The sequence below is a fragment of the Streptomyces sp. NPDC001292 genome (assembly GCF_042896465.1).
Lineage (GTDB): Bacteria > Actinomycetota > Actinomycetes > Streptomycetales > Streptomycetaceae > Streptomyces.
On sequence record NZ_JBIAXG010000007.1, the window covers coordinates 172,081 to 229,751 of the forward strand.

44 protein-coding genes, 1 other RNA gene and 2 pseudogenes (1 of these 47 running past the window's edge) are annotated in these 57,671 nt (G+C 71.5%); 15 read left to right on the top strand and 32 right to left on the bottom strand.

Annotated features, from left to right (window positions below):
- From ACFY4A_RS11205 to ACFY4A_RS11225, 5 genes and pseudogenes are all read right to left on the bottom strand, one after another.
- Positions 1-791: pseudogene (locus tag ACFY4A_RS11205) on the bottom strand (hypothetical protein); the annotation flags it as partial.
- The gene (locus ACFY4A_RS11210) at positions 788-1,681 is read right to left on the bottom strand and encodes an FAD binding domain-containing protein (protein ID WP_390829138.1); all 894 of its coding nucleotides are present in this window, start codon (positions 1,679-1,681) and stop codon (positions 788-790) included. The gene ACFY4A_RS11210 and the pseudogene ACFY4A_RS11205, both read right to left, overlap by 4 nt.
- A gap of 263 nt (positions 1,682-1,944) precedes the next feature.
- Positions 1,945-3,603, bottom strand: coding sequence for a beta-N-acetylhexosaminidase (locus tag ACFY4A_RS11215; RefSeq protein WP_390829139.1), 1,659 nt, complete (start codon positions 3,601-3,603; stop codon positions 1,945-1,947).
- A 132-nt stretch (positions 3,604-3,735) separates the two neighbouring features.
- Positions 3,736-4,017: a DUF3039 domain-containing protein gene (locus ACFY4A_RS11220; protein ID WP_141360526.1), complete on the bottom strand. Its 282-nt coding sequence runs from the start codon at positions 4,015-4,017 to the stop codon at positions 3,736-3,738.
- Between the two features lie 28 nt (positions 4,018-4,045).
- Positions 4,046-4,615: a YqgE/AlgH family protein gene (locus ACFY4A_RS11225; protein WP_390829140.1), complete on the bottom strand. Its 570-nt coding sequence runs from the start codon at positions 4,613-4,615 to the stop codon at positions 4,046-4,048.
- A gap of 275 nt (positions 4,616-4,890) precedes the next feature.
- On the opposite strand from ACFY4A_RS11225, the gene murA reads away from it, so the two are divergent.
- Positions 4,891-6,231: a UDP-N-acetylglucosamine 1-carboxyvinyltransferase gene (gene murA, locus ACFY4A_RS11230; RefSeq protein WP_390829141.1), complete on the top strand. Its 1,341-nt coding sequence runs from the start codon at positions 4,891-4,893 to the stop codon at positions 6,229-6,231.
- A gap of 284 nt (positions 6,232-6,515) precedes the next feature.
- Here murA and ACFY4A_RS11235 read toward each other — a convergent pair whose 3' ends face one another.
- The 16 genes from ACFY4A_RS11235 to ACFY4A_RS11310 form a co-directional block, all read right to left on the bottom strand.
- Positions 6,516-6,797, bottom strand: a complete 282-nt coding sequence (locus ACFY4A_RS11235; RefSeq protein WP_003990598.1) for an HU family DNA-binding protein — start codon at positions 6,795-6,797, stop codon at positions 6,516-6,518.
- Between the two features lie 297 nt (positions 6,798-7,094).
- Positions 7,095-8,510 (bottom strand): NAD-dependent malic enzyme, encoded by a 1,416-nt coding sequence (locus ACFY4A_RS11240; protein ID WP_390829142.1) that lies wholly within the window; start codon positions 8,508-8,510, stop codon positions 7,095-7,097.
- A gap of 376 nt (positions 8,511-8,886) precedes the next feature.
- On the bottom strand, positions 8,887-11,208 hold the full coding sequence (locus tag ACFY4A_RS11245; RefSeq protein WP_390829143.1) for a HelD family protein: 2,322 nt from the start codon (positions 11,206-11,208) through the stop codon (positions 8,887-8,889).
- A gap of 178 nt (positions 11,209-11,386) precedes the next feature.
- Positions 11,387-12,196: an anti-sigma factor family protein gene (locus tag ACFY4A_RS11250; protein ID WP_390829144.1), complete on the bottom strand. Its 810-nt coding sequence runs from the start codon at positions 12,194-12,196 to the stop codon at positions 11,387-11,389.
- Positions 12,196-12,717, bottom strand: a complete 522-nt coding sequence (locus tag ACFY4A_RS11255) for a sigma-70 family RNA polymerase sigma factor (RefSeq protein WP_390829145.1) — start codon at positions 12,715-12,717, stop codon at positions 12,196-12,198. Before ACFY4A_RS11255 ends, ACFY4A_RS11250 begins: the two co-directional genes overlap by 1 nt.
- A 345-nt stretch (positions 12,718-13,062) precedes the next feature.
- The gene (locus ACFY4A_RS11260; protein ID WP_390829146.1) at positions 13,063-13,656 is read right to left on the bottom strand and encodes a CGNR zinc finger domain-containing protein; all 594 of its coding nucleotides are present in this window, start codon (positions 13,654-13,656) and stop codon (positions 13,063-13,065) included.
- A 171-nt stretch (positions 13,657-13,827) separates the two neighbouring features.
- Positions 13,828-14,433, bottom strand: a complete 606-nt coding sequence (locus tag ACFY4A_RS11265) for a hypothetical protein (protein ID WP_390829147.1) — start codon at positions 14,431-14,433, stop codon at positions 13,828-13,830.
- 94 nt (positions 14,434-14,527) lie between these two features.
- A complete protein-coding gene (locus ACFY4A_RS11270) occupies positions 14,528-15,568 on the bottom strand; it encodes a hypothetical protein (protein WP_390829148.1) in 1,041 nt (346 codons plus the stop codon).
- Positions 15,556-16,212, bottom strand: a complete 657-nt coding sequence (locus tag ACFY4A_RS11275) for a hypothetical protein (protein ID WP_390829149.1) — start codon at positions 16,210-16,212, stop codon at positions 15,556-15,558. The genes ACFY4A_RS11270 and ACFY4A_RS11275 overlap by 13 nt, the downstream gene beginning before the upstream one ends.
- A 198-nt stretch (positions 16,213-16,410) precedes the next feature.
- Entirely contained in the window at positions 16,411-17,313 is a 903-nt protein-coding gene (locus ACFY4A_RS11280; protein WP_390829150.1) for a MauE/DoxX family redox-associated membrane protein, read from the bottom strand.
- A 34-nt stretch (positions 17,314-17,347) separates the two neighbouring features.
- A complete protein-coding gene (locus ACFY4A_RS11285; RefSeq protein WP_390829151.1) occupies positions 17,348-17,965 on the bottom strand; it encodes a cell wall protein in 618 nt (205 codons plus the stop codon).
- Between the two features lie 13 nt (positions 17,966-17,978).
- Complete coding sequence (locus tag ACFY4A_RS11290) at positions 17,979-18,182, bottom strand: RlpA-like double-psi beta-barrel domain-containing protein (protein ID WP_345033584.1); 204 nt, start codon at positions 18,180-18,182, stop codon at positions 17,979-17,981.
- A gap of 435 nt (positions 18,183-18,617) precedes the next feature.
- A complete protein-coding gene (locus ACFY4A_RS11295) occupies positions 18,618-20,117 on the bottom strand; it encodes an acyltransferase (protein WP_390829152.1) in 1,500 nt (499 codons plus the stop codon).
- Positions 20,114-22,342 carry a glycosyltransferase gene (locus ACFY4A_RS11300; RefSeq protein WP_390829153.1) on the bottom strand — a complete coding sequence of 743 codons (2,229 nt, stop codon included), beginning with the start codon at positions 22,340-22,342 and terminating at the stop codon, positions 20,114-20,116. Before ACFY4A_RS11300 ends, ACFY4A_RS11295 begins: the two co-directional genes overlap by 4 nt.
- Entirely contained in the window at positions 22,342-23,271 is a 930-nt protein-coding gene (locus ACFY4A_RS11305; RefSeq protein ID WP_390829155.1) for a hypothetical protein, read from the bottom strand. Before ACFY4A_RS11305 ends, ACFY4A_RS11300 begins: the two co-directional genes overlap by 1 nt.
- 655 nt (positions 23,272-23,926) lie before the next feature.
- Complete coding sequence (locus ACFY4A_RS11310; RefSeq protein WP_390829156.1) at positions 23,927-24,928, bottom strand: LysR family transcriptional regulator; 1,002 nt, start codon at positions 24,926-24,928, stop codon at positions 23,927-23,929.
- Positions 24,929-25,011: 83 nt separating this feature from the next.
- On the opposite strand from ACFY4A_RS11310, the gene ACFY4A_RS11315 reads away from it, so the two are divergent.
- On the top strand, positions 25,012-26,325 hold the full coding sequence (locus tag ACFY4A_RS11315) for an MFS transporter (RefSeq protein ID WP_390829157.1): 1,314 nt from the start codon (positions 25,012-25,014) through the stop codon (positions 26,323-26,325).
- Here ACFY4A_RS11315 and ACFY4A_RS11320 read toward each other — a convergent pair.
- Positions 26,296-26,478, bottom strand: coding sequence for a DUF397 domain-containing protein (locus tag ACFY4A_RS11320; protein WP_390829158.1), 183 nt, complete (start codon positions 26,476-26,478; stop codon positions 26,296-26,298). The genes ACFY4A_RS11315 and ACFY4A_RS11320 overlap by 30 nt on opposite strands.
- A complete protein-coding gene (locus tag ACFY4A_RS11325; protein ID WP_390829159.1) occupies positions 26,475-27,293 on the bottom strand; it encodes a helix-turn-helix domain-containing protein in 819 nt (272 codons plus the stop codon). Before ACFY4A_RS11325 ends, ACFY4A_RS11320 begins: the two co-directional genes overlap by 4 nt.
- A 137-nt stretch (positions 27,294-27,430) precedes the next feature.
- Between ACFY4A_RS11325 and ACFY4A_RS11330 the strand changes: the two genes are divergently transcribed.
- The 3 genes from ACFY4A_RS11330 (at position 27,431) to ACFY4A_RS11340 (ending at position 33,839) form a co-directional block, all read left to right on the top strand.
- Positions 27,431-27,877 (top strand): ATP-binding protein, encoded by a 447-nt coding sequence (locus ACFY4A_RS11330; protein ID WP_390829160.1) that lies wholly within the window; start codon positions 27,431-27,433, stop codon positions 27,875-27,877.
- A 539-nt stretch (positions 27,878-28,416) separates the two neighbouring features.
- On the top strand, positions 28,417-31,092 hold the full coding sequence (locus ACFY4A_RS11335; protein ID WP_390829161.1) for a hypothetical protein: 2,676 nt from the start codon (positions 28,417-28,419) through the stop codon (positions 31,090-31,092).
- 461 nt (positions 31,093-31,553) lie between these two features.
- Positions 31,554-33,839 (top strand): family 20 glycosylhydrolase, encoded by a 2,286-nt coding sequence (locus tag ACFY4A_RS11340; protein WP_390829162.1) that lies wholly within the window; start codon positions 31,554-31,556, stop codon positions 33,837-33,839.
- Between the two features lie 528 nt (positions 33,840-34,367).
- On the opposite strand, the gene ssrA is transcribed toward ACFY4A_RS11340, so the two are convergent.
- The 5 genes from ssrA to ftsE form a co-directional block, all read right to left on the bottom strand.
- Positions 34,368-34,766, bottom strand: a transfer-messenger RNA (tmRNA) gene (gene ssrA / locus ACFY4A_RS11345).
- Positions 34,767-34,886: 120 nt separating this feature from the next.
- A complete protein-coding gene (smpB, locus tag ACFY4A_RS11350; protein WP_390829163.1) occupies positions 34,887-35,366 on the bottom strand; it encodes an SsrA-binding protein SmpB in 480 nt (159 codons plus the stop codon).
- 68 nt (positions 35,367-35,434) lie between these two features.
- Positions 35,435-36,607: a S41 family peptidase gene (locus ACFY4A_RS11355; RefSeq protein WP_390829164.1), complete on the bottom strand. Its 1,173-nt coding sequence runs from the start codon at positions 36,605-36,607 to the stop codon at positions 35,435-35,437.
- 68 nt (positions 36,608-36,675) lie between these two features.
- A complete protein-coding gene (gene ftsX / locus ACFY4A_RS11360) occupies positions 36,676-37,593 on the bottom strand; it encodes a permease-like cell division protein FtsX (protein WP_390829165.1) in 918 nt (305 codons plus the stop codon).
- A gap of 33 nt (positions 37,594-37,626) precedes the next feature.
- Entirely contained in the window at positions 37,627-38,316 is a 690-nt protein-coding gene (gene ftsE / locus ACFY4A_RS11365) for a cell division ATP-binding protein FtsE (RefSeq protein WP_086726378.1), read from the bottom strand.
- Positions 38,317-38,568: 252 nt separating this feature from the next.
- Between ftsE and ACFY4A_RS11370 the strand changes: the two genes are divergently transcribed.
- The gene (locus ACFY4A_RS11370; RefSeq protein WP_390829166.1) at positions 38,569-38,760 is read left to right on the top strand and encodes a hypothetical protein; all 192 of its coding nucleotides are present in this window, start codon (positions 38,569-38,571) and stop codon (positions 38,758-38,760) included.
- A 120-nt stretch (positions 38,761-38,880) separates the two neighbouring features.
- On the opposite strand, the gene ACFY4A_RS11375 is transcribed toward ACFY4A_RS11370, so the two are convergent.
- From ACFY4A_RS11375 to ACFY4A_RS11390, 4 genes are all read right to left on the bottom strand, one after another.
- A complete protein-coding gene (locus ACFY4A_RS11375; RefSeq protein WP_390829167.1) occupies positions 38,881-39,627 on the bottom strand; it encodes a hypothetical protein in 747 nt (248 codons plus the stop codon).
- A gap of 318 nt (positions 39,628-39,945) precedes the next feature.
- Positions 39,946-41,058: a peptide chain release factor 2 gene (gene prfB / locus ACFY4A_RS11380; RefSeq protein WP_390829168.1), complete on the bottom strand. Its 1,113-nt coding sequence runs from the start codon at positions 41,056-41,058 to the stop codon at positions 39,946-39,948.
- Between the two features lie 700 nt (positions 41,059-41,758).
- The gene (locus ACFY4A_RS11385) at positions 41,759-43,012 is read right to left on the bottom strand and encodes a serine/threonine-protein kinase (RefSeq protein ID WP_390829169.1); all 1,254 of its coding nucleotides are present in this window, start codon (positions 43,010-43,012) and stop codon (positions 41,759-41,761) included.
- Between the two features lie 111 nt (positions 43,013-43,123).
- Positions 43,124-44,794: a protein kinase gene (locus ACFY4A_RS11390; protein ID WP_390829170.1), complete on the bottom strand. Its 1,671-nt coding sequence runs from the start codon at positions 44,792-44,794 to the stop codon at positions 43,124-43,126.
- A 504-nt stretch (positions 44,795-45,298) separates the two neighbouring features.
- On the opposite strand from ACFY4A_RS11390, the gene ACFY4A_RS11395 reads away from it, so the two are divergent.
- The 9 genes and pseudogenes from ACFY4A_RS11395 to galE form a co-directional block, all read left to right on the top strand.
- Complete coding sequence (locus ACFY4A_RS11395) at positions 45,299-49,099, top strand: FHA domain-containing protein (RefSeq protein ID WP_390829171.1); 3,801 nt, start codon at positions 45,299-45,301, stop codon at positions 49,097-49,099.
- A 164-nt stretch (positions 49,100-49,263) separates the two neighbouring features.
- Positions 49,264-50,652, top strand: a complete 1,389-nt coding sequence (locus tag ACFY4A_RS11400) for an ABC transporter substrate-binding protein (RefSeq protein ID WP_390829172.1) — start codon at positions 49,264-49,266, stop codon at positions 50,650-50,652.
- Between the two features lie 7 nt (positions 50,653-50,659).
- Positions 50,660-52,003: a carbohydrate ABC transporter permease gene (locus tag ACFY4A_RS11405; protein ID WP_390829173.1), complete on the top strand. Its 1,344-nt coding sequence runs from the start codon at positions 50,660-50,662 to the stop codon at positions 52,001-52,003.
- The gene (locus ACFY4A_RS11410; RefSeq protein ID WP_390829174.1) at positions 52,000-52,911 is read left to right on the top strand and encodes a carbohydrate ABC transporter permease; all 912 of its coding nucleotides are present in this window, start codon (positions 52,000-52,002) and stop codon (positions 52,909-52,911) included. Before ACFY4A_RS11405 ends, ACFY4A_RS11410 begins: the two co-directional genes overlap by 4 nt.
- Before the next feature lie 610 nt (positions 52,912-53,521).
- A pseudogene (locus ACFY4A_RS11415) lies at positions 53,522-53,812 on the top strand (glycosyltransferase family 2 protein); the annotation flags it as partial.
- Between the two features lie 49 nt (positions 53,813-53,861).
- Positions 53,862-54,293, top strand: a complete 432-nt coding sequence (locus tag ACFY4A_RS11420; RefSeq protein WP_390829198.1) for a hypothetical protein — start codon at positions 53,862-53,864, stop codon at positions 54,291-54,293.
- A gap of 140 nt (positions 54,294-54,433) precedes the next feature.
- Positions 54,434-55,720 carry a glycosyltransferase 87 family protein gene (locus ACFY4A_RS11425; protein WP_390829194.1) on the top strand — a complete coding sequence of 429 codons (1,287 nt, stop codon included), beginning with the start codon at positions 54,434-54,436 and terminating at the stop codon, positions 55,718-55,720.
- Between the two features lie 44 nt (positions 55,721-55,764).
- Positions 55,765-57,381, top strand: coding sequence for a glycosyltransferase family 2 protein (locus ACFY4A_RS11430; RefSeq protein ID WP_390829195.1), 1,617 nt, complete (start codon positions 55,765-55,767; stop codon positions 57,379-57,381).
- 58 nt (positions 57,382-57,439) lie between these two features.
- A protein-coding gene (galE, locus tag ACFY4A_RS11435; protein WP_390829175.1) for a UDP-glucose 4-epimerase GalE crosses the window boundary here: on the top strand, positions 57,440-57,671 show its start. It continues 749 nt past the right edge of the window; 232 of the gene's 981 nt are visible here — the first part of the coding sequence; the start codon lies at positions 57,440-57,442; its stop codon lies off the right edge, out of view.

Genomic DNA, 57,671 nt, shown 5'->3' on the forward strand with positions numbered 1-57,671 from the left:
CCGCCCGCGGCGGAAGACCCCGGCAACCGCACATCTCCACGCGCGCCGTCCACCACAGTCCCGAACGCCGCATCAGCCGGCCCGGCACCATGCCCGCCCCCACCAGACCCTCCGGCCGGAAACGCGGCGCCGGTCGGCCCGTTCTCGTAGGCGTTCGCCGCCGGGGGCTCGCCGGGCTGTCCGGGGGCCTCGGGCTCGGTGCGGGGGCGGCTCCAGGCCTGGCCGGCCTCCTCCGTGGCCCACGGGGCGGCCGCGCCGCCGGGGAGGGTGGCCGGAGGGGTGCCGCCCCACTGCTGGACCAGCGACGACGTGGTGAACTCGCCTGATTCGTCAGGGATGTCACCCTTGGCGACCGGGATCGACCACTGCCCGGTCACGTCCTGCCCGGACGCGGGAGGCACCTGGGCGGCCGGGCCGGCCTGGGCCTCGTCGAAGTTCCACTGCTGGGTGGCCTCCGGACGGTACGTGAACCGGTCGTCCGCGCCCGCGTCCTGCGGAACGGCGTTGGGGTCGGGCCACTGGGCGCCCTGCGCGGGCGCGCCCGGCACGGCCCAACCGCCGGTCCCCGCCGGGTCGGTCCCCGCCGTCGCGGTGGGCGTGACCGCTATCTGCGGCGGCACGTAGCCGTGGCCGGGCGCCGCGAGCGGGCTGTCGGCGGCCAGGAGGGCGTCGATGCCGCCCTCGGGAAGCTTCACGAACGCGGTGGCGCCGTCGTCGTACTCGCCCTGCGGCAGCGGGTCCCATCGGCCGCCGCCGCCCGGCGTGCCCTCCGCGTGCTGGTCGTCGGTCACGACAGCGCCCTCCCCAGTGCTCGTCGGGCCAGCGCGGCGACGGTGCGCCGCAGATGCAGTACGGCGGGCGGAAGCTGCTGCACGGAGCCGTCCTCGGCCGGGACCGGATCGGGGATGCAGGCCGCGGCCACGTACTCGCCGAAGGCGTTCTGCGCCTCCGGGAGGATCACACGGCCGTTGTCCCAGTCGATGAGCTGGGCCACCCAGTGCTCGGCGTCCAGCGGCCGCAGCGGCATCGGCGCTATGGCGCCCACCGCGCACCGCACCCCGCGCCGGGCCGGGTCGAGGACCAGCGCCACGGACGCGACCGCGCGTCCCGGTCCGGTACGGCCGGTCGCCTTCAGGAAGACCTGCGGCGCGTGCAGCAGCGGCACGCGCACGTAGCCGATGAGCTCGCCCGCGCGGAGCATCTCCACGCCGGCCAGCAGGTGCGACACCGGGATCTCCCGGCGGGCTCCGCCCGGGCCCGCGATGATCAGTGTCGCCTCCAGGGCGGCCAGCACCGGCAGCGCGTCCCCGGTGGGTGCGGCGGAGGCGATGTTGCCGCCCAGGGTGCCCGCGTTGCGGATGTGCGGCGGGCCCGCGGCGCGCGCGGCGGCGGCCAGCGCCGGGATCAGGGCGGCGAAGTCGGGGCGCCCCATGCGCGCGTGGGTGAGGCCGGCGCCGAGCAGTGCGTGGCCGTCCTGGTACTGCCAGCCGCGGATCTCGCTGATCCGGCCGAGGCCGACCAGCGCGGTGGGCCTGAGCTGCCCGGAGTTGACGGCGGCCATGAGGTCGGTGCCGCCCGCCACGGGCACCGCGGCGGGCATGGCGGCGAGTGCCGCCACCGCCTCGCTCAGCGTCGTGGGCAGCGTGACGGCCTGCGCCGCCTGAGGTGCGTGCGTGGTCAAAACCGGCTGCCCCTTCCCGCTGCCCCCACTGGTCCCACCTGTGCTGCCGTACGGTACGTGCCGACAAGGCGGACGTGGCAACTCTGGCACATCTTCGCAGGGTCCGAAGACAGGGGTCCGCCAGGCGGCGTTCGCCCACCTCATCGGGGGCATGGTCCGATTTGGCACACCATCACCGATGCGAGCGAATTCCCACTCTTCGCTGACTCTTGCGGTCTTTTTCCGGCACCTGTTCGAGACGGCGGGCGGAACCGGTCGTCCCGCTACCTCTGCGGCGGCGGACCCTCGAGGGGCCGCCCGAGGACGCCGGGGCGCCGCTGCCACGGGCGCGGTCCGGTGGGCGGCCGATAGCCGACGCCCAGGGCGTCCAGACGCCCGTAGTGGGCGGTCATCCGCCGCTCGAAATCCGCGAAGTCCCGTTCCGCCGGGGCGGGCAGGGCGCTCCAGGCGACCTCGGCGAACGCGGCCAGCCTGGGGAACACCTGGTAGTCCACTCGTGCTTGATCCTCCATCACCTCGGTCCACACGTTGGCCTGCGCGCCCAGCACATGGCGGGCCTGTGCCTGGTCCAGTTCCGGGGGGACCGGCTCGAACCGGTAGACGTCCTCCAGGGTGCGCACGTAGCCGATCGGCACGGGCTCGTCCTCGCCCGGGGCCTGGCGGTGGTCCAGGTACACCTGCTGCTCGGGGCACATGACGACGTCGTGGCCGGCCCGCGCGGCGGCGATCCCGCCCGCGTACCCGCGCCAGGACGACACCGCGGCCCCCGCCGCCAGACCGCCCTCCAGGATCTCGTCCCAGCCGATGAGCCTGCGCCCGCGCGCGGTGAACCAGGCGTCGAAGTGGCCGATGAACCAGGACTGCAGCGCGTCCTCGCCGGCCAGCCCGAGTTCCGCGATCCGCGCCTGCGCGGCCGGCGAGGCCCGCCACTGCTCCTTGGGGCACTCGTCGCCGCCGATGTGGACGAACCGCGAGAATCCGGTGGACGTCACGGTGTCCGCGGGGAACAGTTCGAGCAGTTCCTCGAAGACGCCCTCGTAGAAGCGCAGGGTGGCGTCGGTGGGGGCGAGGACGTTCGGATTGACCCCCCAGTCGTCCCAGACGGTGAGGGCGGCGGTGTCGACGACGTCGGTGTTGCCGAGTTCCGGGTACGCGGCGATGGCGGCCTGCGAGTGGCCGGGTACGTCGATCTCGGGGACGACGGCGATGTGCCGCTCTGCGGCGTAGGCGACGATCTCCCGGATGTCGTCCTGGGTGTAGTGACCGCCGTGCGGTTTGTCCTCCCACAGCGGGGACGCCCGGTGGCCGAATCTCGTCCGCGCCCGCCAGGAACCGACCTCCGTCAGCCTCGGATACCGCTTGATCTCGACACGCCAGCCCTGGTCGTCCGTCAGGTGGAGGTGCAGCACGTTGAGTTTGTGCGCGGCCATCAGGTCGAGGTGACGCAGGACGCCGTCCTTCGGCATGAAGTGGCGGGCCACGTCGAGCATCAGGCCGCGCCAGCGGAAGCGGGGGGCGTCCTCGATCACTCCCGCCGGGACCGCGTGGGCGGCGTGCGGCCGTACGGGGGCGCGCCGGAAGGCGTCTGCGCCGAGCAGCTGGCGCAGGGTCTGCGCACCCCAGAACACCCCGGCCGGAGAGCCGCCGCGGATCTCGACGCCCCGGCCGGCGACGGCGGCGAGCCGGTACGCCTCGGGGTCCAGGGAGTCGTCCAGGCGCAGCCGTACGGAGTTCGGGGCGTCCTCGGCGCCGGGCGGGAGGGGCAGGCCGAGGGCCGCGCCGAGCGTGCCGCGCAGCCAGCGTTCCGTGTAGCCGGTGCCCTCGGCGGCCCACAGGATGGTGCCCCGGTCGAGCGGGACGGCGCGGTCCGGGGGGCCGGCCACGGCGCGCGGGGCCGGAATCACGTCGGTCATGCCACTCATGGGTAGCGTCGGCCGCGACACAGCGCAACGAGCGTTGCACATGGTGCACAGGCCGTCCGACGACACAGGCCCCCGGGGCACGCCGGAGCGTGCCTCGGGGGCCCTGCGAGTCTCTGCCGAGCGGGGAGCCGGTTACTTCTTCTTGTCGTCGCCGCCTTCGCCGCCGCCGCTCATGGATTCGTAGATCTCCTTGCACAGCGGGCAGACGGGGTACTTCTTCGGGTCGCGGCCCGGCACCCACACCTTGCCGCACAGCGCCACGACGGGCGTACCGTCGAGGGCGCTCGCCATGATCTTGTCCTTCTGGACGTAGTGGGCGAAGCGCTCGTGGTCACCGTCGCCGTGGGACACCTGCGGCGTCGGCTCGACGAGGGTACCCGTACCAGTGCCGCGCTCGGGCTCGAGAGTGCTCATACCGCAAGGGTACTGAAGGCCCCGGGCATCAGTTGAGCGAAGGGTCGTCCGGGTATGTGGCGACCATCGCCAGTTCGTTTCGCTGGCGGCGCAGCACCTCGCGCCACAGTCTCTCGGGGGCCGGGGAGGACACGTCGCCGGGTTCCGACTCGACGACGTACCAGGCTCCTTCCGCCAGCTCGTCCTCGAGCTGGCCGGGGCCCCAGCCGGCGTATCCGGCGAAGATCCGCAGCGAGCCGAGGGCGGAGGCCAGCAGCTCGGGAGGTGCCTCGAGGTCGACGAGACCGATCGCGCCGTGCACCCGGCGCCAGCCCAGCGGGGCGCCTTCGCCGGAGCCGCCGGGGATGACGGCGACGCCGAGTGCGGAGTCCAGCGACACCGGACCACCCTGGAAGACGACGCCGGGCTCCCCGGCGAGGTCCGCCCAGCCCTCCAGGATGTCGCCCACGTCCACGGGGGTGGGACGGTTGAGGACGACACCGAGGGAGCCCTCCTCGTCGTGGTCGAGAAGGAGCACCACCGCGCGGTCGAAGTTCGGGTCCGCCAGGGCGGGCGTAGCCACGAGCAGCCGCCCTGTGAGCGAGGACACCTCGGTCATGCCAGACATGATCCCGCATCTTCCCTGCGCATGGGGAGCCAATCCGGCTACGGGGTGAGCGCGGCTCGGGGGAGACGGAAGCGTCACCGGCGCACGACGGCCGTGGTGACCGCACGTGCCCGGCGCCCAACGGGGCGTGTCGGCGCGGGGGTGGTGAGCCGACCCACGCCGTCGACGGGCTTTCTGAAGGGGGGCGCACGGCGATTACCCTGTCTCTCCGGCCCCCTCCGAAGTGATCGGCCGGACCCTGCCCACCTCATCGGAACGCGAGATACATGACCGTCAACGACGATGTCCTGCTTGTCCACGGCGGAACCCCGCTGGAGGGCGAGATCCGTGTCCGCGGTGCGAAGAACCTCGTACCGAAGGCCATGGTCGCCGCCCTGCTGGGCGGTGAGCCAAGTCGCCTCCGCAACGTTCCGGACATCCGTGACGTCCGTGTCGTCCGCGGTCTGCTGCAACTGCACGGGGTGACCGTCCGTCCGGGTGACGAACCGGGTGAGCTGGTGCTCGACCCGACCCGGGTGGAGAGCGCGAACGTCGCCGACATCGATGCCCACGCGGGCTCCTCGCGCATCCCCATCCTGTTCTGCGGGCCGCTGCTGCACCGCCTGGGGCACGCGTTCATCCCCGGCCTGGGCGGCTGCGACATCGGCGGCCGGCCCATCGACTTCCACTTCGACGTGCTGCGGCAGTTCGGCGCGGTCATCGAGAAGCGGGCCGACGGGCAGTACCTGGAGGCACCCAAGGGCCTGCGCGGGACGAAGATCCGGCTGCCGTACCCGTCCGTCGGCGCGACCGAGCAGGTGCTGCTGACGGCCGTGCTGGCCGAGGGTGTCACCGAGCTGTCCAACGCGGCCGTGGAGCCGGAGATCGAGGACCTGATCTGCGTCCTGCAGAAAATGGGCGCGATCATCGCGATGGACACCGACCGCACGATCCGGATCACGGGTGTGGAGAAGCTCGGCGGCTACAACCACCGGGCCCTTCCGGACCGGCTGGAGGCCGCGTCCTGGGCGTCGGCGGCGCTGGCGACCGAGGGCGACATCTACGTCCGCGGCGCCCAGCAGCGGTCGATGATGACCTTCCTGAACACCTACCGGAAGGTGGGTGGCGCGTTCCAGATCGACGACGAGGGCATCCGCTTCTGGCACCCGGGCGGCCGGCTGAAGTCCATCGCGCTGGAGACGGACGTGCACCCCGGCTTCCAGACCGACTGGCAGCAGCCGCTCGTGGTCGCCCTGACCCAGGCCACGGGCCTGTCGATCATCCACGAGACGGTCTACGAGTCGCGTCTGGGCTTCACCTCCGCGCTCAACCAGATGGGCGCCCACATCCAGCTCTACCGCGAGTGCCTGGGCGGCTCCGACTGCCGCTTCGGCCAGCGCAACTTCCTGCACTCCGCGGTGGTGTCCGGCCCGACCCGGCTCCAGGGCGCCGACCTGGTCATCCCGGACCTGCGCGGTGGCTTCTCCTACCTGATCGCGGCCCTCGCCGCCCAGGGCACCTCCCGCGTCCACGGCATCGACCTGATCAACCGCGGCTACGAGAACTTCATGGAAAAGCTCATGGAACTGGGCGCCAAGGTGGAACTCCCCGGCCAGGCCCTCGGCTGACCGAGCCCCCCGGCCGGCCCGGCCGACGTCGCCCCGGCCGGGGGTCCGGGGATCATCCCCCGGCAAGCACAGCACAGCATGGAAAAGCTCACGGAACCGGACGCCAAGGTGGAACTCCCCGGCCAGGCCCTCGGCTGATCCATGCTCCCCCGGTGGGCGCCGGAGAGTGCGCACGACGTTGGGGCGGCCCCCGGTGAGGGGACCGCCCCGTTGGCATCGTGGTGGCCTGAAAGGACCGGCCTACAGCGCCTCGTACGCCGTCCCGTGGCGTACGAACGGCGAGGTCACTTGCCCTTGGCCGCTTCCTTGAGCTTGCTGCCCGCGGAGACCTTCACGCTGTAGCCGGCCGGGATCTGGATCGGCTCGCCGGTCTGCGGGTTGCGAGCGGTGCGAGCGGCACGGTGGGTGCGCTCGAAGGTCAGGAAACCAGGGATGGTGACCTTCTCGTCCCCCTTGGAGACGATGTCGCCGACGACGTCGGCGAACGCGGCCAGCACGGCGTCGGCGTCCTTGCGGGTCACCTCGGCGCGGTCGGCCAGCGCGGCCACCAGCTCACTGCGGTTCATGTTGTTACTCCCGTGTTCTTCTTGCCGTTGCGGCGAGGCCGCATGTTGGGCACAGCGAAGCCGATGCTGCCAGGGTCCTCGGTGAGTCCCCGGACCCGGGTCCGTCGCCGAACCCTCGCGCCCAGGGAGGCATCCTGCCCCCACCTGCGGCGCGAATGCCAATCCGGCACCCATAGGAGTCGTGAGAACACCCTTGGGAGTCACACGAAGAGATGCCCGAGCCTGGCCGTCACGATAAGGCCGCACCGGCGGCGGGGTGCTTCACGACGCGCCGGTTTCGCCGCGGCGTGGGAATCCTCACGCCGTCGCCGCCGTCTTCGCGGCCGCCTCCCGGACCGCCCCGGCCACCGCGCCGGCGACCTTGTCGTTGAAGACGCTCGGGACGATGTAGTTCGGGTTCAGCTCGTCCCCGGTGACCACGTCGGCGAGGGCCTGCGCGGCGGCCAGCATCATCTCCGTGTTGACGGTACGGGACTGCGCGTCCAGCAGGCCGCGGAAGACGCCCGGGAAGACCAGCACGTTGTTGATCTGGTTGGGGAAGTCGGAGCGGCCGGTGGCCACAACTGCCGCCGTCTGGCGGGCGATTGCCGGGTCCACCTCGGGGTCGGGGTTCGCGAGCGCGAACACGATCGCGCCCTCCGCCATGGCGGCCACGTCGTCGCCGTCGAGCACGTTGGGCGCCGAGACGCCGATGAAGACGTCCGCGCCGTGCACGGCCTCCTTCAGCGTGCCGGTCAGGCCCTCCGGGTTGGTGTTGTCCGCGATCCAGCGCAGCGGGGAGTCCGGGGCGGCCCCGACGAGGTCCTCACGGCCGGCGTGCACCACACCGTGGATGTCGGCGACGACGGCGTTCTTCACGCCCGCGGCGAGCAGCAGCCGCAGGATCGCCGTACCGGCCGCGCCGGCGCCGGACATCACGACGCGCACGCTGTCGATCGACTTGCCGACCACGCGCAGCGCGTTGGTCAGCGCGGCGAGCACGACGATCGCGGTGCCGTGCTGGTCGTCGTGGAAGACGGGGATGTCGAGGGCCTCGCGCAGCCGGGCCTCGATCTCGAAGCAGCGGGGCGCGGAGATGTCCTCCAGGTTGATGCCCGCGAAGCCGGGGGCGATCGCTTTGACGATCTCGACGATGGCATCACTGTCCTGCGTGTCCAGGCAGATCGGCCAGGCGTCGATGCCGGCGAAGCGCTTGAAGAGGGCCGCCTTGCCCTCCATGACCGGCAGTGCGGCCTTCGGGCCGATGTTGCCCAGGCCCAGCACGGCCGAGCCGTCCGTCACGACCGCAACGGAGTTGCGCTTGATGGTCAGGCGCCTGGCGTCCTCGGGGTTCTCCGCGATCGCCATGCACACGCGGGCCACACCGGGGGTGTAGACCATGGACAGGTCGTCACGGTTGCGGATGGGGTGCTTCGACGCCATCTCGATCTTGCCGCCGAGGTGCATGAGGAACGTACGGTCCGAGACCTTGCCCAGCGTGACGCCGTCGATGCCGCGCAGCTTCTCGACGATCTCCTCGGCGTGCGCCGTGGAGGTGGCCGCGATGGTGACGTCGATACGGAGCCTCTCGTGGCCCGACGCGGTGACGTCGAGGCCGGTCACCGAGCCTCCGGAGGACTCCACGGCCGTGGTGAGCTGCGATACGGCGGTTCCCCCCGCCGGCACCTCCAGACGGATGGTCATCGAGTAGGAGACGCTGGGCGCCGTTGCCATGGCCGACTTCCTCTGCTTTCACCGTGTCGCGAAGTTCTGCCGTCCGATCGTCGCACCTACCCCTGAGTACGTGGTAGCCGCCCCGGATTGCGGACGTTGTGTTCACCGGGAGGTGCCATTTTCGGAAAGTGAATTCCACCATACGAGAACTGTCGCGGTGACGGAAGATGCGCAGGCGGCAAAAGAGGCCCACGTCACATCGTGACGTGGGCCTCCTGGAGGTTTGTATGACACCGACCCGCCATGCTCGCCTCGCGGCAAGTGGTCGCTCGTAGCGACAAAGGTTGGGCCCGGGGGCTTGGATCGGGCCGGTGCCGTACCCAGGCTAACAAACGGATCCCTCATGGCCATTCCCGTCGCTGCGGTTACCTCCGGTTCAGTCCCGCAGCAGATCCGGCACCCCCGCCCCGTCCGGCTCGTCCCGCTCGCCGGAGACCACCGTCAGCTGCTGGGTGGCCCTGGTCAGGGCGACGTAGAGGACCCGCAGACCGGCCGGGGACTCGTCCGCGATCTCCGCGGGCGAGACGACGATCGTCGCGTCGTACTCCAGGCCCTTGGCCTCCAGGCTGCCGAGGGCCACCACCCGGTCGCCGAGCCCGGCGAGCCAGCGCCTGGCCTCCTCGCGCCGGTTCATGGCGACGACCACGCCGACCGTGCCGTCCACCAGGTCCAGCAGCCGCTCGGCCTCCGCCCGCACGCTCTTCTCCACGGAGCCCCGTACGACGGCGAAGCGCGGCTCCACCTCGGTGGAGCGCACCGCCGTCGGCGCGGTGGAGCCGGGCATGGCCAGGGCGAGGACCTTCGAGGCCAGCTCGGCGATCTCCGCCGGGTTGCGGTAGTTCACGGTCAGCTGGAAGCGGCGGCGCGGCCGGGTGCCCAGGGCCTCGTCGCGGGCCTCGGCCGCCTCGTCCGGGTCGGACCAGGAGGACTGGGCGGGATCGCCGACGACCGTCCAGGTGGCGTGCCGGCCGCGGCGGCCGACCATCCGCCACTGCATGGGCGTGAGGTCCTGCGCCTCGTCCACGATGACGTGCGCGTACTCGGTGCGCTCCTGCGCGAGGCGCTCCGCCCGTTCCCACTGCGACTCCTCACGCAGCGGCATCAGCTCCTCGAGACCGGTGAGCTGGTCCAACGGGTCCAGTTCGCGTTTCCGGCGCGGGCGGGCCGGGGTGCCGAGGATCGCCTGGAGCTCGTCGAGCAGGGCGACGTCGTGCACCGAGTACCCGTCCCGGCGCAGCGAGCGGGCCACCCGGCGCACCTCCCCCGGGTTGAGGATCCGGCGCGCCCAGCGGCCCAGCCGCCGTTCGTCGGCCATGGCGGTGAGCACGGCCGGCGGGGTCAGCTCGGGCCACCACGCGTCGAGGAAGGCGACGAAGGAGTCCTCACCGGTCACGTCCTCGTCGAAGGACGAGCGCAGCTCGGCGGCGAGTTCCGGGTCGGTGTGCCGGGCGGCGGCGCCCGACTTCTCCCACAGGGCGTCCAGCAGAAGCTTGCGGGCGCGCGGGCGCAGCAGGTTGACCGGCGCGGTGCCGCCGAGGGCGGTGCGCCGGACGTGGCCGAGCTCCTCGGCCTCCAGTTCCAGCCGGCGGCCGAAGGCGACGACCCGCAGCCGGTCCGGTGAGCCGTTCGGCTCCAGCGCGCCCCGCGCCGCCTTGCGCAGCACCTTCAGCATCCGGTACGAGCCCTTGGCCCGCGCCACCGACGGAGAGTCGTACAGCGTGGCCTCGGCGCCGTCGACGAGCGAGCCGATCGCCCGGATGGCGACCTGGCCCTCCTCGCCGAGCGAGGGCAGCACGCCCTCGGTGTAGGCCACGAGCAGGGGCGTCGGGGAGACGATCAGGATGCCGCCCGCGTAGCGGCGCCGGTCCTGGTAGAGGAGGTAGGCCGCCCGGTGCAGCGCGACCGCCGTCTTCCCCGTCCCCGGGCCGCCCTCGACGTACGTCACCGAGGCGGCGGGGGCGCGGATGACCAGGTCCTGTTCGGCCTGGATGGAGGAGACGATGTCCCGCATGGTGTGGCCGCGGGCCCGGCCGAGCGCGGCCATCAGCGCGCCGTCGCCGATCGCGGGCAGCTCGTGGCCGTCGAGGAAGGCCTTCAGCTCGGGACGCATCAGGTCGTCCTCGACCCCGAGCACGCGCCGCCCCTTGGAGCGGATGACCCGCCGGCGCACGACCCTTCCGGGGTCGACCGGGGTGGAGCGGTAGAACGGGGCCGCGGCCGGCGCCCGCCAGTCGATGACCAGCGGGGCGTAGTCCTCGTCGAGGACGCCGATACGGCCGATGTGCAGGGTCTCGGCGATGTCCGCCGTGCCGTCCGCGCGGACCGCGCCCTCGGCCGGCTCGACCGCGGTGTACGCGCCGTCCGGGCCCTTCCTGCCGTCCTTGCCGAGCAGCAGGTCGATCCGGCCGAAGAGGAAGTCCTCGAACTCGTTGTTCAGCCGGTTGAGGTGGATGCCCGCCCGGAAGACCTGCGCGTCGCGCTCGGCCAGCGCGCCGGGTGTGCCCACCTGGCCGCGCTGGGCCGCGTCGCGCATGAGGAACTCGGCCTCGTGGATCTTCTCCTCGAGGCGGCGGTACACCCGGTCCAGGTGCTGCTGTTCCACGCTGATCTCTCGGTCCCGTACGGTGTCGTGCGCCGCTTCGTGCGCTGCGCCGTGGACCGATCCGACCGCGGAATCCTGTTGAGCCTGTGCGGCCACCGGGCCCCCTTCTGACGTGCTGGGCAGCCGTCAACCGTACGCGAAGGGGGCCTCTCGCGGAAGCTGGTGCCGCGGCAGGCAACGTTCGCCCGTCAAGGAGCGGCGTCCGGTGCGTGCTCTGGCGGTCCCCCTGAACGTGCCGGGCGTCGCGACGGGCCGAACGTTGCCTGCCGGCGCACTAGGAGGGCACCTCGACGAGTCGCTTCCCGTCGAAGGTCATCACCTCGAAGTGGTCGATCCGGTTCGGCTCCAGGGCCGCGCCGCCGCGGACGTAGAGGGGGTACTTGGCCTCCTCCGTCTTGGCGTTCGGGACGCCGTAGCCCCACTTCGGGACGGACCAGGACGTGACCGTCTCCCGCTCGCCGTTCTTGCCGACGGCGATGAGCGAGCACTTCTGCGGGCCGGTGACGTTGTTCAGCTCGAGAACGGCGTTCGTGCCCCAGACCTTCTTCTCGAGGGCGACCGTCGCGGTGACGTTCGTCGTCGGGTCCGTCGCCGTGACCTTGTCGGGCATCGACTCGAAGGCGGACTTCGCGGGGCTCGCGGCCACCGTGGCGTCGCCGCCGCCGTCCGAGCCGCTCACCGCGAAGACGGTCAGCGGGCTGCCGACGATCAGCGCTGCCGACGCCGCGACCAGGTAGAAGCCGCGCCGGCGCTTCTGGGCGCGGCGCTCGGCGACCTCGTGGACGAGCTTCTCCACCAGGCGCGGGCTGGGCTTGGCCGACAGGGACTCGCCGACCGCGGGTGTGCCGGACCCCGGCAGGTCCGCGAGCGCGGCCAGCATCGGCTCCATCCCGGCCAGTTCGTCGAGCTGCCGGGCGCACCACTCGCAGCCGGCGAGGTGTGCCTCGAAAGCGGTTGCCTCGGCGTCGTCGAGAATCCCGAGGGCGTAGGCGCCGACGGTCTCGTGCTCGTTCGGAGCCGGGGTTCCCTGCATGGCCCCAGACATACCCGCACCACCCGTTCCGAATCCCCCGTACATGCTCATCACGCCGTCACCCCCCGCTCCTCCAGCGCCAGCTTCATCGACCGCAGGGCGTAGAACACCCGCGAGCGGACGGTGCCGCTGGGTATGCCCAGTGTCTCGGCCGCCTCATTGACGGTACGCCCTTTGAAGTACGTCTCGACGAGCACCTCCCGGTGGGCCGGGGTCAGGTCGTCGAGCGCGTCCGACAGCGTCATCAGCCACAGCGCCTTGTCGATCTCGTCCTCCGCGGGGATGACCTCCAGCGGCGACGGATCGACCTCCTGCGGCCGGGCCTGCCGGCTGCGGTGGCCGTCGATGACGATGCGCCGGGCGACCGTCACCAGCCAGGGGCGTACCGAACCGGTCGCTCGATTGAGCTGACCGGCGTTCTTCCAGGCACGGATGAGCGTCTCCTGCACCACGTCCTCGGCACGCTGCCGGTCTCCGGCCACCAGCCGCAGGACATACGCGAGAAGAGGTCCGGCGTGCTCGCGATAGAGCGCACGCACCAACTCCTCATCAGGTTCCGAGGACTGGGACATGCGATGTCGGGCCCTCGATCCACGTTCACTGGCCACGGCCGCATCCTTGCGCACGCCCACCTCCGGTGTCCGGGGCTTCCCCCCAGTCGGTCGCTCGCCGACGGGTACGGATCCGGGGCACGCCGTGTTCAAGACCGGCCGACGGATTTCTGCGGGGGTGATGTGACGAGGGCGGACACGGGCACACATCCCCCCGCTTGACCTTTGCATTTCCGACACAGGCGCGAGGGTGCGGTGCACTGACCGCTCGAAGCGGGAGTCAAACGGACTGTCACCGAAATCACTTCGGCGCGGAACTCGCACAACAGGCAAATGAATTATGGGAGTTGTCGCCCAGACCTCCCTCTATGTCCTTGAGAGGGCGGCGCGTCGGCGGTGGCGGGCCACCCGTTCGCGGTTCCCGCAGACCTCGCTGGAGCACCAGCGCCTCCGGCGCCCCCGGGACGTGTCCAGGTACACGATCGGGCAGTTGTCTCCCTCGCACTGGCGCAGGCTCGCCCTGGCCACGGGATCGGTGAGCAGTTCCACGGCGTCCCGGGCGACGGCCGCGAGCAGGGCGGCGCACTCGGGTGGCCTCGCCAACTCGCGTACGAGGGAGCCGTCTTCACCACGTACGGCCCGGGGTGCGGGCGGCGCCGTACGAGCGATGTCGTTGACGCGGGCGAGCGCGAGATCGTACGCCCGGACCTCCAGGGCGAGGTATCCGCGCACCAGCTTCCCCACGTCTCCCCGCAGTTCACGGAAGTCCGCGAGCCAGGAGGCGTCCGCGTGCGCCAGTGGGCAGCCGGGTGGCACCAGCCCCGAGCCTGTGATCCACGCGCGCAGCGGCGCGAGGGAGTCCAGTCGTTCCACGGGATGGGTGGTGGAGAGGAGATCCAGGCAGACCCGCCCGGTGTCGAACCTCAGCTCGTACGGGACCGTGACCGCAGCCAGTGCCATGTGCCTGTCACCGCCTAGGCTCACCCCGGCCGGCAGGCCTCGCCGGGGCATCGTCGGAGGCCGGAAAACCGTTCCCTCCCACAGTGCCCGCCCACTGGCCGGACCGGTACCCCCTGGGCCGCGCGCGGTCGCTCTCTACCGGGGGTGGCAGGGCCCGTTGTCGTACGGGCCCTACCCATAGGGGCCCTGTCCGTACGGGCCTTGCCCATACGGCCCGGCCTGCCAGGGCTGCCCGCCCGGAGGCTGCGCGCCGGGCGGCCGATACCGCACTCTCCCGCCCTCTTCCGTCACCGGCACGAACCCGGCGGCCTGGAGCAGTGCCGTTGCCCTGGCGTTGCGCCTCCTCATCACGACGAACCCGATACCGGAGAAGGCCAGGAAAAAGACCCACAGGACCCCGACGACGACGAGGAAGAACTCGTCCCCCCGGAACCGCGCCGCGCAGTAACCACACCCGATGGTCGCGAACACGCCGACGAGCGCCACGGGTATCTGATCCCGGTTGCCCGTGATGTCGAAGGTGATGCGCGCCGTCATCAGCTCGAACGCGTCCGGCACGAGCGGCGGCAGCGACACCCCGTCCCCGGCGTTCGGATACTGCGCCCAGTTCCGCGCGGCCCGCGCCTGGGCCTGCGGGCTGGGGTCGGGCGCGAGGAGCAGCTGGAACTTGTTGTCACGCGCTCGTTGAGCGCCCACGTACTCGTACCCGAACTGCTCGGCGAGACAGGCGAGTCCGGCGGCCTTCGCCACGGACGACCTGCTGAGCCGCAGTTCCACGCGCTGCCCCCGCCCCACCTGCTCGAGTACGTTCCGAACCCGCCACCTGTTCACCGCGGCGCCCCCGTTTCGGTTGTCCGACTCCGACTCCGGCTCAGCGGTTGACGGCCTGGATCTCCTGGACCGTGACGTCCTGGGTGTCGCCGAAGGTTCCCTCGGGCAGATCGCCACTGGTACCGCCGGACCCCGTCCAGTGGATCTTCCAGGTGATGGTGGCCCTCAACCGGTACGAGCCGTCGCCGGACGACCGCAGGTACTTCACCCCGCAGGGCGGCGTCCGGTCGGCCTTCCCCTTGGCGTACGCCTCACCGATACGGTCGCCGTTGATCGCGCAGACCCCCGACGCGGGATAGGTCTCGGCGTCCGCCGTACCGGGATCGATCCTCAACGAGACCGGCTCGGCGGTGGTGGTCGCGGAAATCCCCAGCAGCGGCACCGAAGCGGTCACGGAAACCGGCCTGAACCGCGCCCCGTCCAGCCACGCCCAGGTCGGCAGATTCACCTTCGTCGCCCCCGCCGGGGCAAGCGTCACCTCGGTACCGGGGACACGGATCTCGTTGTAGGCGAGTTCGGCGAGGACCCGGGGAGTGATGGCCTGCGGTGTGTCCGCCGGAGGTGGGGCGCCCTTGTCCACCCAGAAGATGGGCTTGTCACAGTCCAGCGCGCCGGGGTCGCCCGCACGGCCGGGGGTGACGTACGAGTCCCACCAGTAGCCCTCGCCGTCCTTGTCCTTGTTGAAGTCCTTGTACGGGTGCCCGTTGACGTAGCGGTCACGCTGCTGAGCGTCCCACTCGTACCCCGTCGACTCCGCCTCCCAGATCGGCTCCAGATACGCCTTGAGCTGGTCCGGGCTGTACTTGGGCGCGTAGTAACAGGCGGGCGGGGTCCAGGCCGTGGCAGAAGCCACGGGCCCGGCCGACCGCCCCGCGCCGTTCTTGGACCGGTCGAAGACGACGGCACCGGCGGTGGCGGAGATGGTGCCCTTGTCGTCGGCGCCGCCCGATGCGGTGGTGTCACTCCCGCCGTTGGTGCTGCCGCCGTGGCCGTAGCCCGCCCATGCCTGTGTCGGGCAGAGCAACAGCGCGGCTGTGGCGGAGACGGCGCCTGCGCGTCGCAGGTTGCTCAGGGCTGACATACGGAGCTCCCCCGCTGCGACATCAGCTTCTCAGTGACCCAGATGCCTTGCTTGTTGACCCGCAGTCGGCTGTTGTAGAGGACGTAGTTGTCCTTCGACTGCGGGGTCACCTCCGTCTTTCCGGTTTTCAGGCTCTTGTTGTACGCCTTGTTCTGGTCCTCGCAGTAGACGAGGCTCGCCGTTCCATCATCGTTGACCTGGACCTTTGCGCCGTAGTACCGCTTGGCGCCGGTGATCCGGTCCTTGTAGTCCACGAACTCCTGGATGAACTTCTGGCTTCCCGCCGCTGCCTCGCCCTCTGAGTAGAAGCGATACCCCTTGTCGAGCGGCTTCTGATCAGCGATCGCCATGTCCACAGCCTTGATGAACTGCTGGCTGTCGTAGAGGACGGCGTCCTTGGTCTTGTCCCCCGTCTTGGGCCACTCGAAGGTGTAGGTGAGATCCGACGGCAACTCGATCTCCGGTCGCGCCACCGCCGTCGCGGACGGAGTTGGGGAAGCCGCTGTCTCCGTACCCGTATCCGCGCCCGCGATCTTGTCGTTGGCCTTCGAGTCGCCGTCGCCCCCGCCGCAACCGGCGAGGAGCAGTGCTGCCGCCGTGCCGGCGACGACTGTGGTGAGCAGACGGGTTGGACGGCGGATCACAGCAGGCTCCTGGTGGGGCAGGTGGGAACGGCGAAACAGCCGACACGCTACCGAGATCACCCGCGCCCACACCAGCGCGAGGCCCCACCGCCACACCCGTACATGAGACGTACGCGAACGGAGCCCGCACCTCCGCTCACGGTTCACCGCCCCTGCGAGAGCGGGTGCAGGGGCGGTGAGCCGCGTGGGACTGGTTCGTCAGCCGAGTGTTGGCAGAGCCCTGCGGGGTGGGACCGCGTTCAGTAGGTCCTCCGCCACCGGCTCCCCCGTGTCCGCGTCGATGAAGCTGACGCGGACCACGGGGTCACCGGTGGTGTCGCGGCTGGCGGTGGCGTCCAGGGCGAAGACCACGGACACCGGCCGCGCGTTCTCCCGCGTCCCGTACACACCCGAGTACAGGAGGATCCGCCAGCCGTCCTCCTCCCAGTGATCCAGCAGACCCGACCGGACCACCGGGAAGGCGGTCTGCCAGGCGAGGGAGTTCTCCAGCAGTTCGACACTGGCGGGGACCGGCACACGGTCCCCCGGCTCCCTGCCGAAGAGCGGATGCCCGAAGACACGCAGCCTCAGCCGCCGCAGCGGCAGCAGCCACCACCGGTCGAGGTCGACCGACAGCGCCACCAGGACGGCCCCGGCGACGGCCAGGAACACGAGCGAGCCACCGGGCCGTTCGGTGAGCGTGGACCACCAGGCGCCGTGCGCCACCGCCGCCGTCGCCCCGCCCACGAGCACCAGCGCGGCCCGCGCGAACGCGCGCCAGGTGATCGGGGTGTCCTCGTTCGCCGTACAGCCGCAGGAGGACTCCGGTGCCAGCGCCCGGCCGTAGCCGAGATAGCCGAGGAACCCGACCCCGAGGACGGCGGTGGCCGCGCCCGGCACCGGGTTCGCCGGTACGGCCAGCAGCCCCGCCGCGAGCAGGAGTTCCACGGCGCCGGTGCCGCGCAGCACCAGCGCCGCCCGCTCGCTGCTGCGCAGCATGCGGGCCAGCGCCGTCTTCGGTGCCCGGCGCACGGTGTCCCGGTCGAAGAGCTTGACCGAGCCGGTCCACCCCAGCAGACCCGCAAGGACCAGCGGTACGAGGCCCGTTGTCAGTGAGAGCATCCTTCCCTCCCCTTCTCCTCCTCGGATCCGGCCGTCAGTGCCCGACGGAGATGCGGACGACGTCCACCGAGTTGTCGGACGGCCGCCAGGCCCCGAGCACCTGGGCGCTCTGTCCGATGCGCAGCCGGGACAGGTCCGAGGTGAGCGCGCGGCCCGCGTAGGAGGCGTTCGTCGTGTCCGGACGGACGTGACCGACGATCTCGTGCTGCCCGTGGGAGAGGTGCAGCCGGTTCTTCGCGATGCCGCGGATCGTGGTGTCGAGGTTCACGATGTTCACCCACACCGCGTCGGCGGCGACGGTGCCGTCCGGCATCGGAACGCCCCGCGCGTACAGCCCGTCCCCGATCTCGATCTCGGCGGCCGTGGTCGGCCGGACCTTCCAGACGCTGGTGACGTTGGTCATCTGGACCCGGGAGTGGTCGCCGTAGGATCCCGCGACCTCCAGGACACTGCCGGTGATGCCTGTGATCCGGCCCTCCACGAAGGCCGACTTGGGAATCGCCGGGTCGAGCGACGGCTCGGCGGCGAAGGCCGCGTCGGCGTCGAAGCCGCCGAGGGCGGACGCGCCGACGATGGTGGCACCGCTGAGGGCGGCCGTGGTGAGGAAGCGCCGGCGGCCCAGGCCGCCGTTGTCCTTCTGACGGTACGTCATGCCGAACTCCTCCTCACTCGTAGATGTAGACCGGCAGCTTGCCGGAGCTCAGGCTGCCGATGGCCGAGAAGGCGGCCGGGGTCAGGTCGAGGACGCGGTTGGTGCGGCAGGCGCCGTTGCAGCAGGTGGCCTCACCGCACCAGGACTTGGTACGCGGTCCGCAGTCGGTGATCGTGATGCAGACGGTGGCGCCGGAGCACTGGTGTCTGACGTTCATCACCGCACCGCAGCCGCGTCTGGGGATGTTCTCGCCGCACAGGTCGGGCCGGGTGATGTCCCAGCATGCCTGTGACGCGTTGGGCCAGGCGCCGTGGTTCTTGCTGGACTGGCAGTTGCCGCAGGCGCCTCCGCCTGCGCTGCCGCACGGACCCCACGCGGATCCGCAACAGAACCAACTCGTTTCACCAGCCCACAGGCTGGTCGATCCGCAAGCCATCGTGCCGTCTCCCTTTGTCGCCGAATGACGCGCGTGAATGAGCGTGCATGCCCGCTGTGACGCATGCATGACAATTTCAGTGCGAGGGTTGTGCGCACAAAGCACCCCCATGATGCGCCCGTCTACGCGCGTTGGCCAGAGCCCGGCAGAACTCCAACTCAGCGCACCACCAGAGGACTTCGGTGCCCCGCGCCCGATGGACGCGGGGCACCCGGCTCAATGGGCCCTGGCCGCCTGCTTCTTCTTCGCCCCGTTCGGCCACAGCCGGGGCTTGCGCTGCGCCGCCAGGTCCTCGATCCAGCCGACGGCGAGTATGGCCAGGCCGATCAGCGGCCAGACGAGCACGAACTGCCAGAAGAACCCCGTCGAGTCCAGCCACGAGGAAGCCGTGTCGCTCTGCATGAAGGGCAGGTCGTAGGCCAGGTCGAGGATCGGCACCGTCGCCATGATGAGCAGGTTGTGCCAGAGGTAGATCGTCACCGCTCGGTTGTTGGAGAGGGTGATGAGCTTGTCCCACTTGGCCAGCCGGCCCGGCAGCGTCTGCCACGACGGGGAGTACTGCAACAGGATCACCACGATGCCGAACGACCAGGTCGCCTGCGCGAGCGGGATGTTGTTCAGGTCCCAGCCCTCGGAACCGAGGTGGCCGGACGCCCACCACAGGCCGAACGCCATCAACGCGGCCGCGCCGGACACCGCCGCGTAGCGCGGGATCTGCTTCAGCATGCCGTTGTTGTGGGCAAAGCCGAGCACCCAGCAGCTGCCGTACACGGCGAAGTCCTGGACCGCGTTGCCGGTCTCGCCGGGGATGGTGACCAGCCCGGTGCCGACCACGGCGGTGAGCGCCAGCGGGAACAACAGGGTCACCCACGGCACCCGGCGGAACGCCCACAGCAGCAGCGGGGAGGCGAGCACGAACCACAGGTAGGCCCGCAGATACCACAGCGGGCCCGCCGCCTGGTCCGCCCAGCTGCTCTCCAGCAGCCCGGACTCGGAGCCGATGTCCCAGGGGTACGGCGGGGCGCCGATCGGCACCAGGTAGTTGAACACGCTGACCGGGCCCCAGAAGGCACCCCCGCCGTCCGGGTCCTTCGCCGGACTCCAGCCCTGCACGAACAGGATGCCGAGCACCAGCGCGCTGAACACCCACAGCGGGGGCAGCAGCCTGCGCACCCTGCCCTTGATCACGGACAGGGCGGGACGGTTGAGCGAGCGCGCCATGAGCGAGCCCGCCAGCGCGAACATCACGCCCATGGACGGGAAGAGGACCGACAGCCAGGCCCAGCCGAAGAGGTGGTACACCACCACACGCACCAGGGCGATGGAGCGCAGCAGGTCCAGATAGCGGTCACGGCCGGGGCCCGCCGGCTTCTTCTCCGCGCCGGCCGTGTCCGGCCCGCCGGTCGTGTCGGTCGCGCCGGTGGTGTCCGCCGGGGCCGCTCCGTTCACGGCGTCCGCCGTCTTCTGGGCGGGGATCCTCACCTCGCCCGCGCCGTCGTACGGCCACCCGGCCGTGGTCCCGGCCGGGTACCCGCCCGAGGTGCCGGCCGTCGTTCCCGTCGCGTCCCCGTACGGCCAGTTCCCCGGGGCCGGCGCCGAGCCGGCGGGTGCCGTGGAGCCGTGGACGGGGTCCGGTCCCGGCCGGGAGCCCGGGGGCGTCCCCGGTATGCCCGGCGGCGGTGTGCCGTCCGCCGTCCCGTACTCGTGTGCCGTCATCCGACGGGCCTCCGTTCACTGCCGTTGCCCGCCGCCCGCTGTTGCGGGATCGAACCCGGCGCCTCCACCACGCCGGTACGCCGCAGTTTCTGCCAGCGCAGCCGACCGCCGGTGAGCGCCGTCATCCAGGACCGGAGCAGGACGACGTACATCAGTTGCCGATAGAGGATCTGCTGGAGCGGCAGCGAGACGAGGTGACTCATCCGCTCGCGGTCCAGCCGGAAGGCGTACGCGGCGCAGAAGGCCTGCACCGCCAGTACGCCGAGCCAGGCGCCGACGGTCTTCTGCGTGGGGCCGAACACGAGCCCGTACAGCAGGAAGACGTCGATCAGCGGGGCCAGCAGCGGGGCCACCACCATGAACAGGGAGACGAACGGCAGTCCGACGCGGCCGAAGCGGCCCGAGGGGCCCCGCTCCACAACGGCCCGACGGTGCTTCCAGATCGCCTGCATGGTGCCGTACGACCAGCGGTAGCGCTGGGACCACAGCTGCTGCACGGACTCCGGGGCCTCGGTCCAGGCGCGGGCGTTCTCCGCGTACACCACCCGCCAGCCGTCGCGGTGCAGTGCCATGGTGACGTCGGTGTCCTCGGCGAGCGTGTCCTCGCTCATGCCGCCGACCCGCTCCAGCGCACCGCGCCGGAAGGCGCCGACGGCTCCGGGGATGGTCGGCATGCAGCCGAGGATGTCGTACATCCGGCGGTCGAGGTTGAAGCCCATCACGTACTCGATGTGCTGCCAGGCCCCGATGAGCGAGTCCTTGTTGCCGACCTTGGCGTTGCCGGCGACCGCGCCGACCCTCGGGTCGGCGAAGGGCTGCACCAGCTCGCGGACGGTGGACGGCTCGAACACGGTGTCGCCGTCCATCATCACGATGATGTCGTGACGGGCGTTGGCCAGGCCCCGGTTGAGGGCGGCAGGTTTGCCCGCGTTGAGCTGCCGGACGACCCGCACGCCCGGCAGGTTCAGGTTCTCGACGATGCGCGCGGTGCCGTCGTTGGAGCCGTCGTCGATGACGAGCACCTCGATCGGGTGGTCGCTCGCGACGAGTGAACGCACCGTGTTCTCGATGCACTTGGCTTCGTTGTACGCCGGGACGAGGACCGACACCGGCTGTGTGATCGGCGCGTCCGGGCCCCAGCGGAAGTTCTTCTTGCGCACCCGTCGGGCGTGCGCCCCGGAGAGCAGCAACATCAGGCCGAAGCGGACCAGGACGAGGGAGCCGATGACGGCGAGGCCGACGACCAGCACGCCGGTGAGTTCGTCCGAGGCCTGGACCAGGAAGATCCAGGCCCGGCCCTTCCACAGCTCGACGCCGGTGACGGGGGTGTGCGCGCTGGGTGCGCCGAGGGCCTCGGTGAGGTTCTGGAACTTGTAGCCCTTGGCCTGGAGGTCGGGCAGGAACCTGTCGAGCGCCTCGACGGTCTGGTGCCGGTCACCACCGGAGTCGTGCATCAGGACGATGGCGCCGTCGCCGTGCTTCGGGGTGGCCCTGCGGATGATCTCGTCGACACCCGGCTTCTGCCAGTCCTCACTGTCGGTGTTGTTGAGGACCGTGAGGTAGCCGCGGGAGCCGATGTACTCGACGACCGGCCAGGACGCGTTGTCCATCGCGTCGGCGAAGGACGAGTACGGCGGCCGGAACAGCGACGTGCGGATGCCGGCGGCGCCCTCCAGGGCCATCTGGTTCTGGGACAGCTGCCAGTCGATGCCGCCGGGGGACTTGTAGGACAGGTCGGGGTGGTTGAAGGTGTGCAGCCCGATCTCGTGTCCCTCGCGCACGATGCGCTTGACCAGGTCCGGGTACTGCGAGGCCATGGTGCCGGTGATGAAGAACACCGCGTGCGCGTCGTGCTTCTTGAGCACGTCGAGCACCTTGGGGGTCCACGTGGGGTCGGGACCGTCGTCGAAGGTGAGGACGAGCCGGTGCCTGGGCACGCTCAGGCTGGCGGTCTTGCCGCTGCGGGTGTCGAGGACCGGGCCGCCCTCGAGGATCTCCTCCGGCACCTTGTCGATGGCGGCCTCGGGCCTGATGCGGTAGTCGGCGAGGATCTCGCTGTGCACATAGCCGCGCAGCATCAGCATCGCGGTCATGGCGAGCAGCAGCATGACGGGGAGCACCCAGCGCATGGGCAGCCTGCGGCGTCGCAGATTGACGTGTGCCGGGGCACGCTGGGATCGCCCGTCGCCTCTGGTGGAGCGGCGACGGTTGGAACGGGAGGCCATCAGAGGACGTTCTCCGGAGAGTGGTCGGGTGTGACGCCGGGCCGGTCGGCGGCCGGGCCGGTGGTGGCGACGGGGTTCGCCGTGGCGGCTCCCCCGGCATTGGTGGTGACGCCACTGCCGCCGGAGTTGCCGGGCGGCGACGGGTCCGGGCCCTGGCCGGGTTCGCTCACGGCCGGGTCGGGCGACGGGTTGGTGCCCGGGGAGGAGCCGTTGCCCCCGGTGGCGGGCGGCACGCTGCGGTCCGGGGTGGCCTTCTTCGTGCTGGTCACGGAGGGAGCGGGGTGGCTCGACGCTGCGGGCGTCCCGCCGGGCGCGGCCGGGGCTCCCGGTATGGCGGTGGATCCCGCGGGCGGGGTCACGCCGGCGCTCGGGACGGTGGGGGCGGAGGGGTCGGTGGTGGCCTCGGGCAGGCCGCTGGTGTCCGCGGACGGGCTGGTGCCCGACTGCCGCGGGGACTCCCTGACCTTGCCCGCCGGCTGCTCGTCGGAGGCCGGGTCCCGGACCGGCACCCACGGGGCGGCCGCGTTGCCGGACATCAGGGTGACGACGATGACGACCGCGTAGACCGCGCAGGCGAGGCCGATGACCATGCCGAGCCGGCGGAAGCGCCGACTGCGGCGGCCGGACTCGTCGACGAAGACGGGCCGGTCGGCCTCCTTGCCGGCGGGGCCGGCCGACCCGAGGGTGCCACCCGGCCGCAGGCTCACGGCGTCGAGCTGCACGGTGACCTCGTGCGGGTCGTGGGTCTCCCACGGGTCCTCGACCTGCACCCGCAGCGGACCGGTACCGGCCTGGCCGGTGCCCGCGGGGCCGCTATAGGCGGGGCCGAACGGATCCGTACCCGCGCCTGCCGGCGCCCCGGGTGCCGCGGCGTTCGCCACTCCGGGCAGCACCTGAGTCTCCGCCGCCGCCGCGGGTCCGGGGAGCATCTGCGTCTCAGCGGCGGCTGCCGATGCGGGCAACATCGCCGTCTCAGCGGCGGCTGCCGATGCGGGCAACATCTGCGTCTCAGCGGCGGCCGCCGGGTCGGCCGTCGTCCAGGAGTCCGCCATTGGCCCCGGCCCGGGCAGCACCCGCGTCTCCGCCGCGGCCGCCGGTTCGGCGGGGCGGCCCTTGTCGAACCAGGAGCCCGCCGCCGGACCCGGGCCCCGGCTCTCGCCGGCTCCCTGCGGGTGTCTTGGCGCACCGCCCGGACCGGACTTCGGCCAGGCCGCCGTCCGCCCGGTGGCCTCCGGCCACACGCCCCGGCCACCGGGTTCCGGCGCCGCTCCGGAGGGATGGCCTGATTCCGGTTCCGTGCCGAGGACATCACCGGATATGAGCGACTCACCCGGGTCCACGGCCCCGGCCGTCTCGCGGCCGCCTCCGGACAGGGGTCCGGATCCCCCCGGTTGGGCGTGATTTGGCCATTTGTCGACGCGCACGTGCTTCCCCCCCAGGGGCATGACTTCCAGGTGGGCTTACGAATCCGGGCCTACGTACTGTCGTCGGGACAGGACCCCCACCCGGCCCGAGCGCCCCCCTTATCACAGTGCACCCGGGTCCCCGAATGTATCGCATGTGGCCATGCCATGGAGATCGGACTCAGATGTGTGCACCCATCACGACCGCGTCCATGGCCGGAATCCATCCCTCCATGGGTCTGCGCAACCATCCCTCCTCGCACGCCAGTTCGGCGGCAGAACGCCTGAGCGCCTCCAATCCTGAATGAACCAGCCCTTTTCGCCACACCAGCGACACCGGCGACAGCGGAACGGGTTCCACAAGAGGCCGCAGAACCGTCTGGGGCATCGCCGGAAAGTCGACCACGGCGAGGATCGGGTTCCGGTGCTTGGCCATGATCCGCCGGAACTCGGCCACGCCGACCGCGAGCGGAGCGGGCGGTGCGATGCCGATGCCGCGCCCCTCGAACAGGTCGCGCGCGAGGTCGGTCCACTCCAGCGTGCGGGGATTGCCCGCGCCCGCGTACACGGTCTCCCCCGCCAGGGCGTCGAGCGGCACCTTCTCCAGGTGTGCGAGCCGGTGCCCCTCGGGCAGGATGACGGCCATCCTTTCGAACCGGACGGGCTGGTGCAGCAGTCCCTGCCGGACCACGGGGTCGAGCCCGGCGAACCGTCCGAACGACGCGTCGAGCCGGCCGGCCAGGATCTCGGCGGCGGCACCGGTCAGGCCGCTCTCGAAGCGGGTCATCAGTTCCAGATGCGGGACACGGGACCGCGCCCGGTCCAGCACCCGCTCCCCGAACAGGCCCGGGCTGTTGACGTCGACGAGCAGCGGCCGCTCCGGTCCGCCCCGGCCGAAGGCGTCGAGCAGCGCGCGCTGGGCCTGAAGCACCCGGCGGGCGTACGGCAACAGCCGGGTGCCCTCGGCGGTCAGCGTGACCTGCCGGGTGGTCCGTACGAACAACACGGCGCCCAACTCCCGCTCCAGCCGTCGGATGTCCCGGCTGACGGCCTGCTGCGCGACGTACAGCCGCGCGGCGGCGCGCGTGAAGTGCATTTCCTCGGCGACGGCGACGAAGGCGCGCAGTAGGCGGGGGGCGATCCCCTCGGCGGAGAGGGACGGCGGTCCGGGTTCGGCAGGCACCGGCCGAACTTACAACGCGGGTGCGTCAATCGCACCCGATCAGGTGTTGGACCGCAGGTCAGCGCAGGGGTGACGGTGACGGCATGCCGAAAACCCCCGTCCCGGCCGCCACCTCGGCCGCCACCCAGGCCCCGGCCCCGGCCGCCACCTCGGCCGCCACCCAGGCCCCGGCCCCGGCCGCCGCGGAAGGCCACGCCTCCCTTCTCGCCCCCTACCGCCGCCTGTTCACCCTCCCCGGCACCCGCGCCTTCACCGCCGGGAACCTGATGGCCCGGCTGCCGATGGGCATGTTCGGTGTGAGCGCGGTCGTCATGATCGCCGGTGCGCGCGGCTCGTACGCGCTGGCCGGCGCCGTCACCGCAACCGGCCTCGCGGCGACCGCGGTGACCGCCCCCTGGATCGCCCGGCTGGTGGACCGGTACGGACAGGCCCGGATCGCCGTACCCGCCACCGTCTGCGCGGTCCTGGGCAGCCTGGCTCTCCTGCTGTGCGTGCGCTACGACGCTCCCGACTGGACCCTGTTCGCCGCGTACGCGGCCACCGCGACCACTCCCAACACCGGTGGGATGTCCCGCGCCCGCTGGGCACACCTGCTGCGGTCCGCCCCCGAGGCCCTGCACACCGCGAACTCCTTCGAACAGGCCGCGGACGAGCTGTGCTTCATGCTCGGCCCGGTCCTCGCGGCCTTCCTCTGCGGGACGTTCTTCCCGGAGGCGGGCACGCTGGCCGGTGCCGTACTGCTGCTCACCGGCATCCTCCTGTTCGCCGCCCAGCGCTCGACCGAGCCGCCGCCGAGGCCCCGCACTCCCGCGCGGGCGCCTCTGCGCGCCCCCGGTATGCCGGCCCAACTCGCCGTGTGCCTCGCCATGGGCGCGGTGTTCGGCGCGCTGGAGGTCGTCACCGTGGCGTTCGCGGACTCGCAGGGGCACCGGTCGGTGGCGGGCGTGGCGCTCGGCCTCCAGGCGGCCGGCTCGTGCGTGGCCGGGCTGGTGTACGGGGTGCTGCGGCCGGCGGGGCCGGCCGGGAGGCGACTGCCGTGGTGCGTGGCGGCGATGACGGCGCTCATGACACTGCCGCTGCTGGCCGCCCTGACCGGCTCCCTGCTCGCGCTCTGCGGCGCGCTCCTCGTCGCCGGTACGGCGACGGCGCCCACCATGGTCACGAACATGACCCTGGTCCAGCAGCGTTCCCCCGAGAGCCGGCTCAACGAGGGCATGACCCTCGCGGTGACCGGCCTGCTCGGCGGGATCGCCTGCGGCAGCGCGACCGGCGGCTGGATGGTCGAACACGTGTCGGCGACGTCGGGTTACGCGGTCCCGGTGACGGCGGCGGCGGTCGCGCTGCTGATCTCGCTCGCTGGCGCGAGCTCAGTGGGCGGCGTACGCCAGAAAGGCTGACCAGGCGTCGACGTCCACCGCGAAGCGCGGGCCGTCGACGCCGAGCTTGGAGTCACGGACGTGGATGGTGTGGGGGGAGGTGGCGACTTCGACGCAGGCGCCGCCTGAGGAATCGCTGTAGCTGGACTTGAACCAAGACAGCTGCTCGCTCATAGCTCCTCCGCCAACTTCTCGATGAACCGGGCAGACTCGTCGACGCTAAGCGCCTGCGAGCGGATCATGCCATAGCGTTGTGCGAGTGCGCTGATCTTGGCTCCGTCCGCGTACAGCGCCCCTGTCTCCTGCCCTTCCACATGTGCGTACACGTCATGCTCGGCAGTCTCCACAAGAATGAGGGCTCCACTGAGCGCCACGGTAGGGGCCAGCGCGAATGGCAGTACCTGGAGCGTCAGATTGCGTAGGCCGCCAACTTCCAGCAGGTGCTCAAGCTGCCTTCGCATCACGGCCCTGTCACCGATCACCGCCTTCAAAGCGGCCTCATGCATGACGAAGGTGAAGTGCGCCAGCGGCTTGCTGACCAACTTCTCCTGCCGCTTGAGCCGGGCAGCTACGCGTTCCTCCACGGTCTCCTCGTCCAGCGGAGGGCAGTCGTTGCCGATCAACTGCCGTGCGTACTCCTCAGCCTGCAAGAGACCGGGAATCAACAACGGTTCGTACCACTGCACTGTGATGGCCTCGGCCTCCAACGACACGTACTGCTGCGTGCGCTGCGGAAACGGCTCGGGTTTCAGGAACTCATGCGCAGCCACCAACTTGCCTCGTGCCCGGCAGAGTTGATCGGCGGCCTGCAACAACCTGAGGGTCGGCCGACGCCGCCCGCACTCCATCGACTTGACGTACTCGTAGTCGTAGCCGGCCTCGTCGGCCAGGGCCTGCCGGGTGACCTGGGCCTCCTCCCGCCACAACTTGATCTGCCCACCGCAGTAACGCCAGTTCTGCTGCGCCTGCTGGGAGTCCCCCGTTGCCACGCGCCCTCACCCGCCTCCCGCCGCCGCACCGTGTACAGCCACGCCGCGTACCCGACCCGCTACTTCCGAGGCTAGGCACAGGCCAGCAGCATTTTCCCGCCGAACGACGGAGAATCACACGCAAGGAACCAGCCCGTATGCCGATGCCGCACCGCTCACCGACCGCACTCCCCCAGGACATCGAGTTCCGCTTCCCCCGCGACGCGCGCAGCGTGGGCCGGGCCCGGGTGCTCCTGCTCGAACAGGCGACGTCGTGGAAGCTGCCCGACGGGGTGACGGAGACGGCGGTGCTCCTGCTCAGCGAGCTGATGACGAACGCCTACCGCCACGCGAAGGCCCCGGGCCGGGAGATCCGGGCGCGCTGCGTACTGAGCGACGAGGGCCGCCTGCGCATCTCGGTCGCGGACGCCAACGACACGCTGCCCACGCCCCGAGAGGCGTCACCGGAGGACGAGTCGGGCCGAGGCCTGGCACTGGTGGAGACGCTGGCGGACGACTGGGGTACGGAACACCGCCCGGCCGGCATCGGCAAGACGGTGTGGTTCGAGCTCGAGCTGGGCCCGCAAGCACAGGCAGAGATGTGATGTCGGTGCTGCCGGTCCCGTGGGCAGCGGAAAGCCCACCCGAAGGAACCCGGCGCGACCACGCGACCCGGCCAAGGGCACGAGCTCGTCCCACGCCCCGAACGAACCCCTGAAGCCGTCCGCGTCGCCCTGGCCCGCGTCGCTCCGCACCGGCCCGGCTGAGCGAGATGACGAATGGGATCCGTCTCCTTCACCTCGCCGAGGATCAGCCCGCGGGCTTCACTGTGCCCGGGACGGCCGAGCCGATCGCAGGTCGAGCGAGCCGAGGAACTGCTCCCGGTCGCCCCTCTCACCCACCTTCCACTTGACCGCGTATCGGCCGACGCGAACGCCGCCGTCGGCGTGATCAGGCCGAGTCCGCCGATGCCACCCGGCATCGCGCGCCGGTGATCCCCTTCTCGGCGGTCGTCTCAGGTTCCTCCCAGGGTGTATCGAGCCCAAGGACTAGCCAGGCCAATCATCGGATGTTCCAATGGGCGCCCGAGCTCGACGTCACTGGACTGCACCAAGCAAGGCGACGAGGCGCTAGGAGACATCCAATGTCTGTGCGGAAGTGGTCGAGGAAGCTCACACCGATCCTGGCGGCCGTGTTACTGGTGCCGGCGCTGGTGTTGACCGGTGCCCCCGCAGCGCAGGCGGCGGCCGCGCAGCTCGTCGCCGCGCCGGACGGGCAGGGCTCCGACTGCACGCGCGAGGCCCCGTGCGACCTGGCCGGGGCGCAGCTCAAGGCACGCGAGCTGGTCGGCTCGGGATCGGCCGTCACGGTCACGCTCCTCGCCGGTCGCTACGACCTGTCGCAGACCCTGCGCTTCAGCGCGCGGGATTCCGGGACCCCGGAACACCCGGTGGTCTGGCGCGCGGCGGATCCGGACGCCGTCGTGATCTCGGGCGGCACGAGCCTGACGGGCTGGACGCAGTACGACGCCGCACGCGGGATCTGGGTCGCGGACGTCCCCGTCGGGAGCCGCTCCCGTCAGCTGTACGTCGACGGGGCGTGGGCACCGGTCGCTCAGGCGACCGCGCGCGAGCTCGGCTTCCCCACCTCGTGGTCGGGCACCTCCACGGGCTACCGCGTCACCGACGCCACGTCGCGCCGATGGCTCGACGCGCTCCGGCCCGAGGAGGTCGGGCAGGTCGAGTTCGTCTACACCGGAAAGACCGGGCCGTGGACCCAGTCGCGGTGCCCGCTCAGCTCCGTGACGGCGGGCGAGTCCGCCACCACGGTCACCATGCTCAAGACCTGCTGGGACGGGATGACGAAGCGACCGCCGCGTGCCCCGATCGAGAGCGGCGGCCTGCCCAACATGAGCACCTCGACGGTGCCGACGTACGTCGCCAACCACTACTCGCTCCTGTCGGCCGGCGAGTGGTACCTCGACTCCGCCGCGGGCCGGCTCTACTACGCGCCGCAGCCGGGCGTCGACATCCATGACCTCGACATCACATTGCCCCGCCTCGAGCGGCTGGTCACGGTGAGCGGGACGCTCGCCGAGCCCGTGCACGACCTGTCGTTCGAGGGGCTGCAGTTCTCCTACGCCACGTGGCTCGGCCCCTCGGTGACGGGGTTCGCCGAGGTGCAGTCCAACCTGCACATCACCGGTGCGCCGAACCAGGGCAAGTGCACCGTCACGGTCCCGGCCGGCACCTGCCCGTACGGCGCGCTCAGCCAGCCGCTCGGCAACGTCGACGTCACCGCGAGCCGGAATGTCCGGTTCGTCGGCAACACCTTCCGAGCACTCGGCGGTGCCGGCCTGAGCGTGCGCTACGGCGCGCACGGAACCGTGATCGAGGGCAACCACATCACCGACACCTCCGGCACGGGCCTCTTCCTCGGTTGCACCTACGACCCGCAGCCGTGGGACCCCAGCACCCACGACGGCATCAAGCAGAACTGCACCCCCGATCCCGCAGCCGTGGCGGGCGACCGGATCGGCCGTGACGAGGCGGTGTCCGACACGCTGGTCGCCAACAACGTCGTGCATGCGGTGGGACGGGACTACAAGGCGGCGCCCGGCATCACGGTTCTGTTCGGCCGGGATCTGCGCATGGTGCACAACCAGGTCTACGACACGCCCTACACGGGCATCACCGCGGGGGTCGTCCAGGGACACGCGACCGACGCGGACAACCCCTCGAACAACCCGAACGTCAACGCCCGCAACGAGATCAGCGACAACCTGATCCACGACTACATGCAGGAGCTGCGCGACGGCGGAGCGATCTACGTCGAAGGACACCAGGCCGAGTACGTCCACGCCGCCGACGGCACGCTGGACGTCGAGGCGACCCGGGCGAACGGGTTCGTCGCGTCCGGCAACGTCGCGTTCAACGACCGGCCCGACACCAACTACACCTACTACGACGACGCCGGTTCCCAGTTCATCACCTGGGACGCCAACGTAGCCTTCAGGACCGCCGGCGCCTCGCAGGGCGGCTGCTCCCCCGCCGGATACCTCTGGACGATCGACAACTACTTCGCCCAGCGCGTCGGCCGTTACGCCTGCTCGCCGCCGGCGCTCGCCGTCACCGCCGAGAACAACACCGCGATCCCCGCGTCGCCCACGCTCGACGACGTCCCCGAGGCCATCCTCGCCGGGGCCGGGCTGGAGCCGGCCTACTCGACGCTCTCCAAGGTCGGGCCGCGGGTCCTGCGCTACCAGTCACCGCGCCTGGCGGACGGAACCGTGCTCCTCGCTGCGACCGGGCTGCGGGACCAGACGAAGATCTACGCCGGCCGCACCGAGCTGGACAGGCGCCGGATCGGCAGCACGTTCGTCGAGGTCGTCGTCCCGGACAGCCTGGCCTCGCAGCCGATCTCGGTAGGCGTGCCCGCCCACCCCCAGCAGACGACACGGGTCAACGAGACGGACCCGAGCGTGACGAGCTCCGGCTGGTCACGCTCGGCCTCCCGCGGGCTCGGCGACTTCCAGGACGACCTGCTCTTCACCAGGACGGACGGCGCCACCGTGAGCTTCGCCTTCACGGGCAACCGGGTGCGGATCCACGGGGAGAAGAACAGCGACCAGGCCGCCGTCGCCATCGCCATCGACGACCAGGATCCGGTGACCGTGGACACCGCGTCGCCCACGCGTGTGGCCGACGCCGTCGTCTACGAGTCGCCGCGGCTCGGCGACGGCCCGCACACCGTCACCATCACCAAGCTGAGCGGCACGTACGCCACATTCGACGGATACGAGTACGTGTACCGCTGGTAGCCGGCGTGTCCCCGCTGGGCAACGGGCCGGACTTCTCGCACGGCTCGCTCATAGCGAGGGCCAGGGAGGCACCTCGAGACGAAGCGCCTCCCTGGCCACGACACCATTTCGGTCTACTTGAGTCCGCTCGGCTTCTCGGCGAGGCACGGTTCCTCGGTCGTCGGCCGGTCCCGGAGCGGCCATTTGGCGGTGTGTCAGTCCCGCACGCCGGCCCCTCTTGTCAGTCCTGCACGTTGGTCCCCGCTGGCCCGTCCTGCACGGCTCCCCCCTCTTGACCATCTCGCTCGCACGGGCCACACTCCATCAACTCTAGACCGGTCTAGACCAGTTACGGAGGCATCATGTCAAAATCTGGTCGCCGTGCCGTCCCTCGTCACCAGGGGTCGGCGAAGTTGCGAGCATCGGGACTCGCCGGCTGCCTCGCAGCCCTGACGGCATGCTCGGTGCTGGTGTCGCCCGCAATGGCCAGTGAGGCAGGCGCGAAACCTACTGTTCGGACGACGCCTGAGGGGGCCCGAAGCGACGTCGCCGACCCACGCACGACCCTGCTGCCGGTTCCGCAGAACTGGGAGCCCGCAGGGGGGAAGCTCACCCTGGCGAACACGACCAGGGTCGTGATCGATCCGGCCACTGCCGACCGCTGGACGGTCGTCTCGGGCATGACGACGGAATCCGACCCCATTGTGTCGACCCGGCCGCTGCGCGAGGTCGCACGGTATGCCGCTCGAGACATCGAGGCCGGCACGGGTGTCCGCTTGCCCCTCACCCAAGCGAACAGTGCGAACGGCAACGGCATCCAGGTGGCCCTCGATGCGGCTCTCGCACCCGAGGTCGGCCCCGAGGGGTACCGGCTGGAGATCGGTCGGACGGTGCGGCTCACCGCGCCCACGGCCAGTGGCATCTATTACGGGTCGCGCAGCCTGATCCAGCTGCTGGTCGGGAGCGCCGACCAACGCACCCTGCCCACCGGGGTCCTCACTGACCGCGCCAACACCACCGTGCGCATGAACACGATCGACGTGTCCCGTGAGTACTGGGAGCCTCGCGCCGTGGCCGACGTCATCCGACAGATGGGGTACCTCAAGCAGAACTACCTGGTGCTTCACTTCGATGACGCCGAGGGTTTCCGACTCAACAGCCCCAAGTACCCCGGGCTGGCCGAGCCAGGCTTCAGCTACGACCGGGCTGACATCGAGAGTCTCGACCGGATCGCCCGGGAGAACAACGTGACCCTCGTTCCAGGTTTCGAGCTGCCGGCCCACGTCTCACCCAAGTCGGCCTACTTCCACGTCGGCATGGCAGACGGTCCGCGTGAGGTCGAACCGGGGTTCGGTGAGCGCGACACGGGCGCGACTCCGCAGAACACCTGCCAGGGCTACAGCTACAGCCACCTGACCGACGACTTCACGTTCAACCTCATGAACCCGAAGGCCCTCAAGGTCTCCCAGGAGATGCTCGACGAGTTCCTCCCCTGGTTCTCCTCGCCATGGGTCCACCTCGGTGGTGACGAGATGCCCCCGAACATGACCCGCTGCCCTGCTCTGCGGGACTACGTGGCCAACTCGAACGGCAAGTACGCCACGACGGCCGATGTCGAGATGGAGTTCATCAATGAGGTGAATGACCACGTTCGAGCCAAGGGCCGCACCTCGGTGGTCTACAACGGCTCCGAGGCGTCGGCGCGCAACATCCCGCTCGACACCGACATCATCGTCATGGACTGGACCGGCAGTGGAACCGCCGCCCACCTGAAGCCCTACGACAAGATCGTCGCTGACGGCAGCTTCCTCTACCTGGTGCCGGCCCGTTCAGGCCGCCCCAACCAGCAGCGCATCGCCCAGACGTGGACCACACCCACCGACCCGAAGATCCTCGGGTGGGGCATGCACGTCTGGGGTGACGACCTGGGCTGGGCTGAAGGCCAGTGGCTCGAGTCGCTGTCGATCACGCCGAGAGGTCGGGTCGCGGACCGGCAGTGGAACACCCGCCCGCGCACCCAGACGGAGTACGCGGCATACGAGGCCACCATGCAGACCATCGGCACCGCACCGGGATACACGGGCGTCCGGCAGCCCAACGCCACCACGAACGCCCGACCGGTCCACCAATACGTCATGGATCCGGAGTTCCCCCGTGGCACCTATGACGCGCACACGTCGAACAACCGACGCGGAATCATCGACCGGTGCGACCTCAGCGGGATGACCCCGCTGTTCGTCTCGACGCGCTCAGCCACCGACCCGGACAAGGGCCAGGTGAAGGTCATCGACTCCGGCGGCTACTGGCTCGGGGCCTCCAACCTGACCGGCCCCTGGTCGGTCACCGGCACCGCCAAGGTGAGCGGAACGGTGACTCTGCTCGGCCAGGTCGACTCCACGAACCGGGTCACCCTGAGCCCGACCGACGTCACCGTGCGCTGGAACGGTGTGACCCAGAGCTTTGGTCGTGGCCTCGGGTCAGGGCAATGGGCCGACTTCGCTCTCACCAGCGACGGTTCGACCGTCACGCTGTATCTCGACGGTGAGCGCGTCGGCACCGTCACCAGTGAGCTGACGCTGCCCCGCTCGCGGATGCTCTACGGCGCGTCCGGCACGACTCTCGCCGCCCTGGACATCTACGCACAGGGCCTCACGGCCGACCATGTGTCCTCCGTGCGGACGCAGCGTCCCGAAGCTGTCTGCGCGACCTACCCCGCGGCGCCGACACTGCCCGCGCCTCGGCCTGCCGGACCACCGACAGGTAGCTGAGGAGGGCCCTGCTGCCCATCGCTCAGGATCTCGCCCGTCCTCGACAGTCCCGCAACGAAGATCGCGACGACGAGCCACGAGCGTGAACATCTCCTGAGTCCGCATCGGTGTGCCGAAATCGAGACAGGGCGGCCAGCCTCGTATAAGAGGCTGGCCGCCCTGTCCTTGGAGGAGGTGACGCGTATGTCCGGGAGCACAACTGCGCAGGCCGCCCTCGGCGAACTCCTCGACGAGGCGAGGCACGAGGCCGGTCACAGCCTGTCGGGGCACTAGCCAAGCGCGTCTGTCGCATGCTCAACCAAGCTCTCTGCACGCGGCTCTACGTCGACGCAGACGACGACGGACCACGGGTCTCCGGCGACGGGCCCGGCGAGGTGTTCGCACCGGTCATCAACACGCACAAGGCCGCAGAGCACAACGGCGGCGTCGCTGCCCTCTCGGGCAACGGCACCGCCGTCAGTGATGCGGCCTCGTCCTCAGCGACCCTCCACGCTGCTCTTGCGGGAGGATGTTCGAGTGACGCCGCTTGGGTGGAGATGGCGGGAATCGAACCCGCGTCCAACGGTGCGGAACCAGGGCTTCTCCGTGTGCAGTCCGCTTCGCTTTTCTCGGCCCCGGAGATCACGCGGACAAGTCTCCGACGGGCTCAGTCACTGTTTGGTTTCCCTCTTCACCCCGTGACCGGGATCAAGGTTTAGTCCCCTAGCTGATGCCAGGATCCGGGTCGGGAACAGCCCCGGGCTGACACTCCCTTAGTAGGAGGCTCGCTCTGCTACCTGAGATCAGGCAGCGAGGGCGAAGGCCTGCTGGGAGGAATCGCGCTTGGTGTTGGCGATTATTTTTTCGGCCTGTGGTTTACGAGATCATGGCCGCTTCCTCGACACGCTTCCCCTGCTTCGACAGCCGCTGTCGAAACCGATCATCCCCATGTTGATTTTTCAAACCCCTCCGGAGAGGGAACCCGCACCGGCCTCGCGGTGCTGGTGCCATCGTACGTGACCAACGCAGGTCCGTGCCAGCCTATTCCCCCGCGTCCCGGACCTGCCGCTACGCCCGCGGCCTGCGCCGCGCCGCCGCCACCGCGCGGTCCGTCTCGCGGCGGTCCTGCTTCTCGCGGAGCGTCTGCCGCTTGTCGTACTCCTTCTTGCCCTTCGCCAGCGCGATCTCGACCTTGGCCCGGCCGTCCTTGAAGTACAGCGCCAGGGGCACGATCGTGTGACCCGTCTCCTGGGACTTCGACTCCAGCTTGTCGATCTCCGCTCGGTGCAGCAGCAGCTTGCGCTTGCGGCGGGCGCTGTGGTTGGTCCAGGTGCCCTGGCTGTACTCCGGTACGTGCACGTTGTGCAGCCACGCCTCGTGCCCGTCGAGCTGCACGAAGCCGTCCACCAGCGACGCCCGACCCTGACGCAGCGACTTCACCTCGGTCCCCATCAGCACCAGACCGGCCTCGTAGGTGTCGAGGATGTGGTAGTCGTGCCGCGCCTTCTTGTTCTGCGCGATCAGCTTGCGCCCTTTTTCCTTAGCCATAGTGCCGCCCATTTTCGCACTACGGAGGGGGGTCGCGGGAAGCGTATTAAAGGGCGTGCCCGCCGGGGCTAGGACGCCTCGCCCAGGCCGGTCAGAACCGTCTGCGCACGCCGGAGCGCGTCCTGCCCGGCGTCCAGGTCCGGGATGATGCCGTGACCGTCCACGGCGTGCCCGCCGGGGGTGCGGTAGTGCCCGACCGTGAGCTCGGCGACCGAGCCGTCGGGCAGCCGGCTCGGCATCTGCACCGATCCCTTGCCGAAGGTGCGGGAGCCCACGACCACCGCGCGGCCGCGGTCCTGGAGGGCGCCGGTGAGCAGTTCGGCCGCGCTCATCGTGCCGCCGTCGACGAGCACGACCAGGGGCCGGGTGGTGTCGCCCCCGGAGCCGGCGTGCAGGGCGCGCTGGTCACCGTCGACGTCGTAGGTGGCGACCAGGCCGCCGTCGAGGAAGGCGGAGGCGGTGGTGACGGCCTCGGTGACCAGGCCGCCGGAGTTGCCGCGCAGGTCGAGGACGATCCCGCCGGCGGCCGGGGACCGGCGTACGGCGGTACGGACCTTCTCGCCCACGCCCTTCGAGAACGCGGCGATCTTGATGACGGTCACACCACCCGCCGACTGCCGTACCGTGACCGGGTCCGTCGACAGGCGGGCCCGGCGCAGCGTCCGGGTCCACACGCGCGTGCCGCGTTGCAGGCCCAGGGTGACGGTGGTGCCGGCGGGCGCGTCGTCGGCGTCGCCCCGCAGCAGCGCGACCACGTCGGTGACCGGCAGCCCGTCGGTCCGCTCGCCGTCGACGCTGCGCAACCGGTCGCCCCGGCGGATGCCGGCGGCCGCCGCGGGCGAGCCCGCCCGGACCTTCGCCACCTCGACACGGCCGTCCCGCCGGCGCCGCGTCGACAGTCCGACGCCGGTGTACTGGCCGTCGAGGGCCTCCTGGAACTCCTCGTACTCGCCCCGGGAGTAGACGGCGCCCCAGCGGTCGCCGCTGCGGCTGACGGCACGTACGGCGGCCTGCATGGGGGAATCGCCGTCGGCCATGGCCTCGGCCGCCGCCCGGGTCACCTCCTCGGCCCGGCCCACGGGCACAGCCGAACGGGACTGGTCCGCCTGGGACTTGCGGTCGTCGTGGCCGGGCAGGGAGCCCGTCGCCGCCCCCGCCACCAGCACGCCCGCGAAGACCAATGTCAGGGCGGCCCCGGCGCGACCGCGGCGGGGCTGACGGAACAGGTCACGGCCCGACATGGCGGTGAGTCTAGGACAAACCCCCGAGGCCGCACGGTTGCTGGACCGTACGACCTCTTTGGCGTGCGTCACACCTTCAGGTACTTGCGCAGCGCGAAGAACGCGGCCAACGCCGGCATCAGCACACTCGTCGCGAGGATGAGCGGCAACTTCGTCAGCACCGCGTCCCAGCCGATGAAGTTGATCAGATTCAGCTTCTGCGACAGGGCGAGACCGTGGTCGATGATGAAGTACCGCGCGGTCACCAGGAATCCGCAGGCGACCCCGCCTCCGATCAGCCCGGCGACGGCCGCCTCCATGATGAACGGCGCCTGGATGTAGAAGCCGGAGGCGCCCACCAGGCGCATGATCCCGGTCTCACGCCTGCGGCTGAACGCCGAGACGCGCACGGTGTTGACGATCAGCATCAGCGCGACGACCAGCATCAGCGACATCACCGCGCGCGCGGCCCAGTTCATGCCGTTCAGCAGCCCGAAGAGGTTGTCCAGGATGCCCTTCTGGTCCTGCACGGACTGCACCCCGTCACGCCCGTTGAAGGCGCTCGCGATGACCTTGTACTGCTCCGGGTTCTTCAGCTTGATCCGGTACGACTCCTGCATCTGGTCCGGCGTGATGGTGCTGGCCAGCGGGGTGTCGCCGAACTGCTCCTTGTAGTGCTTGTACGCCTCGTCCTGGGACTCGTGGGTGACCTTCTGCACCACCGTCATCTTGTTCAGGTCGGTGAGGATCGTCTTCTTCTGGTCCTCGGTGACCGCGCCCTTGGCGCAGTTGGGGTCGCTCTGGGCGTTGCTCTTGTTGCAGAGGTAGATCGAGACGTTGATCTTGTCGTACCAGTAGCCCTTCATGTTGTTGACCTGGTCGCTCATCAGGAGCGACCCGCCGAACAGGGCGAGCGACAGGGCGACGGAGACGATGACGGCGAAGGTCATTGTCAGGTTGCGACGGAGACCGACACCGATCTCCGACAGGACGAACTGGGCGCGCATGGCGTCTGGTCAAGCCTTTCCGTCGTGGACTGGTCAGTGCTGGTAGCCGTAGACGCCGCGCGCCTGGTCGCGGACGAGACGGCCCTTCTCCAGCTCGATGACGCGCTTGCGCATCTGGTCCACGATGTTCTGGTCGTGGGTCGCCATCACCACGGTGGTGCCCGTCCGGTTGATGCGGTCGAGCAGCTTCATGATGCCGACGGAGGTCTGCGGGTCGAGGTTGCCGGTGGGCTCGTCACAGATGAGCAGTTTGGGCCGGTTGACGAAGGCGCGCGCGATGGCGACGCGCTGCTGCTCACCGCCGGACAGCTCGCCCGGCCTCCGGTCCTCCTTGCCGCCGAGCCCGACGAGGTCGAGCACCTGCGGCACGGACTTGCGGATCTCGCCCCTGGACTTGCCGATGACCTCCTGGGCGAAGGCGACGTTCTCGGCGACCGTCTTGTTGGGCAGGAGGCGGAAGTCCTGGAAGACCGTGCCCAACTGGCGGCGGATCTGCGGGACCTTCCAGTTGGATACGCGTGCGAGGTCCTTGCCCAGGACGTGCACCTGGCCGTGACTGCACCGCTCCTCGCGGAGGATCAGCCGCAGGAAGGTGGACTTTCCGGAGCCGGAGGACCCCACGAGGAACACGAACTCGCCCTTCTCCACCTCCAGGGAGACATCCCTGAGGGCCGGGCGGGTCTGCTTGGGGTAGACCTTGGAGACATTGTCGAATCGGATCACGGATGCACCACGGGTCGCCGGGGGTAGATGAGCGTGACCTTACGCGAACCGGGTACCGGCGCGCAGTCGCCGGTCAGGGTTACGTGCGGGTTGTGTGTTTTTGTACGGGGCATATTCTCGCGGAGTTGGTACAACACCTGCGCTTGCGGAGCGACCCGCGCGCCGTCCCGGCGAACCTGGCATTGTGGGGAGGGAACGTTCGCGCGCGCGTGGGCGTTGACTGAGTAGAACCGGTGCAAGGAGGGCGAGCGCATGACGTACGACCGGCTGGTGTGCGCGAACTGCGCGGCGCCCGTGAGCGAGGGCCGGTGTCCCGTGTGCCGTGCGAACCGCGAGCGGCTGCAACAGGAGAACTTCTTCGCGGGGCTGAACCCGCTGGCGCTGGTCGCGCTGCTGGTGGTGCTGATCGCCGCGGCGGCGCTGCTGGCCCACCAGACGGTGTAGGGCGCACCCCGAGGGCGACGCGCAGGGGCCCGGAGCTTGCCGCTCCGGGCCCCTGGTCATTCACTCACGCGTACGCCGCGCATCGCACGCCGCATACCGTGCGTGCGCCGGTCGCCACGCTCAGGCAGCGGCGCCGCCGCGGCCCTCCATCAGGCGCGGCAGGAACCGGAAGCCGATACCGCCGGCGATCATCGTGGCCGCGCCGACCAGCAGGAACGTGGTCTCCGCGGCACCGGTCTCGGCGAGCTCCTTGCCATTGCCCTGCGCGGACGGGTTGCTGTCCGAGCCGGTCTCGGTCAGGGCCGACGAGCCCTGCTCCTGCGGGACGGTGTTGTTGCCGCCGCCGTTGGGGGTGGTGCCGCCGGTGCCGCCGCCCTCGACCGGGTTGTCGTTGCCGTCACCGGGGTTGCCGGGGTTGTCGTTGCCGTCACCGGGGTTGCCGGGGTTGTCGTTACCGCCGCCGGGGTTGCCGGGGTTGTCGTTACCGCCGCCGGGGTTGCCGGGGTTGTCGTTACCGCCGCCGGGGTTGCCGGGGTCCTCGCCACCGCCACCCGGGTTGCCGGGGTCCTCGCCACCGCCACCCGGGTTGTCGGGGTTCTCGCCACCGCCACCCGGGTTGTCCGGGTCGGGGCAGTCAGGATCGGTGCCGATGGTGCAGGAGGGGTCGGGGTCGTCGCCCGGGTCGTCGTCGCCCGGGTTCTCGTCGTCCGTCAGCGACACGTTCGCCTTGACGCCAGTACCGCCGACGCCGGCGTTGATACCGAGGTCGAGGGCCGAGGCCGCGCCCGCGGCGGTCAGCGAGGCGCCGGCGGCGATCACGGCACCGGCCGCGATGCGCGCGACACGAACCCGCGTCTTCTTCGTCATGTGGTTGCTACCCCCAGTAGCTGAATCGTCTTCGAGCGGCGCGCGGGGCCGTGATCAACGGGGGTAGTTGGCGCAGTGCAGAGCCCCCCGGTTCACATGCGCCCCAGAAATGCGCATGCCACGTTTCACCCTTCCGGCTTTTCGGGGGACCGTCAAGGTCGTTGCGGGCGCGATGTCCAACTGTGCGTTGTTTGCACGCGGTTGAAGTCTGTGAGTGTGATGCAAAACCCGGACATAGGCCAGCAGAAAAGGCAACTGCCGCTGGAAGAGCGGCAGTTGCCTTGTCGACAAAGAGTCTGCTTCTGGTTTCCCGGGCTGCTACTTGGCCTGGTCCTGCTGCTTGCGCCAGCGAATCCCGGCCTCCAGGAACCCGTCGATCTCACCGTTGAAGACGGCCTCGGGGTTGCCGACCTCGTGCTCGGTGCGCAGGTCCTTGACCATCTGGTACGGGTGCAGGACGTAGGAGCGCATCTGGTTGCCCCAGGAGTTGCCGCCGTCGCCCTTGAGGGCGTCCATCTTGGCCTGCTCCTCCTGGCGGCGCCGCTCGAGCAGCTTGGCCTGGAGAACGGCCATGGCGGTGGCCTTGTTCTGGATCTGTGAGCGCTCGTTCTGGCAGGAGACGACGATGCCGGTGGGGATGTGGGTGATGCGCACCGCGGAGTCGGTGGTGTTCACGCCCTGGCCGCCGGGTCCGGAGGACCGGTAGACGTCGACACGCAGGTCGGACTCGTCGATGTCGACGTGGTCGGACTGCTCGACGACGGGCAGGACCTCGACGCCGGCGAAGGAGGTCTGGCGGCGCCCCTGGTTGTCGAAGGGGGAGATGCGCACCAGGCGGTGGGTGCCCTGCTCGACGGAGAGGGTGCCGTAGGCGTAGGGCACCTGCACGGCGAAGGTGGTCGACTTGATGCCGGCCTCTTCGGCGTACGACGTCTCGTAGATCTCGGTCTTGTAGCCGTGCTGCTCGGCCCAGCGCAGGTACATGCGCTGAAGCCGCTCGGCGAAGTCGGCGGCGTCGACGCCACCGGCCTCGGCCCGGATGTTCACGAGCGCCTCGCGGGAGTCGTACTCGCCGGAGAGCAGCGTCCGGACCTCCATCTCGTCCAGCGCCTTCTTGACGTCGGCGAGCTCGGCCTCGGCCTCGGCGCGGGTGTCCGGGTCGTCCTCGGCCTCGGCGAGCTCGAAGAGCACACCGAGGTCGTCGATCCTGCCGCGCAGGGCCTCCGCCTTCCTGACCTCCGCCTGGAGGTGGGAGAGCCGGCTGGTGATCTTCTGCGCCTCGTCGGGGTTGTCCCACAGGGAGGGCGCGGCCGCCTGCTCCTCGAGCACGGCGATGTCTGCCCTCATCTTGTCGAGGTCCAGAACGGCCTCGATCGACTCCATGGTCGAGGAGAGGGACTTCAGCTCTTCGGATACATCGACGACTGCCACGCATCCAGCGTAACGGCTCCGCCAACCGGCAAACGCCGCACACCCCCGCCCCCTGGCGCCGCACCGGTCCCCCAAGTCACACCACGCCCAGGCGCACCCGCCCCCACAGGCCCACTCTCACCACCCACCGAGACGAGCGGGCGGGTGGGAAACCAGGGGGCGCAGGGGCAAAGCCCCCGCCAGGGACCGGAGCGGAGCCCCCGGGCCGAGACCTCTCACCGCACCGAGACGGGTGGACGGGTGGGAAACCAGGGGATGCAGGCGGCGAAGCCCCCGCCAGGGTCCAGGGCGGAACCCCCGGCCCGGGCACCACCCACCCCACCGAGACGGCGGCATTCACGGGAAACCAGGAGCGCAGGGGGCCAAACCCCCGCCAGGGTCCAGGGCGGAACCCCCGGCCCGGGCACCACCCACCCCACCGAGACGGCGGCATTCGCGGCAAACCAGGAGCGCAGGGGGCCAAACCAACGCCAGGGTCCAGGGCGGAACCCCCGGCCCGGGCACCACCCACCCCACCGAGACGGCGGCATTCACGGGAAACCAGGAGCGCAGGGGGCAAAGCCCCCGCCAGGCTCCGGGGCGGAACCCCCGGCCCGGGACCACTCTCCGCACCGAGACGGGTGGACGGGTAGGCGAAGCCGGGGGCGCAGCCCCGGACCGGGCCCCCGGGGCACAAGCCCCGGAACCCGAGACCCCGGCGTCAGGGAGACGCCGACTGCCCAGGCGCCCCCGGCGCCACATCCGTCCCGTCCCCCGACGACGCCCACCACACCCCCGCCCCGAGCACCCCCGCGACCACCACCCCCGCGACCCCCAACGTCACCCGCCGCCGCCGCGCAGCGGCCCGGTGGCGCGCGGCCGACCCGGGCCGCGGCGCACCCGCCGCCCGCGGCACCCGCGCCGTCCCTCGCGCACCTCCCGCCAGCTCGTCCGGCGCCGGCACCCGCATCGACGTGTGCGTGTCCCGGTTGGAGTCCGGCTTCGCCCCGGGTACCAGCGGGACCGCTCCCCGTCGCCGTACCCGCTCCACGGCCCCGCCCCCAGCCGGTTCCGCCGACCGGTCGGGGGACGTATCGCCCGCCTCCTGTGCCGGCTCCGCGCCCGGCTCGTCCACGTCCAGCGGCGGCATCCCCACGAGCATCGGCTGGAGCTCCCTGAGCCGGGCGCCCAGCTCCGAGGCCCGCAGCCGCGACGCCGGCGCCTTGGCCAGGCACTGCACGATCAGCCGCCACAGCTCGTCCGGGATGCCCGGCAGCGGCGCCACCGTCTCCGTGACGTGCCGGCGCAGCACCGCGCCCGGATGCCCGCCGCCGAACGGAGTGAAGCCCGCCAGCAGCTCGTACAGGACCGTGGCCAGCGCGTAGATGTCCACGGCGGCCCGCGGGGGCAGCCCCTCCACGATCTCCGGCGCGAGATAGTCCGGCGTACCGATGATCTTCGTCGCCCGGGTCCGCTTCGGCGAGTCGATGAGTTTGGCCACACCGAAGTCGGTCAGCAGCGCCGGGTGCGCACCGCCGGGGCCGAGCGGCCCCTGCATGTCCAGCAGCACGTTCTCCGGCTTGACGTCCCGGTGCACGACCCCGGCCGCGTGCGCCGCGGCAAGCCCGTCCGCCACATCGGCCACGATCGCCACGGCGGCCTCGGGCGCCAGCCGCCGCTCCCGCTCCAACCGGGTGCGCAGGTCCGTACCGCGGACCAGGTCCATGACGAGGGCCAGGTCGTTGCCGTCGACCACCAGGTCCCGTACGGAGACCACGTTCGGGTGCTCCAGGCCCAGCAGCGCCGTCCGCTCCTGTACGAAGCGGCCCACGAGTTCCTGGTCGGACGCGAGGTCCTCGCGCAGCAGCTTGACGGCGACGGGGCCGTCGGGTCCTTCGCCGAGCCACACCGTGCCGGCGCTGCCCCGCCCCAGGATCTGGTTCGCGGTGTACCGGCTGCCGATCTTCCGTGCCAAGACTGCTCCTACAGACGCGTGTTGCCGACAAAGCTACGCGTCCGGCGAGCCAACCCTCACCATGGAGCGGGAATTCACCCGTCGGCTGTCGACAAATCCCCAGACCCGCGGCTAGTTGCCGCCGCCGTTGCCGCCGCCCAGGTTCTTGACCCAGTCGCTCACCGTGCCGGCCCAGGAGCTCAACTGCTCCCAGTAGCCCTTGCCGGTACCGATCCACTGCTGCAACGGCGTCAGTTCCCAGACGAGCCAGCCGGCCACCACCAGGATGACGATCGTGAACAGGCAGCCCTTGAGGCAGCCGAGACCGGGGATCTTCATCGGGTTCGCGCTGCGCTGCCGCGGCGGCCTCGGCTCGCGCACCGGCCGCCGGGGTTCCGGCTGGGCGGGCGGCGCGTACCGCTGGGGCTGGGGCGCGTACCGCTGCGGCTGTTGCTGCTGATGGCCGCGACCGGGCTGCGCCTGGGGACGCCGCGGCTGCTGCTGGGGCCGGGCGACCTGCCGCTGGGGACGGCGGCGCAGCGGGTCCTCGCCGGGGTCCAGGTACTGGACCTGCGTCTGCTCGTTGCGGTCGCGGGCGGCACGCAGCTGGTTCTGCCAGGGGTGCGGCTGCTCGGGCTGCTGGTTCCCGTACGGCCCGCCGCCGGCGCCGTTCATGTCGCCCGGCTGCCCCTGTGGCATCGGCGGCATCACGCGCGTGGAGTCGGCGCCGCCGTGGGCGGGCAGCGCGGTGGTCGGATCGGCCGCACCGGGCACGCCCGTGTGCGGCAGGACGCTGGTCGCGGCGTTCGGGTCGTACGAGGCCGCGCCCTGCGGCAGCACCTGCGTGGGGTCGGCCGCGCCGGGCACGTCGGGGGCGGGCACGGTCGCGGGCGCCGGGTCGGGCGCCAGCAGCGCCCCCACGCCCTCCGCGGCGGCGATCTGCGCGGCGCTCGCGTGCACGCCCACGCCGTCGGCGACGACGCGCAGCCCTCGGGCCAGGTTCTCGGCGCCGGGCCGTTCGTCGGGGTTCTTGCGCAGGCAGCGCTCGATGACCGTCCACAGCGGGTCGGGGACGGTGGACGGGCGGCGCGGTTCGGCGCTCAGGTGCTGGTGCAGGACCTCGAGCGCCGACCCGCCGGAGAACGGCGGACGGCCGGTGACCAGCTCGTACAGCAGGATCCCTGCGCCGTAGACGTCGACCGCGGAGGTCTGCGGCCGGCCCTCGGCGGACTCGGGCGCGACGTACGCGGGCGTGCCGACGAACTCGTGGGTGCGGGTGAGTCCGGGCGAGTCGGCCAGACGGGCGATGCCGAAGTCGGTCAGCATCGGGTGCATCTGCCCGCCGTCCTGCCTCAGCAGGACGTTGGCCGGCTTCAGGTCGCGGTGCACGACCCCGTCGGCGTGGCTCGCGGCGAGCGCGTCGGCGATCTGGGCGGTGAGCAGCGCGGCGGCCACCGGCGTGAAGGGGCCGTTCTCGCGCAGGTAGCGGTGCAGGTCGGGGCCGTCGACGAGGTCCATGACCAGCGCCAGCAGATCGCCCTCGACCACCAGGTCGCGCACCCGCACGATGTTCGGGTGGGTCAGCCGGAGCAGGACGGACCGCTCCCGCAGGAACCGCATCACGATGTCGGAGTCGTTCGCCAGCTCCTCCTTGAGGACCTTGATGGCGACGGTCTCACCGGGCTGCCCGGGCACGGCCGCCTCAGCGCCCGCTGCCTCCCGCTGGCGGGCTCGCCAGACGGTCCCGGTGGCACCGCGTCCGAGCGGCTCCTCCAGGAGGTACTTGCTGCCTACCGGCCGCACGTCATGCGCTCCCTGCTGCTTGCTTGCCTGAACCCGCGCTTCTGGGGCGTCCCGCGGGTGCTGCGACCCGCCGCGCGGGTGTTCCGACCCACTTTAGTGCCGCCCTCCGCGGTGCCGGGCGGTCGAGCTGCTGCGCCCGGTGCTGCCGGCCCGCGCAGCGCCGGCTGCTTCCACGGCGACGTACGCACGGGATCCCGTACATGTTCGATGGAAAGACGCTCGGCTCGGGTCGGTTGGTTGCCCGGTACGGGCATGAACGATCTCAAGCAGGCGTCGAGCGGACATTCGCCGGGCATCGGCCGGGAACTTTTGCGGGCAGAGCCGACCAATCAAGATCACTTGCCGGTGGGCGGCGGGCGCGGTGTCGGTGGTAGGTGCGAGGATGCCTCCAGAACTGGCCGACGTGCTCGTGCGGCGGTGGGGAAAGTCCGCGGTGGGGGACCGCGGGGCGGTTTCGCCCCACGCCGGCCGCGGGCGCCCGCGCAGAAGGGACCGCTGACGGCGATGCAGATCCGGCTGACCGTCGTAGATCCGCTGGGCCCGCCCTCCCCCACGGTCTCGGCCTCGCAGGAGCGGGGCGGCCACCCACCGGCGCGGAGCCGCGCCGCGAGCTGCGACGTGCTGGTCACGGCGCCCGCAGGCACCGCCCTGGCCGCGGTCGCGGCGGCGCTGGCCGCGGCGGTCTCCGGCGAGGGGACCTCGGCGTCCGAGCGGGGCGCGTCCGGCGGCCGGGAGCCGGGGGCGGGCCCCGTGGTCCTGTACGCGGGCGCGGAGCGGCTGGACGCCCAGCGCTGCACGCTCGGTGAGCCCCCGCTGCTCGACGGCGCGGTGCTGTCCCTGGGCGCCCCCGCCGACCCCGAGCCGCACCCCGAGCTCGACGACGCCCCGACCCAGCTGCACGTGGTCGCGGGGCCGGACGCGGGCGGGGTGCACCTGCTGCACGGCGGGCAGATCACCGTGGGCCGTTCCGCCGACGCCGACGTGCCGCTGGACGACCCCGACGTCTCGCGGGTGCACTGCGCGGTGACGGTGGCCCCCGACGGCGGCGTCTCGGTCGCCGACCTGGGCTCCACCAACGGCACGGTGCTGGACGGCAGGCCCGTCGGCTCCCGCCCGGTCCGCTTCGCCCCGGGGGCACTGCTGCGCATCGGCGAGTCGGCCCTGCGTCTGACACCGGCCGCGGGACCGGACGCCCGCGTACGGACGACCCCCGACGGGGAGGGCCATGTGCGGATCCCCTCCGGGGGCGCGCCCGCACCGGTCACCGCCACCACCGCGCACGAGCCCGTACGGGACGGCGTGAGCGACGGCGACGACGACGGCAGCGGTTCGCACGCGGCGGCCACGCGCGCGTACGGCGATGCCACGGGCCCGACCGTGACCCACCGGGGGACACTCACGCCGCACCCGCCGGAAACCCAGGCGCACGGACCCGTCGCACCTCCCGCGGTCCCCGCGCAGGCCGACGCGCCACTGATCGAGAGCGGCGCAGGCGCTCACAGCGCGCAGGCGCAGCCGCCCGTGCCCTTCACCATCACGGCCGACGGCGGCACCGGCGTGCCGCAGGTCCTGCGCCGGCGCGGCGGGCTCGGGGCGTGGGCACGGCGGCTGACCGGCGGGCGCGGCGAGCAGGCGGCCGACCGGCGTGGGACGTACGACGGCACGGCGGCGGACGTACGCGCGCAGGACGCGCCCGCGTGGCGCACCGCGCCGCAGCAGCCGGAGACCTGGCCGGACCCGGCGGCCCTGCTGCTGACGGCCCTCGGCCCGGGACCGCGGCTGTGGGAGCGCGGGCCGGGGCACCCGGAAGCGCTCACCGTGCGGCTCGGCACGGCCGACCGGCCGGCCCCCGACGGCTCGGGGCTGCTGCCCGCGGTCCCGGTCACCGCAGACCTGCGCGAGGTGGGCGCACTGGGCCTGGCCGGACCGCGCGCCCGCCTGTCGGGACTGGCCCGCGCGGTGCTCGCCCAGCTCGCCGCGGCGCACTCCCCTGACGCGCTCGAGATCGTCCTGCTCAGCGCCGGCGGCGCCCGCCCGCTGGAGGAGCGCACCGCCGAGTGGTCCTGGCTCGGCTGGCTGCCGCACGTCCGCCCGGCCCACGGCCAGGACTGCCGCCTCCTGCTCGCCTACGACCGCGAGCAGGCCGCGGCCCGCACGGACGAACTGCTCCGGCGCATGGAGGACCACACGGCGGACCACCGAAGCGGCGCCCCCGCTTCCGGGACGGGCCGCACGGCCGACGGCCAGCGGGCGCAGGACGCGCGCGCCGGCGCCCGGCGGCCCTCCTGGGCGCGGGACGACGACCCGGCGGACGAGCCGGGCTTCGCGGGGCCGTACACGGTGGTGGTCGTGGACGGCGACCCGGGCGGCACGGCGGTGCGCGAGGCGGTGGCACGCCTGGCGCACGAGGGTCCCCGGGCCGGGATACACGTCGTGTGTCTCGCCGAGACGACGCCCGCCTCGCCCGCCTCCCCGGTGACGGACACCTACGAGGCGGCGTGCGCGGTGTCGCCGGCGTTCGGGGAGTGCGGAGCCGTCGCCCTGCTCAGCGGCGACGTGGCGACGGCACTGCGGCTGATGCGCGTCGCGGGACATCCGGCCGCGGCCCATCCGGTTCCGGCTCCCCCGGACAGCGGATCCGAGCGGATCCGGCGGCACCCGGGCGACCCCCTCCGCGCACCGCACGCCGACGCGGCCGCCGGGACCCCGGCGGCACGACCCCCGCACCGCACCCCCATATCCCCCGGCACCGTCGCCGTCGTCGACGCGGTGTCCCCGGCGTGGGCCGAGCGGTTCGCGCGGGCCCTGGCGCCCCTGCGGACGGACGGGCCCGGAGCGGACCGGCCGGCCCGGGTGTCGGCGCCGTTGCCCCTGTCGGCGCGGTTGCTGGACGAGTTGGGGCTGGCCCGGGCCACCCCGGCCTCGCTCCAGGCCCGCTGGGCGGACGCGGCCGACGACACGGCGGCCCTGGGCGGGCGTGCCTCGGCGATACTGGGCGCCGGTCCGCGCGGGCCGGTCTGCGCCGACCTCGTGACCGAAGGACCGCACCTGCTGATCGAGGGTCCGGCGGGCAGCGGCCGTACGGAACTGCTGCGATCCGTCGTCGCCTCGCTCGCCGCCGCCGAGCGCCCCGACCGCCTCGGCATCGTGCTCGTGGACGGCCGGGACGGCACCGGCGCGGGCGGCGGGCACGGCGACGGCCTGCGGGTCTGCACGGACGTGCCGCACGTGACCACCCACCTCACCGCCAACGACCCCGTCCGCATGCGGGAGTTCGCCCAGTCGCTGAGTGCCGAGCTGAAACGTCGGGCCGAACTGGTGGGGCTGACGGACTTCACCGAGTGGCACACCCGACGTGAGGTCTCCGGCCGCATCGTCCCCCAACGCACACCGACGCCCTCCGGCGCGCCCGGCCCGACCCCGGCCTACGCAACCTCGAACGGCTCGGTCACGACCGGCTCCGACACCGCCCGCACCCCGCAGCGAACGGCGGCGACCCGCGGCACGTCCGAGCCGGGACACACCCCCACGGGCCCCACCGGCGCGGGCACGGCCGATACGGGCGCCCCCGGCGCAAGGACGACCGGCACGGGCACGCCCGGCTCGGACCCGGCCCGCGCCGCCCAGCGCACGGCAACCACCCACGGCGCATTGGCCCCGGGGCACACCGGCACGGCCCCGACCGGCCCGGGCGCCGTCGGCACCGGCGGTGCGGGGGACCTCGACAGCCCGCCGAGTTCGACGATGCGGCTGCGGCCCGCCGCCGCCCGCCGGCAGGCGGAGACCGCGCCGCCGCTGCCCCGACTGGTGGTGGTCGTCGACGACCTCGACGCCCTGGTCTCGCCCTCGCTCGGTTCGCCCGGCCGGCCCTCGGCCGGGTCGGTGATCCGCGCCCTGGAGGCGGTGGCCCGGGAGGGCGAGCGGCTCGGCGTCCACCTGGTGGCGGCCACCACGCCCGGCGGCCGTACGGCGCAGACCGAACCGGCGCGCCGGGCCGCGCTGCGGGTCACGCTCGACGCACCGGCCCCGGGACCGGACGAGCCGGCGCCCGGACGCGGCCGGCTGGCCTGTGCGGACGGCCGGGTGACGGCGTTCCAGGGCGGTCGAGTCACGGGCCGTATCCCCCGCACCGCGACCCAGCGCCCAACGGTCGTCCCGCTGGAGTGGCACTGCATGGGCGACCCGCCCACCCGGCGCTCGGTACGCGAGTTGGGCAACGGGCCGACGGATCTCGCCCTGCTGGCAAGCGCGTTGGAGCGCGCGGCGCGGGAGGTGTCGGCGGCCCACGTTCCCTCGTTGCTGTAATCAGCCCTCGCTGCCGTGATCACGAACTGACTATGAGTCACGACGTGGTCACGATCGCCCGGTTGACACCGTGGGCGCTCTTGCCGACTCCCGGACCCCGGCGTACACCAGAGCCCACGGGACAGCGCTCGGACGTTCGACGAGGAACGGAGAACGGGGCAGTCATGCGCAGCACGAGCAGCAACATCCTCAACCACAGGACCGCCAGGACCGCGGCGGCCGTCGCCGCGGGAGCACTGGCCCTCTCCCTCACCGCGTGCGGCGGAAGCGACGACAAGAAGAGCGGCGACGACGAAGGCAGCAGGGGCACGAAGCCCGGCGCCGCCGTCACCCTCCCCAAGCTGGACGGCGCGACGCTGGAGGTCGCCGCCGTCTGGACCGGCGGCGAGCAGAAGAACTTCAAGCAGGTCCTCGCCGAGTTCGAGAAACGCACCGGCGCGAAGGTCACCTTCGTCCCCGCCCAGGACCCGATCATCAACTTCCTCGGCTCCAAGATCGCGGGCGGCCGGCCGCCGGACGTGGCGCTGCTCCCGCAGCCCGGCGCCATCAAGCAGGCCGTGGACAAGAAGTGGGCCAAGCCGCTGGGCCCGGAGGCCCAGGCGCAGCTCGCCAAGAACTACTCGCGGGGATGGCAGGACATCGGCAAGGTCGACGGCACGCCGTACGGCGCCTACTACAAGGCCGCCAACAAGTCGCTGATCTGGTACAACGCCAAGGTCTTCGAGAACGCGGGCGCGAGTGAGCCCAAGACCTGGAAGGACCTGCTGAGCACCGCGCAGCAGGTCTACGACTCCGGGGTCACCCCGTTCTCCGTGGGCGGCGCCGACGGCTGGACCCTCACCGACTGGTTCGAGAACGTCTACCTCTCCCAGGCGGGCCCGGAGAAGTACGACCAGCTCGCCCAGCACAAGATCAAGTGGACGGACCCGTCCGTCAAGGACGCGCTCACCACGCTCGCCCAGATCTGGTCCAAGAAGGACTACATCGCGGGCGGCCCGAAAGGCGCGCTCCAGACCGAGTTCCCGGCCTCGGTGACCCAGACCTTCACCGGCGGCGACCAGCCGAAGGCCGGCATGGTCTACGAGGGCGACTTCGCCCAGGTCAACATCGGCGCGACCAAGGCCCAGGTGGGCACCGACGCGAAAGTCTTCCCGTTCCCGACCGTGGGCTCCGCCCCACCGGTGGTCTCCGGCGGCGACGCGGCCGTGATCCTGAAGGACTCCAAGGCGGCCCAGGCACTCGTCACCTTCCTGGCCTCGGCGGACGCGGCGACGATCCAGGCGAAGCTCGGCGGCTACCTGTCGCCGAACAGGAACGTGCCGAACTCGGCGTATCCGAACGAGGTCCAGCAGAAGATCGCCAAGGCGCTGATCGACTCGGGCGACGACTTCCGCTTCGACATGTCCGACCAGGCACCGCAGGCCTTCGGCGGCACGCCCGGCAAGGGCGAGTGGAAGGAACTCCAGGACTTCCTGAAGAACCCCTCGGACGTCGCGGGCACCCAGGCGAGGCTGGAGAAGGACGCGGCGGCGGCGTACGGCGGCGGGAGCTGATCCGGCGATGGCGCCGGCCACGGCGGCGGGAGCCTCGACGGGCCCCGCCGCGCCCCGCCGTCTCAAGAGCGTGACCGGCACCCGCAGGACCGTGGCGGCCCTCTTCCTGCTGCCCGCCCTGGTGCTGCTCGGCGCGCTCGTGGTCTACCCCATCGGGTACTCGGTCGTCCGCAGCTTCCACAACGCCTCCGGCGACGGCTTCGCCGGGTTCGACAACTACGAGGCCCTGTTCACCGACAACGGTATCCGCACCGCGCTGAAGAACAACATCATCTGGGTGGTGTTCGCACCGGCGGTCGCCACAGCGCTCGGTCTGATCTTCGCGGTGCTGACCGAACGGGTGCGCTGGGGAACGGCGTTCAAGCTGGTCGTCTTCATGCCGATGGCGATCTCCATGCTGGCGGCCGGGATCATCTTCCGGCTGGTGTACGACCAGGACCCGGACCGGGGCGTCGCCAACGCGGTGTGGGTCGGGGTGCACGACACCTTCGCGCAGTCCTCGGCGTTCCCGAAGGCCCACCCGGGCCGCGACTCACCGCTGAAGCCGGACCAGGGCGGCTTCATCACCTCGGCCACGGTCCGCACCGGCGAGTCGGTGGCCCTGCCTCTCGTCGGTGTCGCCCCCGACCAGATGCCCAAGAGCGCGAAGAAGGCCGTGCGGGCCGAGCCGGAGCCGGGGAAGATCACTGGCACCGCCTGGCAGGACTTCACACGCGGCAAGGGGGTCGGGAAGCTCGGCGCGGTCGACCCGTCGGAGTTCGGCTACGCCGGGATGCGGATCGAGGCGGTCAGGGACGGCAAGGTGGTCGCGTCGTCGAAGGCCGCCGGCGACGGCACGTTCACGCTGCCCGCCAAGGCGGACGGCTCTCAGCTCCGGCTCCCGGCGAGCAACTTCAAGGCCCCGTACAACGGCGTGGACTGGCTGGGCCCGTCGCTGGTCACCCCGGCCATCATCGGGGCGTACGTGTGGATGTGGGCCGGGTTCGCGATGGTGCTGATCGCCGCCGGGCTCGCGGGCGTGCCCAGGGAACTGCTGGAGGCGGCCCGGGTCGACGGCGCCAACGAGTGGCAGGTGTTCCGCAGGGTCACCGTGCCGCTGCTGGCACCCGTGCTCGCGGTCGTGGCGGTCACCCTGATGATCAATGTGCTGAAGATCTTCGACCTGGTCTTCATCATCGCCCCGGGATCCTCCCAGGACGACGCCAACGTCCTGGCCCTGGAGCTGTACCGCAAGGGCTTCTCGGAGGGACAGCCCGGTATCGCCAGCGCCATCGCGGTGTTCCTGCTGCTGATGGTCATCCCGGTGATGCTGTTCAACATGCGCAGGCTTCGGCGGGAGGTGCGGCGATGACGGCGCAAGCCGAGAGTCCGACGAAGACGGCGCCCGTTCCCGAGGCCGTGAAAACGAAGCCGTCCCTGGGGTCGCGGCTGGCGGAGGCCGTCAGCGGCGGTGCGGTGCGCGTCTTCCTGATCGTGGTGGGCCTGTTCTGGCTGGTCCCGACCATCGGCCTGCTGCTGTCGTCGCTCCGCGCGCCGGAGGACATGAGCGCGAGCGGCTGGTGGACCGTCTTCAGCAAGCCCGCGCAGCTCACCTTCGGCAGTTATCAGAAACTGCTGGAGAACGGCGACATCACCGACTCCGTGGTGAACACCGTCCTGATCACCGTGCCGGCGACGGTCCTGGTGGTCCTGGTCGGCTCGCTGGCGGGCTACGCCTTCGCGTGGATGGAGTTCCCCGGCCGGGACTGGTGGTTCCTGGCCGTGGTCGGTCTGCTGGTCGTGCCGGTGCAGGTGGCGCTCATCCCGATCGCCGAACTCTTCGGCAACATCGGCCTGTTCGGCACGATCTTCGGGGTGATCCTGTTCCACACGGGCTTCGGCCTGCCGTTCGCGGTGTTCCTGCTGCGGAACTTCTTCGCGGAGATCCCCCGCGAGCTGCTGGAGGCGGCCCGCCTCGACGGCGCCGGTGAACTGCGGCTGTTCGCCCGCGTCGTGATGCCGCTGGGCGGGCCCGCGATCGCGAGCCTGGGCATCTTCCAGTTCCTGTGGGTGTGGAACGACATGCTGGTCGCGCTGGTGTTCACCAAGTCCGGCACGCAGCCGATCACGGTCGCCCTCCAGACGCAGGTACGCCAGTTCGGCAACAACATCGACGTCCTGGCACCCGGGGCGTTCATCTCCATGGTGATCCCGCTGGCCGTGTTCTTCGCCTTCCAGCGGCAGTTCGTCTCGGGCGTGATGGCGGGGGCGGTCAAGTGACCGCGCGGGGCGGACGGTTCGGGGCGACCGCCGTCGGCCCGCCCTCCGCCGCCGGCCCGTCGTCCCCCAGATGCCTCAGCGGGCCGTGACCGACTCACTCCATCGGCCGTTCCCGGGCAGAACGCCCGCGTCGGCCCATGGATGCCCCCTTGCCCAGGTTCAGTGACATCGTCCCCGCGCACCGGGTCCCGGCGTACCCGCGCGCATACCTGGAGGCGTGCCGCCGCCGTTGCCGCGCCCTCGGCCTCCGGCGGGCGCTGCGCACCGGGGTGCGGTACGCGCTGGTCCGGCTGGGCCCGCACCGTGTGATCCGGGTGCTGCGACTGGTGACGGCCGTGTGCCGCCGGACGGTCGAGCGGGCCGTCAAGTTGCTGCGCGTGCTGCGGGCCGCCGTGCTGCGCGCCCGGTCGCGCACGGCGTGGCCGAGCCGGTCGCCGTCCTCCCGTGCCCTCGGGCGTCGTCGCAGGTCACGACCCCGAGCCGATGCCCGCTCGCAACCGTGCCGCAACCCGCCGGCCGGCAGGCCGTCACCCAGAGCCTTTGAACGCCGTTCGCTCTTCCGGGAGTCCGTACGCACGCAGCGGACCGGACCAATGGAAGAAAGAGCAGAATGCCCCGATTCAGCATCGTCGTCCCGTCGTATGGCGTCGCGGGCCGGCCGCCCCCGGCGCTGGACTCGGTCCTCGTCCAGCCCTTCGGGGACTTCGAGCTGATCGCGGTGTGCGACGGCCCGGCCGCCCCGGCCGTCGGCGTCGCCGGCGACCACACGGGGCGGGACTCGCGGGTGGTCCTGGCGCACTCGCCCCCGCCCGAGGGCCTCGGCGCGGCACGCAACGCCGGGACGCGGGCGGCGAGCGGCGCGCATCTGCTGTTCCTCGACGGCGACGGCACCCTGGTGCCGGGCGCGCTCCGCGCTTGCCGCCCGCCTGGAGGAGACGGGCTACGTCGACGTGCCGTACTTCGACCCGGCCGAGAGCGACGGCCTTCAGGACCTGCTCACCAACCACTACGCCCTGCCCGAGCGCGACCGTCCATGGCCGGAGCTGCTGCGGCTGGAGGGCGGGTTCCGGCTGGAGTGGCTGCGCCGGCAGCTGTGGCAGCCGCTGTTCGCCACCCTGCTCGCCGCCGGTGCGTGGGGCGCGCTGCGGCGGCGGGGGGCGTTCGGCCTCTTCGTGGTGGCGACGGCGTTCACCGGCCTTCTCACCCAGGCGGCGCGTCCCGACATCACCGTGTGGGGCGAACGGCTGATCGCGCCGGCGCGGCCGGTGCCGGTGGTGGGGGTGCCCCTGCCGCTGGAGCGCGTGGCGCGCCGGCCGGCGGCGGACGTCCCGGATCCGCGTACCCGCAGCCTGTCGGAGGAGTGGAGTGCGATCACTCGATGAAGTGCGAGGAAGCGATGCGGCTGACCGGGGACGACGCGGCGCGGGCCCCGCAGCCGGTTTGGTCCACTTGGCAGGCTCTTGTCGATGAAGTACGCGTATCAGCACATACACGGCTTTCATACGGATTACGATCCGCCGTGATGAGTGCCTTCCAGAGCGTGACGCGTCTTCTCACGCGTCCGTCGACGAGACACCGCCTCCTGGCCCTGACGGCCGCCTGGCTCCTGACGCGCGCCCTGATGCTGTGGCTGCTCGCCCACAACGGACTGCCCCTGCTGGGCCGGGGCTCGGTGGCGCGCGAGGTGTGGAAGCTGTACCAGCACTGGTACGTCCTGCTGTCCCACGGCGCGTTCCCGGCGCACGACACACTGTGGCAGTACCCGCCGGGCGCCGGGCCGGTGCTGCTGTCGCCCGCGCTGGTGCCGGGCCTGACGTACTTCCAGGCCTTCGTGGTGCTCACCGTCGCCGTCGACGCGCTGGTCACGCTGGCGCTGGCGCACGCGGGCACCCGTCCCGGCCGCAGCCTGAGCGGGGCCGGCTACTGGACGCTGGGCCTGCCCCTGCTGCTGCACGTCCCGCTGGCCCGCTACGACATCCAGGCCACCGCTTTGGCCGTGCTCTGCCTGCTGGCCCTGTCGCGCTCCACCCCCGCGTGCGGCGCGCTCGCCGCGCTGGGCGCCCTGGTGAAGGTGTGGCCGGCCCTGGCACTGCTCGGACTGCCCCGCGGCCGTGCGACCCGGTCGGCGTGGACATGGGCGGCCGCCACCGGCGCCGTCGTGCTGACCGTCCTCGTCGGCCTGTTCAGGAACCCGCTCGCCTTCGCGCGCCAGCAGGGCGGCCGGGGCGTGCAGATCGAGTCGTTCGGCGGCACCGCGCTCGCGCTGGCCACGCACGCCGGCTGGCCGGGCCGGGTGCGCTACCGGTACGGGGCCCTGGAGTTCACCGGGCCGTACGTCTCCACCGTCGCGCACCTCTCGCTGGTCCTGTCGGTGAGCGCCTGCGGGCTGCTGCTGCTGTGGCGGATCCGGGCCCGGCGATGGACACCGGCGACGCCGTACGACGCCGCGCTGAGCGCGGTCCTGCTGTTCACCGTCACCAGCCGGGTGATCAGCCCGCAGTACATGGTCTGGCTGCTCGGCCTCGCGGCGGTGTGTCTGACGTCACCGCTGACCACACAGCGGCCGGTCGCCGCGCTGATCGCGCCGGCGAGTCTGGTCAGCGTGATCGCATATCCCACCCTTTACGAACAGGTAGCCGCCTGCACGTGGACAGGTTGTGCCCTCATGCTGATTCGCAACGGTCTACTGGCCGCAGCCGCGCTATTCTCTTTCGCCCGGTTGTGGCGATCGACGAAATCGACGACGCCCGAAGGGGAACCCGAGTCATACGCACACCGTCTTCCGCACGGGACGCCAAGTCCCTCTTAACGGGAGATTACCGACCACCCCTACTATTCCCGCTCGTGGACTCCATGCCTCTGCACTCCGACCAGGCCACCGACGTCAGCGTCGTCGTGATCGGTTACAACGACGTCGCCCACATAGCCGACGCTGTGCGCTCGGCTCTCGCGCAGGGCCCCTCCGTCAGAGAGGTGGTCGCCGTCGACGACTGCTCGACCGACGGCACCTGCGAGCTGCTCGACCGCCTGGCCACGGCCGAACCGCGAGTGCGGGTGATCCGGCGCGAGGACAACAGCGGCGGCTGCGGCACCCCGCGCAACACCGGCATCGACGCGGTCACGACGCCGTACGTGATGTTCCTCGACAGCGACGACGTGCTGCCGCCGGGCGCGGTGGACGCGTTGCTCGCCGCCGCCCGGGAGGAGCAGGCCGAGGTCGTGAGCGGTCTGTGCGTGCGCCGTGAGCTGCCCTCGGGGCGCGAGGTGCCGTGGCAGCTGAAGCTCTACAGCGAGGGCGCCGTCCTCACCAGCCCCGCGCAGCTCCCGCGTCTCGTGCACGACACCCTGTGCGTCAACAAGCTGTATCGCACCGACTTCCTGCGCGAGCACGCGATCCGCTTCCCGGAGGGCCATTACCCGTACGAGGATTTCGTGTTCAACGCGCGTGTGCTGGCCGCCGAACCGCGCATGGCCCTTGTCCCGGACCAGGTGTACGTGTGGAATGTGCGCCGCTCCGCCGGGCAGCTGTCGATCTCGCTGGACCGCGCGAACATCGAGAACTGGCAGGCACGCACCGAGGCGAGCCGGTCGGCGTACGACATCCTTCTGAACGCCGGGCAGAAGGAGCTCGCGCGGGCGGCGCGCGCCAAGTTCCTCGACCACGAGCTGCGCATGTACGCGCGTGAGCTGAGCCTGCGCGACGCGGAGTACCGGCGCGCCTGGTGGGAGCACACCCGGCAGTACCTCGGCGAGTTCGACGCGGCCGATTGGGCCGTCAACCCGACGGCCTCCGGGCGCCTCCTCGGACGGGTGATTCTCGCGTCGCCCGAGCCGCGCGATCTGCCGCGTCTGAAGGAGCTCGCCGCCCGCCCGGCCCGTCTGTGCCCGCCCTACGCCCGGGACAAGGACGGCACCCCCGTCTGGGCGGACGACCTCCCCCAGATCAGCCTGGAGCCCTACCTGGTCCGGCCGGTCCACGTCCTGCCCCTGGCCGTGGACGCGGAACTGCGCCCGTACGCGGGTACCAGCGTGCTGTGGCTGCGCCTGCACGACCTGTACGGCAGGGTGGCGTCCGCCGGGCCCGAGGCCCTGGAGGTGGAGTGGCGGCACCGTGAGGCGGGGCGCACGGTCCAGAGCGCCACCGTCCCGCTCACGCCGTCCGAGGACGGCACCTGGTCGGCCGAGACGGGCGTGGACCTCGCGGGGCTGGGGGCCGGCACCTGGGACCTGCGGCTGCGGGTGTGCTTCGCCGACGGCACGAGCCGTGAGGTGACGGCGCACGCGCGCGCGGGCGGCGGTCTGCTGCGCCGCCGCGTCGTGCCGAGCCTGCGCTACGGCGTCCTGCTGGTCCAGCCGTACGTCACGCATTCCGGCGCGCTGGCGCTGCGGCTGGCGGCGGGACTGCGCGGGGTGACGTCCGTGCTGCGCGGCAGACTGCGCCGCCTGCTCCACCGGGCCGCGCCCCAATGAGCGCACCACGACCCGCATCCACACGACGACCTGGGCCGACTGACGAGGAGACGCCCGCATGACCTGGCTGATCACCGGCGGCGCCGGCTACATCGGAGCGCACGTCGTCCACGCGATGACCGAGGCGGGCGAGCGGGCGGTGGTGTACGACGACCTGTCCACCGGCATCGCCGAGCGTGTCCGGCGGGACGTCCCGCTGGTCGTGGGCTCCACTCTGGACAGCGATCGGGTGGCGCGTGCCCTCGCCGAGCACGAGGTGACCGGTGTCGTCCATCTGGCGGCGAAGAAGC

Excerpts from the sequence above, each read along its gene's own strand:
- ACFY4A_RS11215 (WP_390829139.1), bottom strand. The coding sequence starts at position 3,603 with ATGAGTGGCATGACCGACGTGATTCCGGCCCCGCGCGCCGTGGCCGGC.
- ACFY4A_RS11220 (WP_141360526.1), bottom strand. The coding sequence starts at position 4,017 with ATGAGCACTCTCGAGCCCGAGCGCGGCACTGGTACGGGTACCCTCGTC.
- ACFY4A_RS11225 (WP_390829140.1), bottom strand. The coding sequence starts at position 4,615 with ATGACCGAGGTGTCCTCGCTCACAGGGCGGCTGCTCGTGGCTACGCCC.
- murA (WP_390829141.1), top strand. The coding sequence starts at position 4,891 with ATGACCGTCAACGACGATGTCCTGCTTGTCCACGGCGGAACCCCGCTG.
- ACFY4A_RS11235 (WP_003990598.1), bottom strand. The coding sequence starts at position 6,797 with ATGAACCGCAGTGAGCTGGTGGCCGCGCTGGCCGACCGCGCCGAGGTG.
- ACFY4A_RS11240 (WP_390829142.1), bottom strand. The coding sequence starts at position 8,510 with ATGGCAACGGCGCCCAGCGTCTCCTACTCGATGACCATCCGTCTGGAG.
- ACFY4A_RS11250 (WP_390829144.1), bottom strand. The coding sequence starts at position 12,196 with ATGAGCATGTACGGGGGATTCGGAACGGGTGGTGCGGGTATGTCTGGG.
- ACFY4A_RS11255 (WP_390829145.1), bottom strand. The coding sequence starts at position 12,717 with ATGTCCCAGTCCTCGGAACCTGATGAGGAGTTGGTGCGTGCGCTCTAT.
- ACFY4A_RS11260 (WP_390829146.1), bottom strand. The coding sequence starts at position 13,656 with ATGGCACTGGCTGCGGTCACGGTCCCGTACGAGCTGAGGTTCGACACC.
- ACFY4A_RS11270 (WP_390829148.1), bottom strand. The coding sequence starts at position 15,568 with ATGTCAGCCCTGAGCAACCTGCGACGCGCAGGCGCCGTCTCCGCCACA.
- ACFY4A_RS11280 (WP_390829150.1), bottom strand. The coding sequence starts at position 17,313 with ATGCTCTCACTGACAACGGGCCTCGTACCGCTGGTCCTTGCGGGTCTG.
- ACFY4A_RS11285 (WP_390829151.1), bottom strand. The coding sequence starts at position 17,965 with ATGACGTACCGTCAGAAGGACAACGGCGGCCTGGGCCGCCGGCGCTTC.
- ACFY4A_RS11290 (WP_345033584.1), bottom strand. The coding sequence starts at position 18,182 with ATGAACGTCAGACACCAGTGCTCCGGCGCCACCGTCTGCATCACGATC.
- ACFY4A_RS11295 (WP_390829152.1), bottom strand. The coding sequence starts at position 20,117 with ATGACGGCACACGAGTACGGGACGGCGGACGGCACACCGCCGCCGGGC.
- ACFY4A_RS11300 (WP_390829153.1), bottom strand. The coding sequence starts at position 22,342 with ATGGCCTCCCGTTCCAACCGTCGCCGCTCCACCAGAGGCGACGGGCGA.
- ACFY4A_RS11305 (WP_390829155.1), bottom strand. The coding sequence starts at position 23,271 with ATGCTCCCCGGACCCGCGGCGGCGGCGGAGACTCAGGTGCTGCCCGGA.
- ACFY4A_RS11315 (WP_390829157.1), top strand. The coding sequence starts at position 25,012 with ATGCCGAAAACCCCCGTCCCGGCCGCCACCTCGGCCGCCACCCAGGCC.
- ACFY4A_RS11320 (WP_390829158.1), bottom strand. The coding sequence starts at position 26,478 with ATGAGCGAGCAGCTGTCTTGGTTCAAGTCCAGCTACAGCGATTCCTCA.
- ACFY4A_RS11330 (WP_390829160.1), top strand. The coding sequence starts at position 27,431 with ATGCCGATGCCGCACCGCTCACCGACCGCACTCCCCCAGGACATCGAG.
- ACFY4A_RS11335 (WP_390829161.1), top strand. The coding sequence starts at position 28,417 with ATGTCTGTGCGGAAGTGGTCGAGGAAGCTCACACCGATCCTGGCGGCC.
- ACFY4A_RS11340 (WP_390829162.1), top strand. The coding sequence starts at position 31,554 with ATGGCCAGTGAGGCAGGCGCGAAACCTACTGTTCGGACGACGCCTGAG.
- smpB (WP_390829163.1), bottom strand. The coding sequence starts at position 35,366 with ATGGCTAAGGAAAAAGGGCGCAAGCTGATCGCGCAGAACAAGAAGGCG.
- ACFY4A_RS11355 (WP_390829164.1), bottom strand. The coding sequence starts at position 36,607 with ATGTCGGGCCGTGACCTGTTCCGTCAGCCCCGCCGCGGTCGCGCCGGG.
- ftsX (WP_390829165.1), bottom strand. The coding sequence starts at position 37,593 with ATGCGCGCCCAGTTCGTCCTGTCGGAGATCGGTGTCGGTCTCCGTCGC.
- ACFY4A_RS11370 (WP_390829166.1), top strand. The coding sequence starts at position 38,569 with ATGACGTACGACCGGCTGGTGTGCGCGAACTGCGCGGCGCCCGTGAGC.
- ACFY4A_RS11375 (WP_390829167.1), bottom strand. The coding sequence starts at position 39,627 with ATGACGAAGAAGACGCGGGTTCGTGTCGCGCGCATCGCGGCCGGTGCC.
- ACFY4A_RS11395 (WP_390829171.1), top strand. The coding sequence starts at position 45,299 with ATGCAGATCCGGCTGACCGTCGTAGATCCGCTGGGCCCGCCCTCCCCC.
- ACFY4A_RS11400 (WP_390829172.1), top strand. The coding sequence starts at position 49,264 with ATGCGCAGCACGAGCAGCAACATCCTCAACCACAGGACCGCCAGGACC.
- ACFY4A_RS11405 (WP_390829173.1), top strand. The coding sequence starts at position 50,660 with ATGGCGCCGGCCACGGCGGCGGGAGCCTCGACGGGCCCCGCCGCGCCC.
- ACFY4A_RS11410 (WP_390829174.1), top strand. The coding sequence starts at position 52,000 with ATGACGGCGCAAGCCGAGAGTCCGACGAAGACGGCGCCCGTTCCCGAG.
- ACFY4A_RS11425 (WP_390829194.1), top strand. The coding sequence starts at position 54,434 with ATGAGTGCCTTCCAGAGCGTGACGCGTCTTCTCACGCGTCCGTCGACG.
- ACFY4A_RS11430 (WP_390829195.1), top strand. The coding sequence starts at position 55,765 with ATGCCTCTGCACTCCGACCAGGCCACCGACGTCAGCGTCGTCGTGATC.